The sequence below is a fragment of the Pseudomonas abyssi genome (assembly GCF_003444685.1).
GTDB lineage: Bacteria > Pseudomonadota > Gammaproteobacteria > Pseudomonadales > Pseudomonadaceae > Halopseudomonas > Halopseudomonas abyssi.
Window position 1 is genome coordinate 6,943 of sequence record NZ_LMAZ01000012.1, and the last position, 54,781, is coordinate 61,723.

57 protein-coding genes and 2 tRNA genes (1 of these 59 cut by a window edge) are annotated in these 54,781 nt (G+C 60.8%); 32 read left to right on the forward strand and 27 right to left on the reverse strand.

Going from position 1 to position 54,781, the window contains the following annotated elements:
* Positions 1-203: 203 nt before the first annotated feature.
* The 3 genes from ASB58_RS19140 to purM are packed head-to-tail and all read right to left on the reverse strand — an operon-like array spanning position 204 to position 2,700.
* Positions 204-965 carry a DUF3108 domain-containing protein gene (locus tag ASB58_RS19140; RefSeq protein ID WP_118131995.1) on the reverse strand — a complete coding sequence of 254 codons (762 nt, stop codon included), beginning with the start codon at positions 963-965 and terminating at the stop codon, positions 204-206.
* 10 nt (positions 966-975) lie between these two features.
* Positions 976-1,635 carry a phosphoribosylglycinamide formyltransferase gene (gene purN, locus ASB58_RS19145; protein ID WP_118131996.1) on the reverse strand — a complete coding sequence of 220 codons (660 nt, stop codon included), beginning with the start codon at positions 1,633-1,635 and terminating at the stop codon, positions 976-978.
* A 3-nt stretch (positions 1,636-1,638) separates the two neighbouring features.
* Positions 1,639-2,700: a phosphoribosylformylglycinamidine cyclo-ligase gene (gene purM, locus ASB58_RS19150; RefSeq protein WP_118131997.1), complete on the reverse strand. Its 1,062-nt coding sequence runs from the start codon at positions 2,698-2,700 to the stop codon at positions 1,639-1,641.
* 280 nt (positions 2,701-2,980) lie between these two features.
* Between purM and ASB58_RS19155 the strand changes: the two genes are divergently transcribed.
* Both ASB58_RS19155 and hda read left to right on the forward strand, forming a co-directional pair.
* On the forward strand, positions 2,981-4,087 hold the full coding sequence (locus ASB58_RS19155; RefSeq protein WP_118131998.1) for a DUF2066 domain-containing protein: 1,107 nt from the start codon (positions 2,981-2,983) through the stop codon (positions 4,085-4,087).
* 151 nt (positions 4,088-4,238) lie between these two features.
* Positions 4,239-4,952, forward strand: coding sequence for a DnaA regulatory inactivator Hda (hda, locus tag ASB58_RS19160; RefSeq protein ID WP_118131999.1), 714 nt, complete (start codon positions 4,239-4,241; stop codon positions 4,950-4,952).
* Between the two features lie 9 nt (positions 4,953-4,961).
* On the opposite strand, the gene ASB58_RS19165 is transcribed toward hda, so the two are convergent.
* From ASB58_RS19165 to arsC, 3 genes are read right to left on the reverse strand one after another with little or no spacing between them, the layout of a single operon-like run.
* Positions 4,962-5,369 carry a DUF2069 domain-containing protein gene (locus ASB58_RS19165; RefSeq protein WP_235827343.1) on the reverse strand — a complete coding sequence of 136 codons (408 nt, stop codon included), beginning with the start codon at positions 5,367-5,369 and terminating at the stop codon, positions 4,962-4,964.
* Entirely contained in the window at positions 5,362-5,976 is a 615-nt protein-coding gene (gene wrbA, locus ASB58_RS19170) for an NAD(P)H:quinone oxidoreductase (RefSeq protein WP_118132000.1), read from the reverse strand. Before wrbA ends, ASB58_RS19165 begins: the two co-directional genes overlap by 8 nt.
* Positions 5,973-6,323 (reverse strand): arsenate reductase (glutaredoxin), encoded by a 351-nt coding sequence (arsC, locus tag ASB58_RS19175; RefSeq protein ID WP_096006277.1) that lies wholly within the window; start codon positions 6,321-6,323, stop codon positions 5,973-5,975. The genes wrbA and arsC overlap by 4 nt, the downstream gene beginning before the upstream one ends.
* An 86-nt stretch (positions 6,324-6,409) precedes the next feature.
* Here arsC and ASB58_RS19180 point away from each other — a divergent pair, with 86 nt between their 5' ends.
* Genes ASB58_RS19180 through yccX form a run of 3 tightly spaced genes read left to right on the forward strand, consistent with a single transcriptional unit; the run spans position 6,410 to position 8,407 of the window.
* Positions 6,410-7,675 carry a YihY family inner membrane protein gene (locus ASB58_RS19180; RefSeq protein ID WP_118132001.1) on the forward strand — a complete coding sequence of 422 codons (1,266 nt, stop codon included), beginning with the start codon at positions 6,410-6,412 and terminating at the stop codon, positions 7,673-7,675.
* Complete coding sequence (locus ASB58_RS19185) at positions 7,672-8,139, forward strand: TlpA family protein disulfide reductase (RefSeq protein ID WP_118132002.1); 468 nt, start codon at positions 7,672-7,674, stop codon at positions 8,137-8,139. Before ASB58_RS19180 ends, ASB58_RS19185 begins: the two co-directional genes overlap by 4 nt.
* The gene (yccX, locus tag ASB58_RS19190) at positions 8,132-8,407 is read left to right on the forward strand and encodes an acylphosphatase (protein WP_118132003.1); all 276 of its coding nucleotides are present in this window, start codon (positions 8,132-8,134) and stop codon (positions 8,405-8,407) included. The genes ASB58_RS19185 and yccX overlap by 8 nt, the downstream gene beginning before the upstream one ends.
* Positions 8,408-8,476: 69 nt before the next feature.
* Here yccX and ASB58_RS19195 read toward each other — a convergent pair whose 3' ends face one another.
* From ASB58_RS19195 to ASB58_RS19210, 4 genes are all read right to left on the reverse strand, one after another.
* The gene (locus ASB58_RS19195) at positions 8,477-9,052 is read right to left on the reverse strand and encodes a lytic transglycosylase domain-containing protein (RefSeq protein ID WP_118132004.1); all 576 of its coding nucleotides are present in this window, start codon (positions 9,050-9,052) and stop codon (positions 8,477-8,479) included.
* A 3-nt stretch (positions 9,053-9,055) separates the two neighbouring features.
* Entirely contained in the window at positions 9,056-9,763 is a 708-nt protein-coding gene (locus tag ASB58_RS19200; protein ID WP_118132005.1) for a hypothetical protein, read from the reverse strand.
* Entirely contained in the window at positions 9,763-11,496 is a 1,734-nt protein-coding gene (locus ASB58_RS19205) for a proline--tRNA ligase (RefSeq protein ID WP_118132006.1), read from the reverse strand. The genes ASB58_RS19200 and ASB58_RS19205 overlap by 1 nt, the downstream gene beginning before the upstream one ends.
* A 155-nt stretch (positions 11,497-11,651) precedes the next feature.
* On the reverse strand, positions 11,652-12,911 hold the full coding sequence (locus ASB58_RS19210; RefSeq protein WP_118132007.1) for an OprD family porin: 1,260 nt from the start codon (positions 12,909-12,911) through the stop codon (positions 11,652-11,654).
* 275 nt (positions 12,912-13,186) lie between these two features.
* On the opposite strand from ASB58_RS19210, the gene ASB58_RS19215 reads away from it, so the two are divergent.
* Positions 13,187-13,618 carry an HIT family protein gene (locus tag ASB58_RS19215; RefSeq protein WP_118132008.1) on the forward strand — a complete coding sequence of 144 codons (432 nt, stop codon included), beginning with the start codon at positions 13,187-13,189 and terminating at the stop codon, positions 13,616-13,618.
* Positions 13,615-13,833, forward strand: a complete 219-nt coding sequence (locus ASB58_RS19220; RefSeq protein ID WP_407920693.1) for a SlyX family protein — start codon at positions 13,615-13,617, stop codon at positions 13,831-13,833. The genes ASB58_RS19215 and ASB58_RS19220 overlap by 4 nt, the downstream gene beginning before the upstream one ends.
* A gap of 52 nt (positions 13,834-13,885) precedes the next feature.
* Here the strand turns inward: ASB58_RS19220 and ASB58_RS20400 are convergent, their stop codons facing one another.
* Both ASB58_RS20400 and ASB58_RS19230 read right to left on the reverse strand, forming a co-directional pair.
* On the reverse strand, positions 13,886-14,530 hold the full coding sequence (locus ASB58_RS20400; protein ID WP_328587551.1) for a cold-shock protein: 645 nt from the start codon (positions 14,528-14,530) through the stop codon (positions 13,886-13,888).
* Positions 14,531-14,669: 139 nt separating this feature from the next.
* The gene (locus ASB58_RS19230) at positions 14,670-15,140 is read right to left on the reverse strand and encodes a Dps family protein (protein WP_096006286.1); all 471 of its coding nucleotides are present in this window, start codon (positions 15,138-15,140) and stop codon (positions 14,670-14,672) included.
* Between the two features lie 256 nt (positions 15,141-15,396).
* On the opposite strand from ASB58_RS19230, the gene aspS reads away from it, so the two are divergent.
* The 14 genes from aspS (at position 15,397) to ASB58_RS19300 (ending at position 26,583) form a co-directional block, all read left to right on the forward strand.
* On the forward strand, positions 15,397-17,172 hold the full coding sequence (aspS, locus tag ASB58_RS19235) for an aspartate--tRNA ligase (RefSeq protein WP_118132010.1): 1,776 nt from the start codon (positions 15,397-15,399) through the stop codon (positions 17,170-17,172).
* Between the two features lie 61 nt (positions 17,173-17,233).
* Positions 17,234-17,980 (forward strand): YebC/PmpR family DNA-binding transcriptional regulator, encoded by a 747-nt coding sequence (locus ASB58_RS19240; RefSeq protein WP_118132011.1) that lies wholly within the window; start codon positions 17,234-17,236, stop codon positions 17,978-17,980.
* A 77-nt stretch (positions 17,981-18,057) separates the two neighbouring features.
* Positions 18,058-18,585, forward strand: coding sequence for a crossover junction endodeoxyribonuclease RuvC (ruvC, locus tag ASB58_RS19245; RefSeq protein ID WP_118132012.1), 528 nt, complete (start codon positions 18,058-18,060; stop codon positions 18,583-18,585).
* A 23-nt stretch (positions 18,586-18,608) separates the two neighbouring features.
* On the forward strand, positions 18,609-19,214 hold the full coding sequence (ruvA, locus tag ASB58_RS19250) for a Holliday junction branch migration protein RuvA (protein ID WP_096006290.1): 606 nt from the start codon (positions 18,609-18,611) through the stop codon (positions 19,212-19,214).
* 46 nt (positions 19,215-19,260) lie between these two features.
* Positions 19,261-20,322, forward strand: a complete 1,062-nt coding sequence (gene ruvB, locus ASB58_RS19255) for a Holliday junction branch migration DNA helicase RuvB (RefSeq protein ID WP_118132013.1) — start codon at positions 19,261-19,263, stop codon at positions 20,320-20,322.
* Between the two features lie 61 nt (positions 20,323-20,383).
* Complete coding sequence (ybgC, locus tag ASB58_RS19260) at positions 20,384-20,812, forward strand: tol-pal system-associated acyl-CoA thioesterase (RefSeq protein ID WP_096006292.1); 429 nt, start codon at positions 20,384-20,386, stop codon at positions 20,810-20,812.
* 60 nt (positions 20,813-20,872) lie between these two features.
* Complete coding sequence (gene tolQ / locus ASB58_RS19265; RefSeq protein ID WP_096006311.1) at positions 20,873-21,544, forward strand: protein TolQ; 672 nt, start codon at positions 20,873-20,875, stop codon at positions 21,542-21,544.
* A gap of 24 nt (positions 21,545-21,568) precedes the next feature.
* Complete coding sequence (gene tolR / locus ASB58_RS19270) at positions 21,569-22,009, forward strand: protein TolR (RefSeq protein WP_096006312.1); 441 nt, start codon at positions 21,569-21,571, stop codon at positions 22,007-22,009.
* Positions 22,006-23,046, forward strand: coding sequence for a cell envelope integrity protein TolA (tolA, locus tag ASB58_RS19275; RefSeq protein ID WP_118132014.1), 1,041 nt, complete (start codon positions 22,006-22,008; stop codon positions 23,044-23,046). Before tolR ends, tolA begins: the two co-directional genes overlap by 4 nt.
* On the forward strand, positions 23,046-24,347 hold the full coding sequence (tolB, locus tag ASB58_RS19280) for a Tol-Pal system beta propeller repeat protein TolB (RefSeq protein ID WP_118132015.1): 1,302 nt from the start codon (positions 23,046-23,048) through the stop codon (positions 24,345-24,347). The genes tolA and tolB overlap by 1 nt, the downstream gene beginning before the upstream one ends.
* A gap of 43 nt (positions 24,348-24,390) precedes the next feature.
* Positions 24,391-24,897, forward strand: a complete 507-nt coding sequence (pal, locus tag ASB58_RS19285; RefSeq protein ID WP_083727692.1) for a peptidoglycan-associated lipoprotein Pal — start codon at positions 24,391-24,393, stop codon at positions 24,895-24,897.
* A gap of 13 nt (positions 24,898-24,910) precedes the next feature.
* The gene (gene ybgF / locus ASB58_RS19290) at positions 24,911-25,693 is read left to right on the forward strand and encodes a tol-pal system protein YbgF (protein ID WP_096006295.1); all 783 of its coding nucleotides are present in this window, start codon (positions 24,911-24,913) and stop codon (positions 25,691-25,693) included.
* A 52-nt stretch (positions 25,694-25,745) separates the two neighbouring features.
* Positions 25,746-26,453, forward strand: a complete 708-nt coding sequence (gene queC / locus ASB58_RS19295) for a 7-cyano-7-deazaguanine synthase QueC (protein WP_118132016.1) — start codon at positions 25,746-25,748, stop codon at positions 26,451-26,453.
* Between the two features lie 54 nt (positions 26,454-26,507).
* Positions 26,508-26,583 (forward strand) — tRNA-Lys (locus ASB58_RS19300).
* Between the two features lie 74 nt (positions 26,584-26,657).
* Here the strand turns inward: ASB58_RS19300 and ASB58_RS19305 are convergent.
* Positions 26,658-27,524 carry a Yip1 family protein gene (locus ASB58_RS19305; protein ID WP_118132046.1) on the reverse strand — a complete coding sequence of 289 codons (867 nt, stop codon included), beginning with the start codon at positions 27,522-27,524 and terminating at the stop codon, positions 26,658-26,660.
* On the opposite strand from ASB58_RS19305, the gene nadA reads away from it, so the two are divergent.
* Positions 27,413-28,471 (forward strand): quinolinate synthase NadA, encoded by a 1,059-nt coding sequence (gene nadA, locus ASB58_RS19310; protein ID WP_118132017.1) that lies wholly within the window; start codon positions 27,413-27,415, stop codon positions 28,469-28,471. The two genes, ASB58_RS19305 and nadA, sit on opposite strands and share 112 nt — an antisense overlap.
* Positions 28,472-28,530: 59 nt before the next feature.
* On the opposite strand, the gene ASB58_RS19315 is transcribed toward nadA, so the two are convergent.
* On the reverse strand, positions 28,531-29,982 hold the full coding sequence (locus ASB58_RS19315) for a M48 family metalloprotease (protein ID WP_118132047.1): 1,452 nt from the start codon (positions 29,980-29,982) through the stop codon (positions 28,531-28,533).
* A gap of 98 nt (positions 29,983-30,080) precedes the next feature.
* Between ASB58_RS19315 and ASB58_RS19320 the strand changes: the two genes are divergently transcribed.
* Together ASB58_RS19320 and ASB58_RS19325 are read left to right on the forward strand one after the other, a co-directional pair.
* Complete coding sequence (locus ASB58_RS19320; protein WP_096006299.1) at positions 30,081-30,323, forward strand: sulfurtransferase TusA family protein; 243 nt, start codon at positions 30,081-30,083, stop codon at positions 30,321-30,323.
* Positions 30,324-30,328: 5 nt separating this feature from the next.
* The gene (locus ASB58_RS19325) at positions 30,329-31,417 is read left to right on the forward strand and encodes an AI-2E family transporter (RefSeq protein WP_096006300.1); all 1,089 of its coding nucleotides are present in this window, start codon (positions 30,329-30,331) and stop codon (positions 31,415-31,417) included.
* Positions 31,418-31,443: 26 nt separating this feature from the next.
* Here the strand turns inward: ASB58_RS19325 and ASB58_RS19330 are convergent, their stop codons facing one another.
* Both ASB58_RS19330 and ASB58_RS19335 read right to left on the reverse strand, forming a co-directional pair.
* Positions 31,444-31,908 (reverse strand): peroxiredoxin, encoded by a 465-nt coding sequence (locus ASB58_RS19330; protein ID WP_118132018.1) that lies wholly within the window; start codon positions 31,906-31,908, stop codon positions 31,444-31,446.
* Between the two features lie 21 nt (positions 31,909-31,929).
* Entirely contained in the window at positions 31,930-32,487 is a 558-nt protein-coding gene (locus ASB58_RS19335; protein ID WP_096006302.1) for a glycine cleavage system transcriptional repressor, read from the reverse strand.
* A gap of 246 nt (positions 32,488-32,733) precedes the next feature.
* Between ASB58_RS19335 and dapA the strand changes: the two genes are divergently transcribed.
* The 5 genes from dapA (at position 32,734) to ASB58_RS19360 (ending at position 36,435) form a co-directional block, all read left to right on the forward strand.
* Positions 32,734-33,609 (forward strand): 4-hydroxy-tetrahydrodipicolinate synthase, encoded by an 876-nt coding sequence (dapA, locus tag ASB58_RS19340; protein WP_096006303.1) that lies wholly within the window; start codon positions 32,734-32,736, stop codon positions 33,607-33,609.
* 34 nt (positions 33,610-33,643) lie between these two features.
* A complete protein-coding gene (gene bamC, locus ASB58_RS19345; protein ID WP_181977982.1) occupies positions 33,644-34,783 on the forward strand; it encodes an NlpB/DapX family lipoprotein in 1,140 nt (379 codons plus the stop codon).
* Complete coding sequence (locus ASB58_RS19350; RefSeq protein ID WP_118132020.1) at positions 34,780-35,541, forward strand: MBL fold metallo-hydrolase; 762 nt, start codon at positions 34,780-34,782, stop codon at positions 35,539-35,541. Before bamC ends, ASB58_RS19350 begins: the two co-directional genes overlap by 4 nt.
* 37 nt (positions 35,542-35,578) lie before the next feature.
* Positions 35,579-36,292: a phosphoribosylaminoimidazolesuccinocarboxamide synthase gene (gene purC / locus ASB58_RS19355; protein ID WP_118132021.1), complete on the forward strand. Its 714-nt coding sequence runs from the start codon at positions 35,579-35,581 to the stop codon at positions 36,290-36,292.
* Between the two features lie 53 nt (positions 36,293-36,345).
* Positions 36,346-36,435 (forward strand) — tRNA-Ser (locus ASB58_RS19360).
* Between the two features lie 503 nt (positions 36,436-36,938).
* Here ASB58_RS19360 and ASB58_RS19365 read toward each other — a convergent pair.
* The 6 genes from ASB58_RS19365 to ASB58_RS19390 all read right to left on the reverse strand — a co-directional run bounded on the left by ASB58_RS19365 (position 36,939) and on the right by ASB58_RS19390 (position 42,172).
* Complete coding sequence (locus ASB58_RS19365; RefSeq protein WP_118132022.1) at positions 36,939-37,271, reverse strand: hypothetical protein; 333 nt, start codon at positions 37,269-37,271, stop codon at positions 36,939-36,941.
* Positions 37,272-37,709: 438 nt separating this feature from the next.
* Complete coding sequence (locus ASB58_RS20405) at positions 37,710-38,255, reverse strand: type I restriction enzyme endonuclease domain-containing protein (RefSeq protein WP_118132023.1); 546 nt, start codon at positions 38,253-38,255, stop codon at positions 37,710-37,712.
* Positions 38,219-39,034, reverse strand: coding sequence for an enoyl-CoA hydratase/isomerase family protein (locus ASB58_RS19375; protein WP_118132024.1), 816 nt, complete (start codon positions 39,032-39,034; stop codon positions 38,219-38,221). Before ASB58_RS19375 ends, ASB58_RS20405 begins: the two co-directional genes overlap by 37 nt.
* Before the next feature lie 212 nt (positions 39,035-39,246).
* Complete coding sequence (locus tag ASB58_RS19380) at positions 39,247-40,881, reverse strand: 3-(methylthio)propionyl-CoA ligase (RefSeq protein WP_118132025.1); 1,635 nt, start codon at positions 40,879-40,881, stop codon at positions 39,247-39,249.
* Between the two features lie 15 nt (positions 40,882-40,896).
* Entirely contained in the window at positions 40,897-41,208 is a 312-nt protein-coding gene (locus tag ASB58_RS19385; RefSeq protein WP_118132026.1) for an EthD family reductase, read from the reverse strand.
* Between the two features lie 175 nt (positions 41,209-41,383).
* Positions 41,384-42,172, reverse strand: coding sequence for an SDR family oxidoreductase (locus ASB58_RS19390; RefSeq protein WP_118132027.1), 789 nt, complete (start codon positions 42,170-42,172; stop codon positions 41,384-41,386).
* Positions 42,173-42,273: 101 nt separating this feature from the next.
* On the opposite strand from ASB58_RS19390, the gene ASB58_RS19395 reads away from it, so the two are divergent.
* Positions 42,274-42,975: a Crp/Fnr family transcriptional regulator gene (locus ASB58_RS19395; protein WP_118132028.1), complete on the forward strand. Its 702-nt coding sequence runs from the start codon at positions 42,274-42,276 to the stop codon at positions 42,973-42,975.
* Between the two features lie 24 nt (positions 42,976-42,999).
* On the opposite strand, the gene ASB58_RS19400 is transcribed toward ASB58_RS19395, so the two are convergent.
* The 5 genes from ASB58_RS19400 to ASB58_RS19420 all read right to left on the reverse strand — a co-directional run bounded on the left by ASB58_RS19400 (position 43,000) and on the right by ASB58_RS19420 (position 53,078).
* On the reverse strand, positions 43,000-45,270 hold the full coding sequence (locus ASB58_RS19400) for a putative bifunctional diguanylate cyclase/phosphodiesterase (RefSeq protein ID WP_147336858.1): 2,271 nt from the start codon (positions 45,268-45,270) through the stop codon (positions 43,000-43,002).
* Between the two features lie 172 nt (positions 45,271-45,442).
* Positions 45,443-46,840 carry an efflux transporter outer membrane subunit gene (locus ASB58_RS19405; RefSeq protein ID WP_118132030.1) on the reverse strand — a complete coding sequence of 466 codons (1,398 nt, stop codon included), beginning with the start codon at positions 46,838-46,840 and terminating at the stop codon, positions 45,443-45,445.
* Complete coding sequence (locus tag ASB58_RS19410) at positions 46,833-49,910, reverse strand: efflux RND transporter permease subunit (protein WP_118132031.1); 3,078 nt, start codon at positions 49,908-49,910, stop codon at positions 46,833-46,835. Before ASB58_RS19410 ends, ASB58_RS19405 begins: the two co-directional genes overlap by 8 nt.
* On the reverse strand, positions 49,907-51,016 hold the full coding sequence (locus tag ASB58_RS19415) for an efflux RND transporter periplasmic adaptor subunit (protein WP_118132032.1): 1,110 nt from the start codon (positions 51,014-51,016) through the stop codon (positions 49,907-49,909). Before ASB58_RS19415 ends, ASB58_RS19410 begins: the two co-directional genes overlap by 4 nt.
* A 355-nt stretch (positions 51,017-51,371) precedes the next feature.
* Positions 51,372-53,078, reverse strand: a complete 1,707-nt coding sequence (locus ASB58_RS19420; protein WP_118132033.1) for a SulP family inorganic anion transporter — start codon at positions 53,076-53,078, stop codon at positions 51,372-51,374.
* Between the two features lie 99 nt (positions 53,079-53,177).
* On the opposite strand from ASB58_RS19420, the gene ASB58_RS19425 reads away from it, so the two are divergent.
* Complete coding sequence (locus ASB58_RS19425) at positions 53,178-54,179, forward strand: IclR family transcriptional regulator domain-containing protein (RefSeq protein WP_118132034.1); 1,002 nt, start codon at positions 53,178-53,180, stop codon at positions 54,177-54,179.
* A gap of 40 nt (positions 54,180-54,219) precedes the next feature.
* Positions 54,220-54,781 carry the 5' end (the start) of an alkyl/aryl-sulfatase gene (locus ASB58_RS19430; RefSeq protein ID WP_118132035.1) on the forward strand. Its footprint extends 1,394 nt past the window's final position, so 562 of the gene's 1,956 nt are visible here — the first part of the coding sequence; the start codon lies at positions 54,220-54,222; the stop codon falls past the right edge of the window.

Below are 54,781 nucleotides of genomic sequence, written 5' to 3' on the forward strand. Positions count from 1 at the left end.
GGGGGGCTGGGCAATCAGCCCCCCTTGGCTCGCCGTAAAAGGCGAAAGGCTGACTCAACGACAGCAAGACCTAGAATAACGTACGCTGAAGTCGGCAGCCAGGCTTGAGGCTAAAAGAAAGAAAAACCGCCGCACAGTCAGCCTGTGTAGCGGTTTTCTTCAGCGCTTTACTGGACGCGGCGTTCCGCGCCTCAGCGACTGCTTCAGTCGCCCTTCACCGGGATGCCGCTGACCGGCTGACCGTCCATGCTCGCTTCCTTGAGCATGATCTGATAGTGCTGGCCGTCGGTTTCGGTCTGGCTCAGGCGTACCAGCAGGTAGTTCCAGTCCTTGGCAAACCAGAGGGTGGTTTCGCGCTTGGCGTCGGGCTCGCGGATACGCTCTACCTCCACGGCGTCAAACTGGCCTACACGGGTGGTCACCCGGTCTTCGCCAACGACGCGGAAGTGGTATTCCTCTACCTCATCGCCATCCACTACGCGGTAGCGCATGTCCTGCTTGCCTGCTGCCAGGTCAGCCTGCAGGGCGAGCTGGTAGGTGGTTTTGTCCAGCAGACCGGGTTCGGTCGGCAGACTGAAGGCTTCGTCCTTGTACTGACCGTTGACTTGACCTTGCTGCCAGTCGAACTGCTGGGTGATTTCCTTGCCGCGGCCAAGGCCACGCCGTTCGTAGTGGTAGCTCAGAGGGCGAATTTGCTCATCAACAACCTGCAGGCTGCTTTGCTCTGTCAGGCGCGCTACAAACATGCTGGCACTGAACGAGAGTTGCCAGCTGCCGTCAGCGTTCTGCTGCAGGCTGTGGACTGCTTCGCCGTTGACCGGAATGTTCTTCATGTCGGCGGCGTAGCTGGCGCTGAAAGGGGTTAGTTCAAGTGCGCTGGCGCTGCCGGCGGCGAGGGTTAGTGCCAGTGTCGCCAGAGGGGCGATGAAAAAGCGGGTAGTGCGCGATCTGAGGTTGGCGTGCATCTTTTGTGTCTCACATGCTGGATTCAATGGTTTCCAGTCTTAGTCCACCGGATGGAATCGGCTTGCCGTCCAGGCTGGCCAGTCCGTTAATCAGGCGCAGTCGGCCACTGGCGAACCAGCGTACCACCAGCGGATACAGCCGATGTTCCTGTTGCTGTACCCGCTTCGCCAGGCTGTCAGCGTCGTCGTCGGGATGAACCACTACACGCCCCTGGAGCACCAGTGGGCCGCCGTCCAGCTCTTCGGTCACAAAGTGGATGCTGGCGCCGTGTTCGGCATCGCCTGCGTCCAGTGCCCGTTGGTGGGTCTGCAGACCTTTGTACTTCGGCAACAGGGACGGATGAATGTTCAACAACCTGCCATGAAAATGTGTCACGAAGGTGGCGGTCAGAATGCGCATAAAGCCCGCCAGTAGGACCAGATCAGGGGCAAAGGCGTCGATCTGTTCGATCAGAGCCTGGTCGTAGGCGGCGCGATCAGCGAAGCTGCGATGGTCCAGTGCGCGGGTTTCGATACCTGCGCTGCGGGCCCGCTCAAGGCCGTAGGCCTCGGCTTTGTTGGAAATGACGGCGACAACCTCGGCCGGTGCGTCGGCACCGGCCAGGTCGTCCAGAACTGCCTGCAGATTACTGCCTGATCCGGAGATCAGAACGACAACACGGCAGCTCACCGATCAGTTGCCCTGCAGGACAACGGCTTCGGCGCCGTCGGCGGCGCTGCTGATCTGACCGATGATCCAGGGTTGCTCGCCGGCGTCGCGCAGGCTTTGCAGCGCCGCGTCTGCCTGGTCGGCTGCAACGCAGATGACCATGCCGACGCCGCAGTTCAGCACGCGGTGCATCTCGGTTTCATCAACGTTGCCTTGCTCTTGCAGCCAGTTGAAGACAGCCGGACGCTGCCAGCTGTTCAGGTCGATAACGGCCTGGGCACCGTCCGGCAGCACGCGCGGAATGTTCTCCAGCAGGCCGCCGCCGGTGATGTGGGCCATGGCTTTAACAGCGCCGGTCTGTTTGATCAGTTGCAGCAGGGCCTTGACGTAGATACGGGTAGGCGCCATCAGCAGTTCACTGAGAGGCTTGCCGTCGAGCTGGGTGTCGTGGATGTTGATGCCGGCGACTTCGATGATCTTGCGGATCAGCGAGTAGCCGTTGGAGTGCGGGCCGGAGGAGGGCAGCGCAATCAGGGTGTCGCCGGTGCTCACCTTGGTGCCGTCGATGATGTCGGCCTTCTCGACCACGCCGACGCAGAAGCCGGCCAGATCGTAGTCTTCACCTTCGTACATGCCGGGCATCTCGGCGGTTTCGCCGCCAACCAGGGCGCAACCAGCCTGCTCGCAGCCAGCACCAATGCCGGTGACCACCTGCGCTGCGACGTCGATATTGAGCTTGCCGGTGGCGTAGTAGTCCAGGAAGAACAGCGGCTCGGCGCCACAGACGATCAGATCGTTGACGCACATGGCGACCAGGTCGATGCCGATGCTGTCGTGCATGCCCAGATCCATTGCCAGACGCAGCTTGGTGCCAACGCCGTCAGTGCCTGATACCAGGACCGGCTGGCGGTAACCTTCCGGGATTTCGCACAGCGCGCCAAAGCCGCCGAGACCGCCCATGACTTCGGGGCGGGCAGTGCGCTTGGCAACGTGCTTGATGCGGTCAACCAGGGCGTTGCCGGCGGCGATATCCACGCCGGCGTCTTTGTAGCTGATCGAAGGTTTGGAGGGCGTCTGGCTGCTCATGAGCGGGTCTCGAAGGGATCAAGGGACAAAATAGGTCCGCCGCCCCGTCATGCCTTGCCGGGCGCGGCGCCGGATAGCGGCATAGTCTATCAATTCATCGGCCTCAGAGCCATGCTGAAGGCGGCTCGGCCCGCCCGGACGCCATCCTGGCGCAGACGGCCACGCATCGCATGACGCTGCGGTTGCTGCGCACCGGTGGCTTGGTTAATGTAGAGAGCTTGGTCGGCTTGCAATACCTGCAGTCGAGCGTCCTGTGCCCGCCACCTTGACGGAACTGTTCATGCCCCTGTCGCGCTTTTTCTCTATCGGATTTCTCTCCCTATGCCTGCCCTTGGCTGCCCACGCGGCGGTGCTGGATTCGCTGTATGAGGTGCAACTGCCGCCGCAAGCCGATGCGGAGCAGGGTGCACAGTTGTCCAGCGCCCTGGACGTGATGCTGGAGCGACTGGCTGGCAACAACCTGGATGCTGAGGCCCCGGCGCTGGCCAAGGTGCTCGCCGAACCCAGCTCGGTGACCCGGCAGATCAGCGCACTGCAGGACGATGGCAGCATGCAGGTGGAGTTTGACCCCCTGCTGCTGCGTGATGCGCTGAGCCAGGCGAAGGTGCCGGTGTTAGGGCGCAATCGTCCGGGCGTGTTGGTGTGGGCCGTTCAGCGCGATGAGCTGGGGGGCGACTTCATGGCCCCCGGCAGCGAGATGGGCCAGGCACTGCGCACGGCGGCGCGGTTCCGTGGTGTGGCGCTGATGCAGCCGCTATCTGATCTGGAAGACCGCGCCAATATCAGCGAGGACGAAGTGCTCAAGGGTGATGCCGAGGCGCTGGAGGCGGCCAGCGAGCGCTATGCCAGCGAGGGTATCCTGGCCTTGGATGTGTACCGCGATGCGGGCGAGGATTGGCAGTTGGCCTGGACCTTCTGGCTCAACGACCGCACGCTCGAAGGCAAGGAGCGCAACACAGATCCCGCCGTGCTGGCCGACAACCTGATGCGCGCGCTGGCACTCGAAGTACACAGCCAGTACGCCGTCGGTGCGCAAGCGGATGGCACGGCGTCGGGTTGGACCTTGCACATCAGCGGTATCAACCGCGTTGGCGCTTTCGCTGACCTGCAGCGCAGCCTGCAGCAGTTGAGCAGCCAGCATCAGCCAAGCCTGGTCTCGGTCAGCGGCGACCAGGTGGTATTCGCCATTGACTTCCCCGGCGATCAGGCTCAGTTGGAGCGCATGCTCATGCTGGACCAGCGGCTGATTCGCGTCGAGGCACCGGTACAGCCAGCGTCTGAGCCCGAGGCACCGGCGTCTTCGCTGGAAGACGGCGCGGCAATCGAGCCCGAGTTGCCGGTTCAGGCGGCAGCGCCGTCCAATACCCTGTATTATCGCTGGCGCTAGCTCTCGGGCTGGCTTGGCTTATCAGGTTATCTAAGGACTGCCCCATGACCCCGGACTGTGACTACCGGGCGGCTGCTGTTGTTGTGCAGCCGGTGCCTACGTGTCTTGCGCTGTTGCGTGTGCTTGCTTCTGCTCTGGCGGAGGTGCGCTGATGTCTGCCGGACGGCCTATCCAGCTGCCGCTGGGTATCAAGCTGCGCGATGAGGCGACCTTTGCCAGCTATTACCCGGGGCCAAATGCCGGCGTGCTGGCTGCGACCCAGGCCTTTGCCGAACCGCAATCGTCGATTGAGGAGTGCTGTCTCTATCTCTGGGGCAGCGAAGGTACCGGACGTACTCATCTGTTGCAGGCTGCCTGTCATGCCCTGGCCGATGTGGGCGGGCTGGCCATGTACCTGCCACTGGATGAGCTGGTAGAGGAAGGGCCGCTGCTACTGGAAGGCATGGAATCGGTAGACCTGCTGTGCCTGGACAAGCTGGAAGCAGTGGCCGGCCGCCCTGATTGGGAAGAGGCGCTATTTCATCTGTATAACCGGTCGCGTGAGCAGGGCAGCCGTCTGCTGGTGGCGGCTGTCGCCGCGCCTCGGGCCTTGGGTTTGCAGTTGCCGGATCTGGCCTCGCGTTTGGGCTGGGGCCTGGTGTTCCAGTTGCAACCGCTGGATGACGCCGGAAAGCAGGAGGTGCTGAAGTTGCGTGCCGCGCAGCGTGGCTTGCAACTGACCGACGAGGTTGCGCGCTATATCCTCAGTCGTGGCGCGCGCGGTATGGGCGAACTGTTCGCTGCCCTGGAAACGCTGGATCAGGCGTCGCTGCGCGACCAGCACCGCTTGACGATTCCCTTCGTCAAGCGCGAGATGGGCTGGTAGCCTGGGAGCTCAGGTCTCGCCGCGCTCGACCCGCTGGGCTTGAAAGCTCCAGCGGATAAAGTAGAGTGCGGCGACAAAGTACAGCACGCTGAAGCCGCTCATCAGCAGTCCGTATTCCAGCCGTCCCGGCTGAAAGCAGATCAAGACCCCCTGAATGAAATACAGGTTGATGGCGAACGCCAGCCAGGCGTGTGTGCGCACGTGCGCGGTAATAACACCGGGCAGGAAGATCAGCAGCGGCAGCAGCTGTACGCCGATGACGATAACCGGATTGGCACCATGCAGGTCAGCGAAGAACAGGTTGTAACCCAGCATGGACAGCAACAGGCCGGCATAGCCGACCAGGGCGACCAGACGGCTGACGCGACAGCGTGGCTGCAGGTATTCCAGCGAGGGAAGAGGTTTCTTCTTAGCCACCGATCTTGGCTCCTGCCGCCAGTTGCTGTGTGATACTGCCGACCCGTGAGCCGAGCACGCGGCACAGGTGGCTTTCGTGCTCATCCAGGCGCCGATCCCCCTGGCTGCCGGCGTGATGGCTGGCGCCATAAGGCGTGCCGCCACCGCGTGTTTCGGTCAGGGCGCTCTCACTGTAAGGCAGGCCGACCAGCAGCATGCCGTGGTGCAGCAGCGGCAGCTGCATCGACAGCAGCGTCGACTCCTGGCCGCCATGCAGGCTGGCGGTGGAGGTGAAAACGGCAGCAGGCTTGCCGTTCAGACTGCCGCTCAGCCACAGGCTGCTGGTGCCGTCGATGAAGTACTTGAGCGGCGCGGCCATGTTGCCGAAGCGTGTCGGGCTGCCGAGGATCAGCGCAGAGCAGTGCTTGAGGTCGGCCTCGGTGCAGTAGATTGCGCCCTCGGTCGGCACCGGCGGCAGCGCGCTGGTGGTTTCTGGCGCCACCGGTGGCACGGTGCGCAGGCGCGCTTCCATGCCGGTGCTTTCAACGCCTTCAGCAATCAGTCTGGCCATTTCGGCGGTGGCACCATGGCGGCTGTAGTAGAGCACCAGAACGTAGGGTTCACTCATTCGAACAGCTCCAGTACGCGCTCAGGTGGGCGGCCGATGACCGCTTTGCCCTCGCGGATGACGATGGGCCGCTCGATCAGTTTGGGGTAGTCGACCATGGCTTGAACCAGCTGGGCTTCGGATAGCTCCGGGTTGGCTAGATTCAGTTCCTTGTAGGGATCCTCACCCTTGCGCATCAGCTCGCGAGCACTCAGCCCCAGGCGTTCCAGTAACTCGACCAGGGTGGCGGCGTCTGGCGGTGTGTCCAGGTAGCGAATGATGTCGATGTCGGCGCCCTGCCTCTCCAGCAGCTCCAGCGCCTGGCGGGATTTGGAGCAGCGCGGGTTGTGGTAAATGGTGGTGGTCATCGGTTGTCCTCCGGGGGCGCGGTGGCCTAAGGTTGGGGTTGGGGGTTATTCTAAGCGCTATTGCACCGGGCTGTCAGGGAGCAGGAATGCCGCGTCAACTGAACCAGTATTTGCACTTTGGCCGCTATCTGGCGCGCCGCTTTCTTGAGGATAACTGCATCAAGAATGCCGCAGCCCTGACCTATACCACGCTGTTTGCGGTCGTGCCGGTGATGACCGTTGCCTACGCCATGCTGGCGGCGATTCCGGCGTTTGATCAGGTTGGCGGTCAAGTTGAAGCTTTTATCTTCAAGAATTTTCTGCCGGCCAGCGGCGCTGCGCTGCAGGAGCACCTGAGCGCCTTTTCCAGTCAGGCCCGGCAGCTGACCGGCGCCGGTGTCGCGCTGTTGATGGTCACCGCATTGATGATGCTGGTGAATATCGAGAAGGCATTCAACGCCATCTGGCGCATCCGTCAGCCCCGGCGTGGCCTGTCCAGCTTTCTGCTGTACTGGGCGGTACTCAGTATCGGCCCGCTGCTGCTGGGCGCGGGGTTTGTGGTCAGCACCTACGTTGCGTCCATGTCCTTCTTTCAGGAAGGTGCCTTCCTGGCCTCGGCCTGGAGTGGCATGCTGCGCTTCTTGCCGTTGATACTGAGTATCGCCGCCTTCACTCTGCTGTTTGTCGCCGTGCCCAATACCCGCGTGCCGCTGAAGTTTGGCGTGGCCGGCGGGGTGCTGGTGGCCTTATTGTTTGAGGGCGCCAAGGGATGTTTTGCCCTGTATGTGAAGCTGTTTCCCGGGTACCAGCTGATTTATGGCGCTTTTGCGGCGGTGCCGCTGTTTCTGCTGTGGATTTACGTCAGCTGGCTGATCATCCTGTTGGGCGCCGAGCTGGTCAGCAATATGGGTAACGGCTTTGCCTGGCGCCGACCGGATTACCCCTGGATGATCAATCTGCTGGTGTTGTTGAGGCTGTTTTTGTTGGCGCAGCAGCAGGGGCGGCAGGTGGATCTGGCCTATGTGAACGGCAGTGGCTGGTCGATGCACGAAGAAATGTGGCTGCAGTTGACTGATTGGCTGGAGAGCGAGTCGCTGATCGCACGTACCCAGGGGGGTGGCTACGTCCTGTGCCGTGACCTGGATCAGGTCGAACTGAGCGCTATCCTGGAGCGGATACCGGAGCCGCCGCTAACTCATGAATCCCTGCCGGCTGCCTTGTCGGGCAATCAGGACTGGTTTGCCGGCTTCAGCGAAGCGCTGGCGGAGGCCGATCGGGCGCGTCGCCAGGCGCTGCGTGGCAGCGTTAAGCACTGGCTGCTGAGCGACGGGCTAGTGGCCGCGCCAATGCCGTCTCGGGAGGTCAGCTCATGAGAGTGCTGTTGCTATGCGCGAGCGTGCTATTGGCTGCCTGTGATGCGGCAGGGCCTTGGCGCGATCAGTACGGCCGGTCTGTAGAGGCGGCGGCGCTCAGTCAGGGGCGGGTGCTGGTGAATTACTGGGCTGAGTGGTGCGGCCCCTGCCGGGATGAGTTGCCCGAGCTGAACCGGCTGGCAGCGGAGTTGCCTGTCGGCCGGGTGCTTGGTGTTGACTACGACGGCGCCGCTGGGAAGCAGCTACGCCAGACCAGCGAGCGCATGGGTATTGCGTTTCCGGTGTTGGGCGATGATTTCGTTCAGGATTTTGAGCTGCCGCGTCCGCAGGTGCTGCCAACCACTTACCTGCTGGACGCCGAGGGACGGATTGTTGAGGTGCTGCAGGGGCCGCAGCATTACGACAGCCTCATGCCGCTGATGACAGCAAACTCCGACAATAATAAGGAACAGGGCAATGAGTGAAATCTGTGTGCAGGGCAGGGTACGCGGTGTAGTGCAGGGTGTGGGCTTTCGGCAGGCGACGGTCCGTGAGGCCAATCGCCTGGGCGTCAGTGGCTGGGTGCGCAATGAAGAGGATGGCAGCGTCAGCGTTCTGCTCTGCGGCCCGGAAGACGCGCTGGAAGCCATGACCGGCTGGCTGCGCCGTGGCCCGCGCACGGCCAAGGTAGAGAGCGTCGAGCTGGCCGGTTGCCTTTGGCAGGACATTGCCGGTTTTGCCCAGTTGGGCTAGAACGCCCTGTCAGGCGGCCATACTGCCTTGTTCGGGTGGAGCCGTTAGTCTGCGGGTGTCGGCGGGTGCTTACGGCGTGACGTACCAGTAGCTGTACCAGTAATCCAGCACCTTGTCCGGGTAGCGATTGCTGCCAAGGCTGCCGTTGTAGCGCGCCAGTGCCCGGCGCAGGTTGCCATTTTCCTTGTCCAGATAGAACTTGAGAATCGCACAGCCATACTGCAGGTTGGTCGCCAGGTCGATGAGGTTGTCATCGGGGCGGCCAATCTCGGCCTTCCAGAATGGCATCACCTGCATGACACCTTGGGCGCCGACGTAAGACAGCGCGTAGGGGTCAAACAAACTTTCCACATGCATGACGGCCAGCACCAGGTCGGGCTTCAGGCCCGCGCGGGTAGCAGCCTGGTGCACCAGTCGCAGCAGCCGCAGGCGCTGCTGCTCGTCGCGAATGTACGGAGTCATTCGGGTTGACATGTCGAGGAGCCAGACCTCGGCATCAAAACGGTCATGAAAGCTGTCCGCGCTGGCGATGGCCTGCTTGAGTTCGGCCCGCAACTCCGGGTCAACCGGCGGCGTGGTGGTGTTGGCACCGGCCGTTTGTGCGGCAAGCCAGCTCAGCAGAAGCAGCACGATCCTTGTGCGCATGGGCTATTCCTGCGGTGTAGTGGCGTTATCCAGCGCCTGGACGAACTCACCTTGCAGGTGCGGGTCGCCGGTGGTGAGCAGAATCAGCATGTTTTCCAGCTGACTGGCTTCTTCCTTTAGGCCCAGCTGGCGCAGACGCTCGATACGGTCCACCCACTGCTCGACGTCGTCTTCTTCCAGGTTGTCGTAGATCAGCTCCGAGGCTTCGTGCAACACGCTGCGCAGTTCACGGTCGATCAGCAGGGTGGCCTCGGCGCGTACTTCGGGCGTTGCCTGTGCGTCCAGTTCAATCACACGCAACTGGTCGAAGTCCACGGGCACGATATCCTCGTCCAGCAGGTTCAGGCGCAGCTGGCCGTCGCTGTCGGTTTGCCGGGTCACCGCCAGCTCGCCCAGCTGGATGGTCAGGGTGCGCTCGGCCCAGGGCAAGGTCTGGTACTGGCGGTGCTCATCTTGCAAGGTGCCCTGGGCGTCGTACTGGCGGATGCTGAACAGTCTGCTTTCGGTGACGCGAATGTTGCGATGCGGCGTGTCCATGACCAGCGGCTCGCCGGTTTCGATGTGCAGGCTGTGGCTCAGCAGTTCGCGCTCGATCTGCGGCGCGACCATTGTGTTTGACGCCGGTGCGCTGCTGCAGGCTTGCAGCAGACCCAGCACCGCGCCCGCGCCAAGCAGGCGCGCGGCTAGCGGATAAGTGGCGGTGTGCATCATCAGTTGCTCTGTACGCGCTCCAGCAGATATTGCAACATCTGGTCGGCAGCGACCGTGATTGCGTCCTGATCGCGTCGGTATTTGTATTCCAGCTGGCCGTCAGCCAGGCCGCGATCGCTGATCACGACGCGGTGCGGGATGCCGATCAGGTCCATGTCGGCAAACTTGACGCCAGGGCTGGTTTTCTTGTCGCGGTCATCCAGCAGTACTTCAACGCCTGCTGCCTGCAGGCCGTCGTACAGCGCCATGGTGGCTTGCTGAACGGCTTCGGAGCTTTCCATCTTCATCGGCACCAGGGCTACCTGGAAAGGCGCCAGCGCGTCAGGCCAGAGGATGCCGCGCGTGTCGTAGTTCTGCTCGATGGCCGCTGCGACCACGCGGGATACGCCGATGCCGTAGCAGCCCATGGTCAGCAGCTGGGTTTTGCCCTGTTCGTTCAGTACGTTGCAGTTCATCGCTTCGCTGTATTTTTTGCCCAGCTGGAAGATATGCCCGACTTCAATGCCGCGTTTGATAATCAAGGTGCCTTCGCCGTCGGGGCTAATGTCGCCCTCAACGACGTTGCGCAGGTCGGCAACCTGGTCAAATTGTGCATCGCGTTCCCAGTTCACCCCGGTGTAATGCTTGCCGTCGACGTTTGCGCCACAGACAAAGTCGGCCAGGTGCGCAGCACTGTGGTCGGCAATGACGGTGACCGGCAGTTTGACCGGGCCGATGGAGCCGGGCTTGCAGCCGATGGTGTCGATGATCTGGGCTTCGCTGGCGAAGGTCAGCGGTGCGTGTACCAAGGGTAGGTGCTCAGCTTTGATCTCGTTCAGCTCGTGGTCACCGCGCAGGACCAGAGCCACTAGCGGCTGCGCCTCGCCTTCTTCGGCAGCGCCCAGCACGATCAGGGTTTTTACCGATTGCTCGGGCGGCAGCTGCAGGAACTCGCTGACCGCGGCGATGGTGACCTGGTTGGGCGTGTCGACCAGCGTCAGCTCCTGGCTGGCAGCGGGGCGGTTGCCCTGGGGCAGCTGGGCGGTGGCTTTTTCCATATTGGCGGCGTAGCTGCCGCTGGAGGAAAACACGATGGCATCTTCGCCGGAGTCGGCCAGCACGTGAAATTCGTGGGAGCCCTCACCACCAATGGATCCGTTGTCCGCTACGACCGGGCGAAACTCCAGACCCAGGCGACTGAAAATGTTGCAGTACGCCTGGTACATGCCGTCATAGGTCTGCTGCAGGGACTCTTGGGTCAGGTGGAAGGAGTAAGCGTCCTTCATCAGAAATTCGCGGCCACGCATCAGACCAAAACGCGGACGGATCTCGTCGCGGAACTTGGTCTGAATCTGATACATGTTGATCGGCAGCTGTTTGTAGCTGGTGATCTCGTTGCGCGCCAGATCGGTGATGACTTCTTCGTGCGTCGGGCCGACACAGAACTCGCGGTCGTGGCGGTCCTTCAGGCGCAGCAGCTCGGGGCCGTACTGCTCCCAGCGGCCGGATTCCTGCCAGAGTTCGGCAGGCTGAATGGCGGGCATCAGCACTTCGAGTGCGCCGGCCTTGTCCATCTCGTCACGTACGACAGCCTCCACCTTGCGCAGTACGCGCAGGCCCATTGGCAGCCAGGTGTACAGGCCCGACGCAATCTTGCGGATCATGCCGGCGCGCAGCATCAGCTGGTGGCTGATGACGGTGGCGTCCGAGGGGGTTTCCTTGAGGGTGGAAATCAGATAATGGCTGGTACGCATGAGCTAGTCAGGTCCTGAGCAGAGACGGGCAGAATGGGCGCTATTGTACGATTGTGCCGGTGCAGCGTACAGCCCGCGGGTCAGGCTGTTGTTGCCGACCGACGGGCAACAAAAAACCCGGCCGAAGCCGGGTTTTTTGGTACTGCCTGGGCTGCTTAGAGCAGGGTCCAGGTGTAGCCGACGATCAGACGGTTTTCGTCGACGTCGCCGCCGTCCAGGGCTGCGTCCTGGCGAACGGTGGCGTTACGCCAGCGGAAGTTCACGCCTTCCAGCGGACCGGCCTGCACGGTGTAGCGTACTTCGCTGTCACGCTCCCAGCGAGAGTCACGGTTTACGCCGGCATGTTGCGGGGCGTTGGTGTTGATGTCGGTACCGGCGATGTAGCGGGTCATGAAACTCAGACCTGGGATGCCCAGACCAGCGAAGTCATAGTCATAACGCGCTTGGTAGGACTTCTCGTCAACGGCGTTGAAGTCAGCGTACTGAACGGAGTTGGCGATAAAGATTTCACCGTCGTCGTACAGGTAACGGCCGTCGCCACTCATCTGCTGGTAGGCCAGACCAAAGCCGTGGTAGCCAGTGTTCAGGGTCACGGCGATGGAGGCGGCCTGGTTGTCGAATTCGGTACCATCGGCGGAGTCGTCGTCGCTGGTATCGTAGTAGGCAACGTTAGTGTTCAGGCTGGTGCCTTCGCTCAGCGGGACAGTCCAGTCAAAGCCGGCGAACACGCGCTCGTACTGGTCTTCGCTGTCGGCGCCGTACAGAGTGGCGCTGAAGTTGTCAGTGAAGGTGTAGGTACCGCCAGCGTAGGTCAGGTCTTTATCGTCGCCGTGGATGCCGTCGGTCTCACTGGAGTCAGCCATTTCGCCACGATCGGTCAGGCGACCGGCTTCAACAAACAGACCGTCGATGGAGCTGTTGGTGATGCTGTAGCCCTGGTAGTGGTTGGGCAGCAGACGGGAGTCGTCATAGGCAGCAACCGGGTTTTCTGGCATGTGATAGCCGTAACGAATGACGGTGTCATCCAGGATGGCCATTTTGACGGCGCCACGGATTTCCATGTACTCGGCTTCAGCACGACCGTTGCTGTCAACCGGCAGCAGGCCAGTGCCGGAGCGGCCGCGGCCACTGTCCAGCTTGATACCTTCCTGGGCCATGACGTCTGCACCAAAGCCGATCGGGCCTTGGGTGTAGCCGGACTCAAAGTTCAGCAAAAAGCTGGTTGCGGTTTCTTCGCGCTTGCTTTGACCGACGTTGTCACGAAAATCGCGGTTGAAGTAAACAGTGCGGTTGTACAGGGTGGCGGAGGCGCCTTCGACAAAACCTTCGCCCTCTGCCATTGCCTGGCTAGCCAGCAGACCATTGCCTGCAGCCACTGCCAGTGCCAGCGAGCTCCATTTAACTGCGTTCTTCATTGTGTGCTCCTTTGATTAAAAGAAAACCGTTAGGCTCCAAGCGGATTCGGCTTCTTGTTTTCGCCTTATATTAAAGCATCTGTATTGGAACAGTGAAAGCAAGCGCTGAAAAAACAGCACCTTGTTAATGGATGTTTATAAGTTATTGCAGGCAAAATGGCGAGGTTTGCCGCTGTTTTTATATGTGAGCTGTGCGGCATTCCCGAAAAATGTAAGTTGCAGTTCTGGTTTGAGACGGTTTTCTTTTTTGTTTGCTATTGCGAGGCTTGCCAAGCATGTTTGAGTTGCATTCGCAGTTACAGGCTGACTGTGTCGTAGTGGGGGACTTCCCGCTTTGCCGGTTGTTGTTGTTGAACGATCGTCAATATCCCTGGTTCATACTGGTGCCGCGACGCGACGCCTTGCGTGAGGTGTTCGAGCTGTCTGTGGAAGATCGAGCGCAGTTTCACCTGGAGTCGGATGTGTTGGCGCAGGTGCTCAATGACGCCTTTGCTGCAGACAAGATGAACATTGCTGCGCTGGGCAATATGGTGCCACAACTGCACGTACATCATATTGTTCGCTACCGGCAGGACCCTGCCTGGCCGGCGCCAGTGTGGGGCAAGTTGCCCGCCATTCCCTATGCAGGGGATGAGCTGGCTGACAGGTTGCAGCGAGTGCGCACGGCACTGGATGGCAAGGCTGGTTTTGATGAGGTGCTTCGATGAGTGAGCGTATGTTGACCGAGCGTATGGATGAGCTGGAGTCGCGTCTGGCGTTTCAGGACGACACTATTCAGGCCCTGAACGACGTGATCGCTGCGCAGCAGTTGGAGCTGGGGCGCCTGCGGCGCTCACTGGAGTTGCTTGCTCAGCGCCAAGCCGACTTTGCTGCCCAGCTACCGGATGGCGGAGGCGACGAGGCGCCGCCTCCGCACTATTAGGACTGACCACACTGATTGGTTCCGAGCGCTCACTAATCAGTGTTTCCCCCGACTAGTCGAGGATGGCTACTTCCTCGGCCTGCAAGCCTTTCTCGCGCTTGGCAACGGTGTATTCAACACGTTGCCCTTCCTGCAGCACCCGGTGTCCATCGCCCTGAATCGAGCGGAAGTGGACGAACACGTCACTGCCGGAGTCGCGGGTAATAAAGCCAAAGCCTTTGCTGGTATTAAACCATTTGACCGTGCCCATCTCGCGGCCATCGTTGGCTTTGCCCTGGCGCTCCTGCTTGGGGCGAGGCTTGCGCGTGGTGGGCGTCTCTGCGGTGGTTGGCCGGGATCCGCTGCTCAGCTCCGCTGCCAGTGTCAGCAGGCTGGACAGGCAGACGCCGAGGACGCCGGCGGCCAGAGCCCAGATGTTCCAGTCAATAAAGTATGAGCTGACCAGCAGGCTGCAGAAGGGAATGCAGGCAGCCAGGATGAGGAGCGTGGAGCTGGCCAGAGAGACAGCGCCGGCTGCGCCTTGTTTTGGTAGTTCGGTTTGATTGAATTGCTGCAGATTGATCAGGCCGGTCAGTACGGCCAGTAGGCCGATATAGTTGATCGGGGCGGATTGAGTGAAGAACGGAATGCTGTGAAGCAGGCCAGTCAGCAGGACGCCGACACCTGTCACCAGATGCAGATAACGAAGGGTTTTCAAGAGGCTCACCATGGATGCAACGATTTAGTATTGTCATGTCGACAGGCCGATGGCTGTGGCGCTGCCGGATGGCACTCTAACCTGAAAACGCCCGGCTACCAAGCCGGGCGCTGTCGCGTTGCGGGCGAGGGAGGGGAGTTCAGCCTTCGAGCAGGCTGCGCAGCATCCAGGCCGTTTTCTCGTGTGTCTGCATGCGCTGGGTCAGCAGGTCAGCCGTTGGCTCGTCGTGAGCTTCGTCACAGATCGGGAAGACGCTGCGTGCGGTGCGGACGCAGGCTTCATGGCCTTCAACCAGCAGACGGATCATGTCCTTAGCTTCCGGCACGCCGTCTTCTTCCTTGATGCTGCTGAGTTCGACAAACTGCTTGTAGGTGCCCGGCGCCGGGAAACCCAGGGTGCGAATGCGCTCGGCGATATCGTCAACCGCCAGCGCCAGTTCGTTGTAGTGGGTTTCGAACATCAGGTGCAGGGTCTGAAACATCGGCCCTTTCACGTTCCAGTGAAAGTTGTGGGTCTTCAGGTAGAGGGTGTAGGTGTCGGCCAGCAGGCGCGACAGGCCCTCAGCGATTTGTCCGCGATCCGTTTCGGTAATGCCGATATCAATCTTCATCATGGCTCCTCATGGTTGTCTGGCGGCGCGGCGTCGTGAGGCGCAGCGTCCGCAGTAACAGGTTACTTGTTCTGAGTGCAGATTGGCTGTTGGGTTCCCGTTGCGTATCGCCTTGGTGCTGCGAGCCGTGTCGAGGCTCCCTCGTTGGCCAAGTTTCGGGTATATTATGGCGTTTTTCTTCAGGCGCTCGTCGATGCGGTAAAAGGCCGCTGCGGCAACTGACGCCAAATTTGCCGACCACAGGAATCACCACACCATGATGCGTAGCCACTATTGCGGCCAGCTGAACCAATCGCTGGCGGATCAGGAAATCACTCTTTGCGGTTGGGTACACCGCCGTCGTGACCATGGTGGGGTCATCTTCCTGGATATCCGTGACCGCGAAGGCCTGGCCCAGGTCGTCTTCGATCCGGATCGTGCCGAGACCTTTGCCAAGGCCGACCGTGTCCGCAGCGAGTATGTTGTCAAAGTGACCGGTAAGGTGCGTCTGCGCCCGGAAGGTGCTCGCAATGCCAACATGGCCTCCGGCGACATTGAAGTGCTGGGTTATGAGCTGGAAGTGCTGAACGAAGCCGATACGCCGCCGTTCCCGCTGAATGAATACAGTGACGTGGGTGAGGAAACGCGCCTGCGCTACCGCTTTATCGACCTGCGCCGCCCGGAAATGGCGGAGAAGCTCAAGCTGCGCTCGCAGATCACCAGCAGCATTCGCCGCTACCTCGACGAGAACGGCTTCCTGGATGTCGAAACCCCGATTCTGACCCGTGCCACTCCTGAGGGGGCGCGTGACTATCTGGTGCCCAGCCGCACCCATCCCGGCCACTTCTTCGCGCTGCCGCAGTCGCCACAGCTGTTCAAGCAGCTGCTGATGGTGTCCGGGTTTGATCGCTACTATCAGATCGCCAAGTGCTTCCGCGACGAAGACCTGCGTGCCGATCGTCAGCCCGAGTTCACTCAGATCGACATTGAGACCAGCTTCCTGGATGAGTCCGACATCATGGGGCTGACCGAGGGTATGATCCGCCAGCTGTTCAAGCAGGTGTTGGATGTGGATCTGGGCGAGTTTCCACATATGACCTTCGAGGAAGCCATGCGTCGCTATGGCTCCGACAAGCCTGATCTGCGTAACCCGCTGGAACTGGTAGACGTAGCCGACCAACTGACCGAGGTGGAATTCAAGGTGTTCAGTGGTCCGGCGACCGACCCGAAAGGCCGCGTTGCAGCGCTGCGGGTGCCTGGTGGTGCCAGCATGCCGCGCAAGCAGATCGACGACTACACCAAGTTTGTCGGCATCTACGGCGCCAAGGGTCTGGCCTACATCAAGGTTAATGAGCGTGCCAAGGGCGTTGAAGGCCTGCAGTCGCCGATCGTCAAGTTCATTCCGGAAGCCAATCTGGAAGAAATCCTCAATCGCGTGGGTGCGGTCGATGGCGATATCGTCTTCTTCGGTGCTGACAAGGCGAAGATCGTGTCCGAGGCGCTGGGCGCACTGCGCATCAAGCTCGGTCATGACCTGGACTTGCTGACCTCTGAGTGGGCGCCGCTGTGGGTGGTCGACTTCCCGATGTTTGAAGAGACCGATGATGGCTCGCTGTCTGCGCTGCATCACCCGTTCACCGCGCCCAAGTGCTCACCGCAAGAGCTGCAGGCGAATCCGTCGACCGCGCTGTCACGCGCTTACGACATGGTGCTGAACGGTACTGAGCTGGGCGGCGGTTCGATCCGTATTCACCGCAAGGAAATGCAGCAGGCCGTGTTCAACATTCTGGGCATCAGCGCCGACGAGCAGCAGGAGAAGTTCGGCTTCCTGCTGGACGCACTGAAGTTTGGTGCACCGCCGCATGGTGGCCTGGCCTTTGGTCTGGACCGTCTGGTCATGCTGGTAACCGGTGCGCAGTCGATTCGTGAAGTCATCGCCTTCCCGAAAACTCAGAGCGCAGCCTGTGTCATGACCCAGGCACCGGGTCTGGTGGACAACAAGGCACTGCGTGAGCTGAGCATTCGTCTGCGCGAGCAGACCAAGGTCGAGTAAGTCTTATACCCCCGGTTGCGTCCAGCGTGTAACCGGGGCCTGTTTTATCTGGAGTTGTGTTATGGCCGGTCATTCCAAATGGGCCAATATCAAGCATCGCAAGGCCGCGCAGGACGCCAAGCGAGGCAAAGTTTTCACCAAGCTGATTCGCGAGTTGACCGTGTCGGCCAAGGTGGGTGGCGGCAACCCGGCGGATAATCCGCGTCTGCGTGCGGCGGTGGATAAGGCGTTGGGTGCAAACATGACCCGCGACACCATCGACCGTGCCATCGCCCGTGGTGCCGGCAGCAATGATGCCGACAACATGGAAGAGCTGACCTATGAAGGATACGGCGCCGGCGGTGTTGCTGTGCTGGTTGAGGCCATGACCGATAATCGCAACCGGACAGTCAGCGAAGTGCGTCATGCGTTTGGTAAATGTGGCGGCAACCTGGGTACCGATGGTTCGGTGGCCTACCTGTTTACTCGTCGCGGACAGATTGGCTTTGCTGCGGGCACGGATGAAGACGCACTGATGGAAGTGGCGCTGGAGGCCGGTGCTGAGGATGTTGTCGCCAATGACGACGGCTCCTTTGATGTGTTTACCAGCTTCGAGGAGTTCGGCGCGGTACGTGATGCGCTTGAGAGTGCCGGTTTTTCCGCTGAGTCAGCCGAGGTGGCGATGATTCCATCGACCGAGGCTGAGCTGGATCTGGATACCGCGCAAAAGGTTGTCCGGCTGATCGACATGCTGGAAGATCTGGATGATGTGCAGAACGTTTACTCCAATGCCTCGATCTCCGACGAGATTCTGGAGCAGCTGGAGTGATGGTGTTGCTGCGGCTGGTCGACGAGGGAGGCGTAGGCCTCCCTTTTTTCTATGGGTTGCTTGCTGATGGGTGACAGATGGCGCTGATACTGGGGATTGATCCCGGCTCCCGGATAACGGGCTTCGGCATTGTGCGTCACGAAGCGGGGCGGCAAGAGTACGTCACATCCGGCTGTATCCGTGTGGGCGAGGGCGCCTTCCCCGAGCGACTGCAGAAGATATTTCATTATCTTAGTGAGTTGATCGAGCAGTATCGGCCAGAGGTTGTCAGCATCGAGCAGGTATTTATGGCGCGTAATCCGGACTCCGCGCTCAAGCTCGGGCAGGCGCGGGGGGCTGCCATTGTCGCGGCGGTGAACGCCGGCCTGACAGTACATGAATACAGTGCTCGGCAGGTCAAGCAGGCAGTGGTGGGTACCGGGGCTGCGGACAAGAAGCAGGTGCAGCACATGGTGACTCAGCTGCTGGGGCTGGCGGGCACACCGCAGGCTGATGCGGCCGATGCGCTGGCGATTGCGCTGTGCCATGCGCACATGACGGGGGTGCAGCGCCAAATGGGTAATGTCGCCCTGGCCGTGCGTGCTGGGCGGGTGCGTCGACGCTAACCGAATAGAAGGAAGCAGGGTAAGTGATAGGACGTTTGACTGGAATTTTGCTGGAAAAGCAGCCCCCGCATATCCTTGTGGATGTACAGGGTGTCGGTTACGAGCTGGATGCGCCGATGAGTACCTTCTACCAGTTGCCGGCGCTCGGCGAAAAAGTGACGCTGCATACCCACATGGTCGTGCGTGAAGACGCTCAGCTGCTGTATGCCTTTGCCGACAAGCGCGGGCGTGAATTGTTTCGCGAGCTGATTCGCCTTAATGGTGTCGGTCCCAAGCTGGCGCTGGCGCTGATGTCCGGGATGGACGTCGATGAGCTGGTCATGGCGGTTCAGCATCAGGATGTGAGTGCTCTGGTCAGGGTCCCGGGGGTTGGCAAGAAGACCGCTGAGCGGCTGCTGATTGAACTGCGTGATCGTTTCAAGGCCTGGGATGCCGCACCTGGTGCGATGGTGCTGGCGGGGCCGGTCGGCGCAGGCGCGGCGCCAGTCAAGCCGAGCGCGGATGCTGTCAGCGCCTTGATTGCTCTGGGCTACAAGCCTCAGGAAGCCAGCAAGGCGGTGTCGGCGGTCGATGAAGACGGTCTCAGCAGTGAAGAGTTGATTCGCCGGGCGCTCAAGGGCATGGTGTAGAGCGCGCGCTGAGGGCCGCAACGCCTCCCTTTTTGATGGATAAGACATGCTGGAAGAAGATCGCCTGATTGCGGCAACGCCCAGGCAGCAGGAAGAAGTCATTGATCGGGCGATTCGTCCGCTGAAGCTGGCCGACTACATAGGTCAGCCGACCGTGCGCGAACAGATGGAGTTGTTCATCAAGGCTGCCAGAGGACGTGGCGAGGCGCTGGATCATGTGTTGATCTTCGGCCCGCCCGGCCTCGGCAAAACCACCCTCGCCAATATTATCGCGCAGGAGATGGGTGCCAAGATCAAGAGCACCTCCGGTCCGGTGTTGGAGCGCGCCGGCGATCTGGCTGCGCTGCTGACGAACCTGGAAGCGGGCGACGTGCTTTTTGTGGACGAGATACACCGCCTGTCGCCGGTTGTTGAAGAGATTCTCTATCCGGCGATGGAGGACTACCAGCTCGATATCATGATCGGCGAAGGGCCTGCCGCGCGATCAATCAAACTGGATCTGCCGCCCTTTACCCTGGTCGGCGCGACGACGCGGGCTGGCATGCTGACCAACCCGCTGCGCGATCGCTTCGGCATTGTGCAGCGGCTGGAGTTCTATTCGGTTGCTGACCTGGCAACGATCGTGGCGCGCTCTGCTGCCATTCTCGGTCTGCAGATGGATGACGGCGGCGCCCGCGAGATCGCCCGTCGTTCCCGTGGCACCCCTCGCATCGCCAATCGTCTGCTGCGCCGGGTACGCGACTTTGCCGAGGTGCGCAGCGCGGGTGTGATCAGTGCTGACGTGGCCGATCAGGCGTTGAACCTGCTGGATGTGGATGAGCAGGGTTTTGATCACATGGACCGCCGTCTGCTGCTTACCATGATCGACAAATTTGATGGTGGCCCGGTTGGCATTGACAACCTTGCTGCGTCGATCAGCGAGGAGCGTCACACGATTGAAGACGTACTTGAGCCCTACCTGATTCAGCAGGGTTTTATCATGCGTACGCCCCGCGGTCGGGTGGTCACGCGCCATGCCTATCAGCATTTTGGCCTAAATGCGCCAGCCCGCATGGCACCTGCCTCTGCGGATTTGTTTGATGACCCGGCGGCGCCCGATTCGCCTTGAAAAATATTTTTGCAAATAGCGAGTAAACCCACTATGCAAAACCTTTGCTTGGCTCTACATTATGCGCGTTGAACGTTCTGGGCCGCCGTTCGAGCTGAAAGCCCGCGTCTACTTTGAAGATACCGATGCCGGCGGCATCGTCTACTACGTCAATTACCTGAAGTTTATGGAGCGTGCGCGGACGGAGCTGGTCCGCACTCTCGGCTTTGATCAAAGCGCTCTGCAGAGAGAAAACGTCATTTTTGTTGTGCACTCTGTCACGGCACGCTATCACGCGCCTGCACGATTGGACGATGAACTTGTCGTATCTGCGACTGTCTTGGAAACCAAGCGAGCAAGTATTCGTTTCCGCCAGAGAGTAACTCGGGCGGGAGATTTGTTGTGCGAGGGCGACGTGCTCGTGGCTTGCGTGAGTGCAGACCAGTATCGGCCCCGAGCCATTCCGGACAGCCTGCGAGCGGCTTTTCAGAACAGCGCCTCCGAGGCGTGACGACCGAACCGAAAGAACGTATGAGATTGCGAGGAGTGGTAGAGCGTGCAGGCTGATCAAATGTCGATATGGCACCTGGTGTCCGGCGCCAGTGTACTGGTGCAGCTGGTGATGTTGACCCTGCTGGCAGCGTCGGTGGTGTCTTGGGTAATGATTTTCCAGCGCAGCAGTGTCATGCGTTCGGCAAAAAATGCTCTGGATGATTTCGAAGACCGTTTCTGGTCAGGTGTGGATCTGTCACAGCTGTATCGTCAGGTCACTGGTTCGCCAGACGAAAATTCGGGTCTGGAGCAGATTTTTCGCGCGGGCTTCAAGGAGTTTTCGCGCATGCGTCAGCAGTCCGGTGTTGATCCGGATGCGGTAATGGATGCGGTACAGCGCTCGATGCGTGTGGCGATTTCCCGCGAGGAAGAAAAGCTGGAGCAGCACCTGCCGTTCCTGGCGACCGTCGGTTCTACCAGCCCCTATGTGGGCCTGTTCGGCACCGTCTGGGGGATCATGAACTCGTTCCGCGGCTTGGCCACGGTGCAGCAGGCGACGCTGGCAACGGTAGCACCGGGTATCGCCGAGGCGCTGGTGGCCACGGCTATTGGTCTGTTTGCTGCGATTCCGGCGGTGGTTGCGTATAACCGCTTCGCGGCGCGCTCTGAGATGCTGATTGGTCGCTACTACACCTTCGCCGACGAGTTTTCCAGCATCCTGCATCGCCGCGTTCACGCGCGCGAGGAGTAAGCGGAGGCCGCTATGAGCATGCACATGCACAGGCGCCGCGATAAGCGCAAACCGGTCGCAGAAATGAACGTGGTGCCCTACATCGACGTGATGCTGGTGCTGCTGGTGATTTTTATGGTGACCGCGCCAATGTTGAATCAGGGCGTCAAAGTCGACCTGCCGCAGGTTTCCAGTGAAGTGCTGCCGAGCGACAGCAACCAGCAGGTGCTGACCTTGTCCGTCCTGGCTGATGGGACCTACTACTGGAACCTGGGCGAGGCCGTGGACACGGAAAACCATTCCGATAGCGCTGTTTCTCTGGAAGCGATGACCGAAGGCGTGACCAAGATCATGCGCGCCAAGCCCGACACGCTGGTGTACATCCGTGGTGACAAGAATGCCAATTACGGGGTGGTTGTCACCGCCATGGGCGCCCTGCAACAGGCGGGTGTGCCCAACGTAGGCTTGATTACCGAGGCGCCGTGAGCACGCGATATCAATACCGGCCTGCAGCCTCGGAGCGTTATTCGTCTCCGCTGCTGAAGGCGGTCGGACTGCACCTGCTGGTGGCGATCCTGCTGTTCGCCTCTTTTAGTAGTGCGCCGGAATTCGAACCGGCCAAGCCGATCGTGCAGGCGACCTTGGTGCAGCTGGACTCGATGAGTCCCAGCACCACACCGACGGATCAGAAGATCGCCGGCGAGGCGCAGCAATCACGTTCGCCGCGTGCGGACGAGGAAGCGCTGGAGAAGCAGCGCGAGCAGCAACAGGCAGCCGAGGCGGCCAGAGCAGAGCAGGCCGAACAGGCCCGTCAGGCGCAAGCCGAAGCGCAGCGCAAAGCCGCCGAGGCCGAGCGCCAGGCCGAGGCCGAAGCTGAGCAAAAAGCCGCTGATGCGGCGGCCGCAGCTGAGCGCCGTCAGGCAGAAGAAGCGAGAAAGGCCGCAGAAGCGCAGGCCGCCCGTGAGCGCGCCGCTGCCGAGGCCGAGCGCAAGAAGGCTGAAGAAGAAGCGCGTCGCAAAGCGCAGGAAGAGGCCAGACGCAAGGCAGCCGAAGAAGCTGAGCGTAAGGCTGCCCAGGAGGCCGAGCGTCGTCGTGAGCAAGAGCGTGTCGCCCGGGAGCAGCGTGAGCGCGAAGCGGCCAAGGCCAGTGCCTTGAACGATTTGCTGGGCGAGCAGATTGAGCACCAACAGGCACAGGCTGATCGCAGCGGTGATCAAGTTGCGGCCAGCTACAACGACCTCGTTCGTCGTTACATTTCGGAGCAGTGGCGCGCACCGCCGACAGCTGTGAACGGGATGAAAGTAGTGCTGCGAATAGGAATGCTGCCTACGGGCCAGATTACTGATGTATCTGTCACTCAATCCAGTGGCGATGCAGCGTTTGACCAGTCTGCTGTGCAGGCGGTTAGGAATGTAGGCCGTATTCCTGAATTACAGAAACTTTCGAGTGAACACCCTGCGGTGTTTGAACGGGATTTCAGAAGTCTGGAGATGGGCTTCAAACCAGAGGACTTGTCTTTCTAATGAGCAGATTCGCTAAAGCACTTGGTTTGATTGCGTTGTTCTGTGTAGCTCAACTGAGCTTTGCGCAGAACTATATAGAAATTACTCACGGCAACAACAAGCCTATTCCGGTCGCTGTAGTACCCTTCGGTTGGCAGGGCAGTGCGCCGTTGTCTGAGGACATGGCGCAGATTGTCGGTAATGACCTGCGTAACAGTGGCATGTTTGCACCGCTCGAGCGTAACAACATGCTGAGCTATCCGGTGCGCGGTGAAGAGATCAACGCCCGCGATTGGCGCATGATTGGTGCTGAATACGTGGTCGTGGGGCAGGTGAGCAGTACCGGTGGCGAGAACCTGGATCTGACCTATAGTTTGTACAGTGTGGCGCGGGAGGAAGTGTTGCTGTCACGCTCGATCAGCGGTACCCGTAATCAGCTGCGCGACATTGCTCATCATCTGAGTGACGAGGTGTTCAAGGAGTTGACCGGCATTCAGGGCGCCTTCGGTACCAAGATTCTATACGTTGCGGCTGAGCGTTTCTCTGTCGATAACACGCGTTACACCCTGCAGCGCAGTGATTACGACGGCGCGCGCGCGGTGACGTTGCTGCAGTCGCGTGAGCCGATTCTGAGTCCGAGCTACTCGCCGGACGGCGAGCGCATTGCCTATGTGTCCTTTGAGTCACGCCGGCCCGAGATTTATGTGCATTACATTCGCACCGGTCGCCGCGAGCGGGTGAGTAGTTTTGAAGGCTTGAATGGCGCGCCAGCCTGGTCTCCGGACGGCAACCGCCTGGCCTTTGTGCTGTCGCGCGACGGTAACCCCGAGATCTATGTGATGGAGCTGGCCAGCAAGCAGCTGCGCCGCGTGACCAATCATTTCTCGATTGATACCGAGCCGTTCTGGATGGACAACAACACAATCGTGTTTACCTCCGACCGTGGCGGCCGGCCGCAGATTTACAAGCAGAGTCTGGGCTCTGGCTCACCCGAGCGCCTGACTTTTGTTGGCAACTATAATGCCAACGCCAAGCTCTCTGTCGACGGTCGCACCATGGTTATGGTGCATCGCCAGGAGGGTTACCGTAATTTTCAGATTGCCACGCAAGATCTTGAGCGCGGGAATTTGAGAGTTTTAACAGAAACGTCACTGGATGAGTCGCCAACCGTCTCTCCCAATGGCGCTATGTTAATTTATGCTACCCGTCAACAGGGACGGGGCGTACTCATGCTGGTATCTACAAACGGGCGTGCGCGGTCGGAGATTCCGACACAGTTCACCGACCTGCGCGTACCTTCATGGTCCCCATACCTGCCATAGGGCGCACCAACACTAAACCATATGGGGTTAATAGGAGTTCATGATGCAAGTTATCAAGTTTGGCAAAGCCGCTGCTCTGGTTGTCGCGTTCGGCGTGGTTGTAGGCTGTTCCTCCAAGGGTGGCGACACCTCTGGCGCTGGTGCAGTTGACCCGAACGCAGGCTACGGCGCTGGTACTTCCGGTGCAGGTTCCAATAGCGGCATGAACAGCGAAGAAGCTGCTCTGCGCGCTATCACCACCTTCTACTTCGAGTACGACAGCTCCGAGCTGAAGCCCGAAGCCATGCGCGCTCTGGACGTACACGCCAAGGACCTGAAGTCCGCTGGCAACCGTGTCGTTCTGGAAGGTCACACTGACGAGCGTGGCACCCGCGAGTACAACATGGCTCTGGGCGAGCGTCGTGCTGCTTCCGTTCAGCGTTACCTGGTTCTGCAGGGTGTGTCCCCGGCTCAACTGGAACTGGTATCCTACGGTGAAGAGAAGCCGGCAGCGATGGGTTCCAGCGAGGAAGCCATGGCTCAGAACCGCCGCGTAGAGCTGCGCAAGTAAGAGACGAGGTCGTATGAAGGGTTACAGAGGAGTACTGGTTGCCTTTGCCCTGTCGCCGTTGGCGGCAATGGCACAGGTTCCAGTGATGGAAGGCAGTTCGAACAATGGCTCGAACGCCGTGTATCAGGGCTCCTCGGTGACCCAGCAGACCCAGGCTGGCCTTTCCAGTGAAGGCCAGCTGTTTCAACAGTTGTATCAACTTCAGCAGGAAGTAACCCTGCTGCGTGGCATGCTCGAAGAGCAGAGCTACAAAATCAAGCAGATGGAACAGGATCAGCTTGATCGTTACAAGGATATCGACAGCCGTCTGTCTGGCATGAACACCGCACCTGCGTCCGGCAGTAGCGGGGCAAGCCCAGACGTTGCTGACACCCAGCAGCCCGCCGCCAATGCGGGCGCTTCTGCCGCGCCACCGGACCCGGAGCGCGAAAAACTGATGTACGACGCGTCCTTTGATCTGGTCAAGGCGCGCGATTTTGAAAAGGCCGCGCAAGCCTTTACCGCTTTCCTGCGCCGTTACCCCGACAGTCAGTACGCGGGTAATGCGCAATACTGGCTGGGCGAAGTGTACCTGGTCCAGTCTGACCTTGAGTCTGCCGGCCGCGCCTTTGCTCAGGTGATCAGCCGCTATCCCGACCACCGCAAGGAGTCGGACGCAATGTACAAGCTGGGTGATGTCGAGCGCCGTCTGGGTCGTGACGACAAGGCGCGTGAACTGTTTCAGCAGGTCATCAGCAAGTACCCTGACTCCTCCGCCGCGCAGCTGGCCGGGCGCGAGCTCAGCAGCCTGAACTGATCTTCCTCCGGGGGCTTTTGCCCCCGGTTTACGTTTCTATCGAGTACTTTCCATGTCTGCCAAGCCTGATTCCTCTGGTCGCGCCGTTGTACTGCTGTCTGGTGGGCTGGATTCGGCGACGGTGCTGGCTGTGGCGCAGGCTGAGGGGCGAGCCTGTTACACCATGAGCTTCGATTACGGCCAGCGTCACCGGGTGGAGCTGGAGGCAGCCGAGCGCGTAGCGCGGGCTGCGGGTGTGGTCGAACACAAGGTGATTGGCATGAACCTTAACGGCATTGGCGGCTCGGCTCTGACCGACGAGCGCATTGCTGTGCCCGAGTCGCCGCAGGAGGGTATTCCGGTTACCTACGTGCCGGCGCGCAATACGCTGTTTTTGGCGCTAGCACTGGGCTGGGCCGAGGTGCTGGAGGCGCGCGACATTTACATCGGGGTCAATGCGGTCGACTACTCGGGCTACCCGGATTGCCGGCCAGAGTTTGTCAGCGCCTTCGAGCAGCTCGCCAATTTGGCGACGCGGGCCGGCGTGGAAGGCGAGGGATTCCGTATACGGGCGCCGTTGCAGCAGTTGAGCAAGGCGCAGATCATTCTGGCCGGTCAGGCATTGGGCGTGGACTACAGTCAGACGGTGTCGTGCTACCAGGCGGATGAGCAGGGCCGTGCTTGCGGTGTCTGCGATAGCTGTCGTTTGCGGGCTGAAGGCTTCGCTACTGCCGGTGTCGCTGACCCGACGCGCTATCAGGGAAAATTTGCCGGCCATTGAAAAAAAGGCTTGAGTTTCCTCGGTAAATCAGTAATATAGCGCGCTTCCAGCAGGGGGTCGTTAGCTCAGTTGGTAGAGCAGTTGGCTTTTAACCAATTGGTCGTAGGTTCGAATCCTACACGACCCACCACTCTGGAAACTCTCTCCGGCCGTCCCTGGCCACCCTAGTGTATCGCTTCCCTGTATTCGTGTTTTTCGCAGTGCTTATCCGTTTTCCGGAATAACGTATCCACCGTCCAGTGGCTGCCACCAAAGCTCCATGAAAAAGAACCCTGACGTCAGCACTACCAGGATTGCGGCTGCCAGAATGCAGGTGGCGTAGAAGCGTTCCTGATCATTGCGCTTGAGCTGCATGTAGCCCGGCAGGCCCTGGTAGAGCAGCAGGATGCTGCAAAGCCCGCCCAGCGCCAGTGCGGGTATCAGCAACCAGCGCACCGGCAGGATGCTGACTATGCCGGCCAATAGCAGCGGCATGGCAAGGATCGTGGTGAAAGTGGCTGCCACCGTAAAGGCCGGCCGGCGGGTGGTGCGAAACAGTACCCAGCGTGTTGCCAGGGCGGTCACCAGTACGCTTGTCAGGCAGGTGAGGTAGAGCATCAATGCCAGCAAGCCTGCGCTACTGCTGTTGAGCTGGCGCTCCTGATCCGAGCCGAACAGGCTCCAGCCCACATCGGTTGCACCCACATAGACGCAGAGCGCAGGTAGCAGGGGTAGCAGCATGAGCGTGGGCACGAAGCTCCACGGGTGCTGGTTGGCATGTTCGCGGATTGGGCTCCACCCGCGTGAGGGTGATGAGATAAGCCCAGGAATCAGATGGATCATGTCAGGCCTCCTCCGGGGGACGTGTTTTGATACTGCAGACGGTTGACTGGCCTGAAGCGCTATGGGTTCATTTTTGCGTGGGCTGCGCGGCGGGCATGCTACAATCGCCCGTTCCGTTGTTCCTGATGGATTGAAACATGTCCCAGATTTCAGAGCGTTTGCTGGTGCAGGCGCACCTGGACGCCAGGGCGCCTGCGCCGCTGAGCGATGCCGAGAAGGCCGACTACAAGGCCCGCATTGCTGCTGCATTGAAAGCGCACAACGCGGTACTGGTTGCCCACTATTACACCGATCCGCTGCTGCAAGAGCTGGCTGAAGAGACTGGCGGCTGCGTGTCGGATTCGCTGGAGATGGCACGTTTTGGCCGTGACCACGAGGCAACCACCCTGGTGGTGGCTGGCGTGCGTTTCATGGGTGAAACCGCCAAGATTCTCAGCCCCGAAAAACGCGTATTGATGCCTACGCTGGAGGCGACCTGCTCGCTGGACCTGGGTTGTCAGATCGATGAGTTCTCGGCGTTCTGCGACCAGCACCCCGACCGCACCGTGGTGGTGTATGCCAATACCTCGGCGGCGGTGAAGGCGCGGGCCGACTGGGTGGTGACTTCCAGCTGCGCGCTGCCGATTGTCGAGCACCTGATCGACAAGGGTGAAAAGATCCTCTGGGCGCCGGATCAACACCTGGGTAACTACATTCAGCGCGAAACCGGCGCCGACATGCTGCTGTGGGAAGGCTCCTGCATCGTGCATGAGGAGTTCAAGGCCAAAGTGCTGGAAGACCTGCGCAAGGTCCATCCGGAGGCGGCGATTCTGGTGCATCCTGAGTCGCCTCAGTCGGTGGTGGAGCTGGCCGATGTGGTTGGCTCGACCAGTCAGCTGATTCAGGCTACCCGTGATTTGCCGAACCCGACGTTTATCGTGGCAACCGACCGCGGCATCTTCTACAAGATGCAGCAGGCTGCGCCAGACCGCCTGCTGATCGAGGCGCCGACGGCCGGCAACGGGGCGACCTGTCGCAGCTGTGCGCACTGCCCGTGGATGGCGATGAACACCCTGCCGCGCGTGTTGGCCGCGCTCGAGACCGGCGCTGATGAAATCCATGTGGATGCAGACCTGATTCCCAAGGCCGTCAGGCCGCTGGATCGCATGCTGGACTTTACCCGTAACGCCAATCTCGCCGCCAAAGGCAATGCCTGACACAACACAGCCGCCCTGGGGCGGCTGTGTTGCATTATGCGGCGCGCTGCTACCGGTGTTTACATCGATTCAACCAGGGCCCGCTGACGGCGCAGGGCATTTTGCTGCTCCTTGATACGTGAGCTGGTGACGAAGTTGCCGCCAGCGCGCTGCAGCGCCAGTTCGAGCTGCTGTTCCGCCTGCTGCAGATCGCCGGTCAACTTGAAGTAGTGCGCGCGGGCCAGATGAACACCCAGAATGTTGCCTGCCAGGCCGCGAATCTCCGCAGCCAGGTACCACACGTCAGGGTCGTCATCACGGCGGTTGGCCAGGCGATCAATGGCGCGTTCGGCATCGGAGTACTGCTGCTGCTTGAGTAGCAGGTCCGCTTCGGCAAAATCCAGCGGGAAGTTGTTCGGAAAGCGCTGCTGCATGGTGCGCGTGCGTTCCAGTGCCTGGGCAAGGCGGCCAGCGTTGGTGTCCAGTTCGATCTGAGCAAGGTTGAACGGCAGACTGTGCGGGTTCTCCTTCAGCAGCGGTGCGAGCGCCTCACTCGCTTCATCATGCTGCCCTCCGCGTGACAGGGCCAGCGCCAGGCCGTAGCGAGCGGCATCGTGATTGCCCTCGTGATCATCCAGTAATGCGCGAAATCGCTTGGCTGACAAGCCAGGGCTTTGTTCGTACTTGAGCTGCACCCGGGCGCGCATCAGCTGGTATTCCAGGCTGTCCTGTTCGCCGCCGGGCGGCAGTTGCTCGGCGCGGTTGCGGGTATCGGCCATCCGCGACTGGCTCACGGGGTGCGTCAGCAAAAATTCGGGTGGATTGCTATCGTAGCGGCTAAGCTGGGCCAGCCGCTCAAACATGGTGGGCATGGCCTTGGGGTCGTAACCAGCCTTTTCCAGGTTGAGGATGCCGATGCGGTCGGCTTCCTGTTCATTTTGGCGAGAAAACCGGCGCTGTTCCTGAATCGCTGCAGCCTGGGTCGAGGCAAGGGCAGCAAAGCCGGCGTCGCCTCCGCCCGCCGCGGCCAGCACGATCGAGGCCAGCATCGCGGTCATAAACGGCACCTGCATGCGCTGCTGTTGCTCCAGGCCGCGGGCGAAGTGGCGTTGGGACAAGTGGGCCAGTTCGTGCGCCATGACCGATGCGAATTCAGCCTCACTCTGCGCGTGCAGAAACAGCCCGCCATTGACGCCGACGACGCCACCTGGCGCGGCAAAGGCGTTCAGTTGCGGGCTGTCGATCAGCACAAAGGCCAGGCGGCGATCGGTTAATTGACTGGTCTCGGCCAGACGATAGGTACGCTCTTCGACAAACGCCTTGAGTTGCGGATCGTCCAGGGTGGGTACAGCCCCCCGCAACATGGTCAGCCAGGTGCGGCCGAGCTGATACTCCTGCTCGCGTGACATCATCGAAGAGCTGGTGTCGCCAAGCGAAGGCAGGTTGAATTCATCCGCGCTGACGGTCGCACCGGTGGGCAAGCCGAGTGCACCGACCAGCAGCGCCGCGGCTAGCAGGCGTTTCGCGGACATGGTTTCTTGCATCATTTTTGTCTCATACCGGGTCTGGCTGTTGTCGAGGGGAGCGCCTGCAAGGCTATACTGTCGGCCACCTGCTGTGGAGTCCTTGTATGCCTGTTGATTTGCCCATCGATGCTGTTGTTGACGCCCGTGGACTCAGTTGTCCGTTGCCCCTGCTGAAAGCCAAGCAGGCGCTGAACAGCATGGTAGCAGGCCAGACGTTGCATGTAATGGCTACCGATGCGGGGTCCGAGCGGGACTTTCAACGCTTCGCGGAACTGTCCGGAAATCACTTGCTTGAAGCCCGTGTATTGGACGGCGAATTTCACTATTGGTTGCGTAAAGCAGATTAATTCACATGTTAAAAGTCTTTCAGGGCTGGGTTCAGCGGTATTTTTCCGATGAAGAAGCGGTGGTGCTGGCAGTGGTGCTGGCGCTGGGTTTCGCGATCGTCATTTCTTTTGGCGACAAACTGGCGCCGTTGCTGACCGGGGTTGTACTGGCTTATCTGTTGCAAGGCCTGGTGACCCGCTTGCAGCGTTGGCTGCCGCATTCGCTGGCGGTCTGGATTGTTTTTCTGCTGTTTCTGGGCGCATTGGCAGCCCTGTTTGGTGTGGTGATTCCGCTGGTCTGGAAGCAGATGCTCAACCTGTTCAACGAGCTGCCGGGCATGCTGGGCGAGTGGCGAGCCCAGTTGCTGCACCTGCCGGAGGAATATCCGTCCTTTATCTCCGAGGCGCAGATCGAGCGCCTGATGAATTCCATCAACGGCGAAGTGGGGGCGTTTGGCCAGTGGGCATTGTCGCAGTCGCTGGCCAGCCTGCCGGTGGTGGTAACGGTGCTGGTGTATCTGGTGCTGGTGCCGATCCTGGTGTTTTTCTTCCTCAAGGACAGCCAGACCCTGACCGCCTGGACCGTGAGTCACCTTCCCCGTGAGCGTCGCCTGATGCGCGTGGTCTGGACCGAGATGAATCAGCAGATCGCCAACTATATTCGCGGTAAGGCGGTGGAGATTCTGATCGTCGGTGCGGTGACCTATATCTCCTTCGCGATACTCGGGGTCAACTACGCCGCGTTGCTGGCGGTGCTGGTCGGGTTGTCGGTACTGGTGCCCTATATCGGCGCCACCGTGGTAACCATTCCGGTGGCGCTGATCGGTCTGTTCCAGTGGGGGCTGGGTAACGAGTTCATGGTGCTGATGATCGTCTATGCGGTGATTCAGGCGCTGGACGGCAACGTGCTGGTGCCCATCCTGTTTTCCGAGGCAGTCAACCTGCACCCGGTTGCCATTATCGCGGCGGTGCTGATCTTTGGCGGGTTGTGGGGCTTCTGGGGGGTGTTCTTCGCCATTCCGCTGGCGACTCTGTTCAAAGCTGTGCTCTACGCCTGGCCGCGCGGCCTGGAGGCCGCGCACGATGCCCAAGCCGAGGCGCCAGAGCCGGTCTGAGCGCCTGGGCGGGGCGGGGCGGCTGATTACAGCGCCTGGACTGCGGCCAGTACCTCGGCGACGTGCCCTGGCACCTTCACCTTGCGCCACTCCTGGCGCAATACACCTTGTTCGTCGAACACAAAGGTGCTGCGCTCAATCCCTTCATACTCCTTGCCGTAGAGCTTCTTGGGCTTGATCACGTCGAACAGGCGGCAGAATGACTCGTCCGGATCGCTGATCAGTTCGAACGGGAACTCGTGTTTGGTCTTGAAGTTGCTGTGCGTACGCAGGCTGTCACGCGAAACGCCATAGATCACGGCGCCAGCGTCGGTAAAGGCAGCGTAATTGTCGCGGAAGTCCTGGCCTTCAGTGGTGCAGCCGGGGGTGTTGTCCTTGGGATAGAAGTAAATGACGACCTTCTTGCCGGCCAGACTGGCAGGCGTGACGGTCTGGTCGCCGGTAGCGCTGGCGCTGAAGTCGGGGAAGGGCTGATTCAGTTCAACGGACATGGGCGGTCTCCTCGTCGGATATCAGTGCAGTGGGCGCCAGGGTTCGATCACGGCATCCAGGTTCAGTTCGTCGCAAAAGTCCAGAAACTGCTCTCGCAGCCAGCTCAGCTGAGTCTGCGCCGGAATGGCGATGGTCAGCGTCAGGTTTAGCATGGGCGTACCCGTGTGCTGAGCCTGGTAGGTGAAACTTTGCAGCTCCTCAATGTCGATGCTCAGTTGCTGGAAGAAGTTGCATAGCTCGCCGACCAGTTCGGCGCGTTGTGCAGCGGTAACAAAGACGTTGTACGGCAGGGCCTGCGGGCGTTCGTCCAGGCTGTGGCTGCGCGACATGGAGAGCAGGATGTGTTCGCGCTTGGCCAGCGGCGGCAGCAGGGTTTCCAGTCGTGCCAGGGCATCCCAGTTGCCGCTGACCTGCAGCAGTAACACGGCACAGCTGCCGTGACGACTCATGCGGCTGCTGACAATCTGGCAGCGATGTTCGGTGCACAGGCGGGTCAACAGGCTGGCCAGCGATGTGGTTTCCTGGCCCATGACGTTGATGACCAGATATTGCTCGCGTTGACCCGGTGGGGTGGACATGGTGATCCTCTAATTCACGGAAGCGCCTTGTGGGCGCGATAGACAAGCGCCTATTGTCCCAGCCTGCCGGAGGCGGGGCAACTGCCCATGCTGCTGGCACGCAGAACTACCGGCAAATGCGCTGCGCGTCTGGTGCCGAGGCGCTTGGGTACCTGCAGCGGCCGTGAGGAATTAATCGGCGCGTCGCTTGTACTGGCTGCGGGGCGAAAGTACCATTGTCGTTTATTGTTCCAAGTGGAGAGTTGCATGATCTCGGGCAGTCTGGTGGCGCTGGTTACACCCATGGATTCAAACGGAGACCTGGATTGGCAGGCTCTGGAGCGCCTGATCGACTTCCACCTGGAAAAGGGTACCGACGGCATCGTTGCGGTGGGTACCTCCGGCGAGTCCGCTACTCTGGATATGGCTGAGCACAAGGAGGCCATTCGCCGCGTTGTGCAGCAGGTCGCTGGCCGTATTCCGGTGATTGCCGGCACTGGCGCCAACTCCACGCGCGAAGCCGTCGAGCTGACCGAAGCCGCCCGCAGCGTCGGCGCAGATGCCGCCTTGCTGGTGACGCCCTATTACAACAAGCCGACGCAGGAAGGCTTGTATCTGCACCACAAGCATATCGCTGAAGCCGTCGCCATTCCGCAGATCCTCTATAACGTCCCCGGCCGTACCGCCTGCGACATGTTGCCGGAAACGGTTGAGCGTCTGGCTGCCATCGACAATATCGTTGGCATCAAGGAAGCCACCGGTGACCTGCAGCGCGCCCGCGAAGTGATTGAACGGGTGGGCGACCGCATGGCGGTGTATTCGGGTGACGATGCCACCGCAGTCGAGCTGATCCTGCTGGGCGGCAAGGGCAACATCTCCGTCACTGCCAACGTCGCGCCCCTGCAGATGCATGAAATGTGTGCCGCAGCCCTGCGTGGCGACGAGGCAACGGCGCGTCGTCTTAACGAGGCCCTGATGCCGCTGCACAAGGCGCTGTTTATCGAAGCCAATCCGATTCCCGTCAAGTGGGCCCTGCTGGAAATGGGCCTGATTGCCGACGGCATTCGCCTGCCGCTGACCCCGCTCAGTGCCCGTTGCCATGACACCGTTCATGGTGCATTGCGTCAGTGTGGCCTGCTCTAATCAATCGGAACACCTGTTGACCAAGGAAACATTTATGAAGCCTGTGCTGAGCGCACTGACCCTGGGAATTTTGGCCAGCCTGAGCGGCTGTGGGTATTTGATGGGAGACAACGGCTACTTCCGTGACCGGGCCGGCGACTACCAGCAGGCTGAGGTCAAGCCTCGCATGACCGTACCGGCAGATCTCGAAAGCAAGCCGATGGGGGATCTGTTGCCGGTGCCGGGTCAGGTTGCCGCCGCGCCGCAGCCGGGTGAAAAGTTTGAGACCCCGCGCCCGCGTCCGATGGCCGCTGGTGTCGACACCTCGACCTTCTCGCTGCAGCAGGAAGGCAGCCAGCGTTGGGTGCTGGCGCAATTGCCTGCCTCTGAAGTCTGGCCGCTGCTGCAGCGCTTCTGGTCTGATTATCGGGTGCCGATGGCGCGCAGCGATGCCGCCCTGAGTGAAGCCTCTACCCAGTGGGTTGATTTCAGCCAGTCCACCGGGAATCCGCTGGTGCGCCGTATGCTGCCGCTCGTCCAAGAGGGGCAGCGCATTGATGATGAGGAGCAGCGCTTCCGCGTGCGTCTGGAGCCGGGGGTCAACAACGGCACCGCAGAGATCAAGGTACTGCATCAGGCCCGAGACCTGGGTGATGACGACAGCGAGTGGCCCAACCGTTCCGACAACACCAACTTTGAGCGCGCTCTGCTCGCCGAGCTGGAAACCTACCTGAACCAGAGCACTAGCACAGATGGTCCGGCGCTGGTCTCCAGCATTATCAACAGCGGCCCGGTAGAAACCAGTCTGGAGCAGGACGGCGCTGGCAACAGCGTGTTGTACATGCTGACCGACTTCAACCGTGCCTGGTCTGATGTAGGCGAAGCGCTGGCACGCGCTGACGTCTACGTCACCGACTATAACCGCAGCTCCGGCGTCTACTACGTCAATCTGGATCAGACCCGCTCCGAGCAAGAGGAGGAGCCTGGCTTCTTCGCGCGCTGGTTCGGTGGTGATAACGAAGACGAGCAAGTTGAAGATGACGGCAGCCAGCTGCAGGTGCGCCTGACGCCGACCTCCAACCGTATTGAAGTCAGCGTTGATGCCGGCATTGAACACGCGGCCGACGGAACCACCGCCCGTGAGCTGCTCGAGCGCATTCAGCGCGGCCTGAATGAGCGGCCGCCGCGGCAGTGAGGTACTGCTCCCTCGGCAGCGGTAGTCGTGGCAACGGCACCTTGATCGAACAGGGTGCCAGCCGAGTGCTGGTGGATTGCGGTTTCAGCTTGCGCGCCACCGAGCAGCGACTGCGTCAGGCCGGCATCAGTGGCGACCAGCTCAGTGCCATCCTGGTTACCCATGAGCACAGCGACCACATTCAGGGCGTGGCCAAGCTGGCCCGGCGTTATGAACTACCGGTATACCTGACGCCGGGCACTGGCTATGCGCTGCGCGAGGAGTCGGGGCTGGATATTCGCCATATCGATCTGCACGGGCGCTTTGCTGTTGGCGAGCTAGAGGTTACCCCGGTTGCCGTGCCCCATGACGCCAGAGAGCCCTGTCAGTACGTTTTTGACAACGGGCGCCAGCGTCTTGGCGTGTTGACCGATACCGGCACCATTACACCCTGGATTGTCGAGCAATACGCCGATCTGGATGCACTTTTCCTGGAAGCCAACTATGATCCGCACATGCTGTCTAGCGGCCCCTATCCAGCGTTTTTGAAGGCCCGGGTTGGCGGCAATCTGGGTCATCTGAGCAATCAGCAGGCGGCCGGTTTTCTCCGGGGCGCCGGCCTGGAGCGACTGCGGCATATTGCTGTGGCGCACATCAGTGAAAAGAACAACCGCCCGGAGCTGGCGTTGGCAGCGTTGCAAGACGCGCTGACAGACTGGTCCGGCGAGCTGCTGCTGGCGCAGCAGGACCAGGGGCTGCCCTGGCAATCAATTCAGTAACTGCCCATCACCATTTTGCGGACAGCGGGAGCCGATAATGGAAAAACGTAACGAACTCTATCGCGGTAAAGCCAAGTCGGTTTATACCACCGACGACCCGGATCGCCTGGTCCTGCTGTTCCGCAACGACACCTCCGCCTTTGATGGGAAGAAGATCGAACAGCTCGATCGCAAGGGCATGGTCAACAACCGCTTCAACGCCTTCATCATGCAGAAGCTGGAAGACGCGGGTATCCCGACCCAGTTTGACGCACTGCTGTCTGACAACGAGTGCTTGGTCAAAAAACTCGACATGATTCCGGTCGAGTGCGTGGTGCGTAACTTTGCTGCCGGCAGCCTGGTCAAGCGCTTGGGCGTGGAAGAGGGCATGGCGCTGACCCCGCCGACCTTCGAACTGTTCCTGAAAGACGACGCCAAGGGCGACCCCTTCATCAATCAGTCCCACGTTGTCACTTTCGGCTGGGCGACCGCTGAACAGCTGGCGCGCATGCAGGAGCTGACCCTGAAGATCAACGACATCCTCAAGGGGCTGTTTGATGAGGCCGGCCTGCTGCTGGTCGACTTCAAGCTGGAGTTTGGCCTGTTCAACGGCGAGATTGTTCTGGGTGACGAGTTCAGCCCGGACGGCTGCCGCCTGTGGGACAAGGAAACCCGCAAGAAGATGGATAAAGACCGCTTCCGTCAGGGCTTGGGCGGCGTTATCGAAGCCTACGAGGAAGTCGCCCAACGCCTCGGCGTGCCGCTGCCCTGAGCATCTTCGGCTACCGCATTGTCAGCAAAAGCTGGTAATATGCGCGCCGACTTGGAGAGTTGCCAGAGTGGTCGAATGGGACGGATTCGAAATCCGTTGTACGGGCAACCGTACCCAGGGTTCGAATCCCTGACTCTCCGCCAATAAACAAAAACGCCCAGCCTAGCTGGGCGTTTTTGTTTATCCGGTGAGCTCTCGGTGAGAACCCTCGTTCGACCGAGCCTGCCGCGCAGGCGAGGAACGCCGGAGCATCGCGACGGCGGCCCCTCGAAGAGGGGTGAGGCGCGCAGCGCCGAATAATCCCTGACGAAGCCTCAGACGGCACAGTCTCCCGACTAGCTGGGCGTTTTTGTTTGTCCGGAGGGTTCTCGGTGAGAACCCTCGTTCGACCGAGCCTGCCGCGCAGGCGAGGAACGCCGGAGCACAGCGACGGCGGCCCCTCGAAGAGGGGTGAGGTGCGCAGCGCCGAATAATCCCTGACGAAGCCTCAGACGGCACAGTCCTCCGACTAGCTGGGCGTTTTTGTTTGTCCGGAGGGTTCTCGGAGAGAACCCTCGTTTGGCCGAGTCGGCACAACAGCAAACCCGACCAGAACAATCATTGCGTTGGTAGAGCTAAGTCGAACAGGTTGGTGGTTTGGCGGGTTCTATGCTTTTCGTTCGGCGCTTTGCGATAGCTTGCGCAAGCGCTCAGAGCCGTCTTCAGCCAGGTAGTCTTTCACGCCGTGAGTGGCAGAAAACTCACTCTCTGTTCTACGGCGCAACATCTCCTTGAAGCGCTCAGAGCCATCCTCGGCCAAATAGGTGTTTGTCGGTACCTCATAGAGCGATGCACTGATTTCTGTCGCCTTGCTGCGCAGCTCAATAAGAAGCTCCGCGCCATCCTCGGCATGAGCAACACCAACAGAGGAGCCAATGAGCACGGCGGCTGATACCAGCGCTGCCAATGCATTAAAAGATGGGCGATTTGACACTTTCATTTTGTGTATCTCCAGAACCATTTCGACTTGAGGCACACTGCTTGTATGGGCCCCTTCAAGATTCCTGCAGAGCAAGCGCTTTGGCTTTCTGCTTGGGTGATACGGTAAAGAGTTGGCGAAAAACGCGATACACATATGCTGTCGAGTGAATGCCTAATCCTCTTGAGCAGAATTTGATTTTCTTCTGGAGGTGATGCGTAGGCGCCGTTTTGCGGTGCTTGCAGGCAAGATAAAACAATGCTCGCGAATTATTGCCTATTGCTGTTTGCCTATATGTCCAAATGTGCCGCTTTTGCCTTGCCGTGATGCAAGAGCGGCTTGGCTATGCGCTGACGGATAATAATCAATAGAGTGTGTGCCGGGGTTAACGCTGGATAGTGATTGATCAGGCCATAGCCAACTTATAGAAATGGCGGCCGACCAATCACTCAGCGGTTATCACGAGGCGGACAGAGAGGCTCTGTGTGTCTTGTAATTCTCCGCTTGCTCGAAGATTTCTTTATACACTTCATCCCGGTCTACCGGCGGGTAGCCATGCTTGGCCAGCAGGTGCTGCAACAGCTTGATGCGGGTGTTGGGCAGTTTTATTTTCTCGATCTTGGCCAGATAGTCGTCATCAAAGATGTCCATCTCGGCGGTGCCGTTTTCGCCCAGCTTGAATATCTCCTCAATGCCCTCAGTGCTTCGCCGGCCATTTCGCGCACGCGAGCGTTCATCTGCGCAGCACTGCCTTTGGTGAGCTTGAAGGCGATTGAGCGTGCCGCGAGGTAAAAAATGAATCTGGTCGCGTTCGCTTTGGCTGATAGCTTCAGGGTTGTAACAAATGTCGTAGGCCGCTTTACCAAGGTCACCAAGTGCTTTTCGATCTTGTTGGTAATCTGCGCGTACTCGGCGGCGCTGACCTACGCTGCAGTAGGCCCGCCTTTTTTGCTTGCTGACCCCCTGTGCTAAAGCGAACCGTAACGCGAGTCCCGCCAGTTCAATGCTTCGCGTAGTCCATGGCTTTTGACCCGCTCGCCAAACTCGGCTTTCTCGGGGGAGTAGGCGGAGTTGAGGATGGAGACGACATCGAGGTTGGCTGTGACGGCTTGTCTTAACCCCATTGCCTCATAGGCTCGGGTCAACGCCAGCTTGGTCAGTCGCAAGGTAACTGCAGGCGTCATGGCGATTTTTTTGGCCAGTTTGTCGACGGTTTCTTCCAGCTCGGTTGCCGGCACGACGTGGTTGATCAGCCCCATTGTTTCGGCTGCTTCTGCGGAGACTACGTCGCCGGTCAGCAGCAGTTCATTGGCTTTTTTCTGCCCAATCAAAAAGGGCATGAGCAGTGTCACAGGGCCGGAGCCGAAGCGGATTTCCGGCTCGCCGAATTGTGAACGGTCCGAGGCGACGATCATGTCGCAGGCCATGGCAAGCTCACACGCGCCCGCCAGGCACCAGCCGTCGACTGCGGCAATGGTCGGTTTGGTGCAAGCCCAGACGGCCATCGACAGGTCGACGTTGCGGGTCAGTGCGTTATGCCAGTCTTCTGCGCTGGACACGCCTTTGGCGATGCCCTCAGCGATGTCGTAGCCGACGGAGAAGGCCTTACCAGCGCCGCGCAGGACGATAACTCGTACTTCGTCGTTGGCCTCCAGTTCAGTGACTTTTTCTCGTAATTCGGTAACCACTGCGGCGGACAGGGCGTTGAGTTTGTCGGGACGATTAATCGTTACCCAGGCAATGCCACCGCGAAGCTCAGTTATTATGAGAGCATCATTTTTCACGGTATTTCTCCTTAGAGAGGAAGGTTGTTGGGTTAGGCGGCGTTAAGCACAGCGCTGTCTGACCGTAACGTTGTTCAGCTACTTAAGTTCACCACCGCGCGGCGGCGAACCTGACGAGCTAAGGCGGGTCGACAAGTGAGGCCGCGCGACTGAGGCGGCCAGATCACGTTGCCGTGATACTGGCGCTGTGCAGCGCGCTGGATGACTCATCGTCACGAGCCAAGATCAGGCAATGTGTAACCCTGCAGCTGTTGGCGAATCTGCGTCTTCAACACCTTGCCCGTTGCGCCCAAGGGCATCTCATCTACAAAGATGACATCGTCAGGGGACTGCCACTTCGCCAGGCGACCGGGGTATAGCGCGAGAATCTCTTCGGCGCTGACCTCGGCGTCAGGCTTTTTGAGCACGACGACTACCGGCCGCTCGTCCCATTTGGGGTGGGGCACGCCTATCGCGGCTGCCAGGGCTACGCCGTTGTGGCTCAACGCGATGTTTTCGATGTCAATGGTGGACAGCCATTCGCCGCCCGACTTGACCACATCCTTGCTGCGGTCGGTCAGCTGCAGGTAGGCATGCTCATCAATGGTGGCGACATCACCAGTAGCAAACCAGCCATCATCCAGGCGGTTGTCGATCTCATCCTTGTAGTAGGCGCTGATGACCCAGGGTCCTTTGACCTGCAGGTGCCCGGCGGCCTTCCCGTTCCACGGTTGCTCAATACCCTGGTCGTCGACAATGCGCATGTCGATGCCGAATACCGGCCTGCCTTGCTTGAGTCGCACCCGCTGCTGCTCTTCGCGGCTGAGCTCCTGATGCTGTGTCATCAGCTTCGATGTGGTGCCCAGAGGGGAGGTTTCTGTCATGCCCCAGCAGTGAATCACTTCGACGTTGTGCTGGTCTTCAAAGCACTGCTGCATGCTCGGCGAACAGGCAGAACCACCGATAGAGGTCTTCTTCAGGGTGCTGAAGGTGTGCTGATGGCGTTCCATATGGTCCAGCAGGGTCTGCCAGACAGTGGGTACGCCAAGGGCGAGTGTGACACCCTCGCGCTCGATCAGGTCGTATACCGACGCCCCATCCAGCGCCGGGCCGGGGAGCACCAGTTTGGCACCGGCCAGCGCGGCGCAGTAGGGCACGCCCCAGGCATTGACGTGAAACATCGGAACGACGGGCAGCAGTGCATCCTGGCTGCCGACGCCCAATCCGTTTGGCGTGGTCAGAACCAGTGTATGCAGCACGGTTGAGCGATGCGAGTAGAGCACCGCCTTGGGGTTGCCCGTCGTGCCGCTGGTGTAGCACATGCTGGAGGCGGTGCGCTCGTCGAATTCCGGCCAGACATAGTCGCCAGATTGCGCGGCGATCAGGGCTTCGTAACTCAACAGTCCTGCACTATCGGCAGTGTTATCCAGCGCGTCTGGCTCACACAACATGACCCAGTGCTTGACGCCCGGCGCCAGTGGCTTGAGGCTCTCTACCAGGGTGGCGAAGCTCTCGTCGAAGAAGACTACTTCGTCCTCGGCGTGTTGCAGTATCCAGGCAATCTGCGAGCTGTGCAGGCGCGGGTTGACGGTGTGCAGCACCCTTTCTGAGCCACTGACACCGTAGTACAGCTCCAGGTGGCGATAGCCGTTCCAGGCAATACTGGCAACGCGGCTTCCCGGCTTAAGGCCCAGTTCATCTAGCGCCATGGCCAGCTGTCGCGAGCGCTGCGCAACATCGGCCCAGGTGTAGCGGTGAAGGTCTCCTTCGATGCGGCGAGAGACGACTTCTACCTGGCCGCTGTAGCGCTCCGCGTGGGTCAGCAGCGACGAAATCAGCAACGGCTTGTCTTGCATTAATCCGTTCACGGGCAGCGTCCTGACTTATTGGATGACGTGGCTGACAACCACCACAGGAAGGATGTCCGTGTAGTTTTCCCGGTCATCGCCCAACTCTTGTCCGGCAGCGGCCATTGCTGCCTGGAAGCTGGCGACGTCCGCAAAAAAGAGGTGCGCTGCGGCCACGCTGGCAGGCAGGGCGCCGGAGCCATCAGGCAGCGTTTGGTCGATCTCCAGTTTGATCAGTCCCTGGACGCCAAGGCGGTCACGGATCAACTGCGCGTGAGCGCTCTGATAGTAGTCGTGATCAAATGTGCAGTTTTCGTGCGGTGGGTAGGAAACGGTGACTCTGATCATGGTGTTCTCCGATCTTATTATTGTGACGGGATAGCTGGATTGGTTTCCTGCAGGTCGTGAAATGATCGCGACCGAGTGCGGCGGGGCTCAGTCCGTCGGCACATGAATCCGCTGCGATCGCGTCCAGGGTGGAGGCCACGATCGCAGCGTGAATCAATATTGCCCTGCCTCGGTTTTACGGCTGTCCGCCAAGCAGTCCGGGACCGGCCAGTGATGCGCCGCCATCGACAGGCAGGACCACGCCGGTGACGTAGTTGAATACGCTGGAACTGAGCATCACCGCGACATTGGCGACGTCCGAGATTTCGCCATAGCGGCGCAGGGGCATGTTTTGGGTCACCGCCGCTTTGGATTCAGGTGTGGGGGTCAGTCGTTCCATGCCCTCGGTGCCGGCAATCGGGCCAGGAACGATGGAGTTGACGCGAACGCCTTCCGGGCCCCATTCCATAGCCAGCACCTTGGTCAGCATGTCGACGCCTGCTTTGGCCGCGCAGACGTGAGCCTGCATCGGCGTGGCTTTGGACGCCTGCGGCGCGGAAATGTTGATGATGGAGGCGCCTGGCTTGGTCAGGTACGGATAGGCTGCTCGCAGCACGTGGAAGCTGCCCAGTAGGTCGATGTCCATGACGCTTTTGAAACCGTTGGGGGACATTACGGCAGCTGGGGCCACAAAGTTGCCTGCGGCGCCCGAGCAAAGCACGTCGATAGTGCCCCAGGCTTCATGCGTTTTGGACAGGGCATCCTGCACACTGGCCATATCCCTGACATCGCCACTGAAGCCCATGGCGTCTGAGGTAAGCTCTCGCAACGTCGCCACGGCCGCGTCCACCCGCTCCTGTGAACGACTGAATACGGCAACCTTTGCACCTGCGGCGGCAAAGGCCTTGGCAATCCCGAGGTTGATGCCGCTGGTGCCGCCAGCGACGAATACGGTCTTTCCGGTGAACTCATTGTGCTGCAACATCGTGACTACTCCCGCCTGTTATCGGTTAACACTATTTGCTCGCTAGCCTATGCATCCGGAAACTGGCAGTCTGTCAAAAAATTGAATTTTGAATCGAAATTATGGATACGCTGCTCAACGCTGATGTGCTGCTGGATAAGCTCAGTTCTGACGCCTGGTTTTCCTCGTGCTCGGATGAGCTGAAGCAGGCTCTGTTGCGCGATGCGAAAATTCAGCCGTGCCCTGCAGGCGAAGCGGTGTATCGGGATGGGGAGTTGGCCAGGCACGCGCTGTATTGCGTTGTCGAAGGGGCCATTCGCCTCAGCAGCTCAATGCACGATGGCTCACCGTCGCTGCTGGTCTATCTGCAGCCGTGTCACTGGTTCGGTGATATCTCGTTGATCGACGGCAGGCCTTACATTCGTGATGCCGTCGCCGATGTGGACTCGCTGGTGCTATATGTGCCAAGCAAACCCTTTGAGCGCTGGCTGGATGATCATCCGAAATACTGGCGAGACATTGCACGTCTGAGTATCAACAAGCTACGTGTGGCCTATCAGATCATTGGTGAGCCGGGCACGATCCACCATAAGCTGGCCCGCCGGCTGTGGTTGATGGCGCATGGGTTTGGATCACGCGCTCACAATCCATCGCTTCAGCTACAGGTGTCTCAGGAGCACCTGGCGCAAATGCTGGGAAGTACCCGCCAGAGTATTAATACCGGGCTTGCCAGGCTGGAGGGGTTAGGCCTGTTGAAGCAGGGTTACAAGTCGATCGACATTCTGGACTTGGCGGCTCTGCTGGACCACGCCAATCACAAGTGACTGTCTGCCCTGCTCGCTGGTCGTCTACGTGACGTTGCTGAGGCATTCCGGCAGCGCTGTCGGAAAGTCCTCCAACGCCACCGGTGGCGAGATCAGGTAGCCCTGTATTTCGTCGCAGCCCAGCGCGCGGATGACGTCCAGTTGTTCGGCGCTTTCCACCCCTTCACACACGGTGCGTTTGTTCAGGGTGATGGCCAAGCCAGAGATCATCCTGACGATGGCCTGGGCGTCCGGACGGGTCAGCAGCTCGGTGATAAATGACCGGTCGATCTTGAGGGTGTCGAACGGAAAGGTGCGCAGATAGGAGAGCGATGAGTAGCCGGTGCCGAAGTCGTCCAGCGCAAGCCGTACGCCGGTCTGACGAATGGCCGTGAGCATATCGAGGGCTTGGTCCGGATCATCAATGATGACCGACTCGGTAAGTTCCAGCTCCAGCCGTTGCGGCTCCAACTGATAGTGCTCCAGCAGGGCGGTGAGGTCCTGCAAAAAGTGGCCGAACTGCACCTGCACCGCCGACACGTTGACTGAGATGAGCAGCCCCCGCAGCTCGGTTGTGGCTGCGCGGCAGGCCTCTTCCAGCACATAGTACCCGAGGTTCTCGATGAGTCCGCACTGCTCGGCAATGGGGATGAATTCATCCGGGCCGACGCGGCCCAGTTCCGGGTGGGTCCAGCGCACTAACGCTTCGGCACCGGTGATCCGCCAGCTGGCCAGGCTCACCTTGGGTTGCCAGTGAACGCAGATCTCGCCGCGTTCGACCGCATGGCGCAGGCCATCTTCGATCGCCAGTCGACGACGACTTTGCTCACCAATTTTCTCCGAATACAGCGACCAGCAGCCACGGCCGGCGGCCTTCGACTCATATAGGGCCATATCCGACTGCACCATCAGGTCATCCATGTGCGGCCCTGCCGACATGCGCAGACTGATACCCACGCTAGCGCCGATACGAAATTCGCGCTCGGCAACGGCGATCGGCTCGCTCAGGCTGTCGATGACGCGCTGCGCCAACGCGATGGGCTCACGGTCGTCGCTGATCGGCCAGAGCGCGATGGCAAACTCATCGCCTCCCAGGCGGGCGACTAGCGTATTTTCCCCGGCGCAGGCGGTCAGTCGTCTGCCAATGACTTGCAGCAGCGCGTCGCCGGTGCTGTGTCCGTGGTTGTCGTTCACGCTCTTGAAGCGGTCCAGGTCTACCGACAGCAGCGCGAGCTGAATATCTCGGCTGACCAGGCCGCTGATGGTATCGCGTAGCTTGAAGCGGTTGGCCAGGCCGGTCAGTGAGTCGGTATGCGCCAGGGTGCGCAGCATGCGCTCATTGTTCACCTTGTCGGTGACGTCGCTGATGATGCCCCGGCGCCCGGCAAAGCGGTCCTTCTCATCAAGCAGAACCTTGCCGGTCAGGGTCAGGTGACGCACACCGTGCTCGTCTTCTATGGAAATGGGCAGCGAGCGGAAGCTTTGTCGATGCTCAATGTGTTCGTCAATCAGGTAACACAGCGCCGGGCTGCGCTCGCAGAGTATTTGCAGGAAACGTTTGTGTTCATGCTCGTCCGGTTGCAGTCTGAGCAGCTCCTTAAGACGAGGGGAAACATGGTTGAGCATACCGTCACGATCTGTTTCCCACAGGGCGTCGCCGGCATCGAGCTCAAAGTCATGCAGCAAGACTGACAGCATCTCACCCTGTCGCGCTGCTCGGCGCTGTGCCTTGATCAGATCGCTGGACTTGCGCCAGGACAGCAGCGCGCCAATCAGCGTCATGGGTGAATACAGCATTAACAGCAGAGCAATAACCAGATAATGGGCCTCCGTCCTGAGCACCAGACAGGCCAGTAGGGCGAGGACAGAGGCCAGGGTGTACAGGCCCACGTAAACCAGGCTGGCCATGGGCAGAGGGCTCAGCACAAAGCCGCCGGCACCGAGCATGCCGGTTACCAGCGTCGCGATGGTCATCTGTTGCAGCGCGCCTGCCTGCGGAAACCAGATAACGATCATGACCGCCCAGGTGCCGGCCAGCGCTGCGGCATGCACAGTAGAGCCCTTGAGCCGGCGCACGCTGGCGGTCGCCAGCACCTTGTCGCGCATATGCCACCAGCTCCAGCAGGCCAGCGCGCAGATCAGCGTCAGCGCGGCGAACCAGACCCAGAGTCCGGTTGGAATAACGGGGTAAAAACTGAGCAGGATGCAGCTGCCCGAGCCTATGTTGGCGAACATCATCGGGGGCGTGACGCGGATGACCGAGGTGAGGTGCGCGCCGCGCAGCAAAGCCATTTCGTGCTCATCACTGTTGTACATGAGCGCGATGTCAGCGCGGAGCGTTTCGATGAATTGGCTATAGGGGTTCAAGCGGCACCTGCCGGTCGACAGTCATCTTTCCTTTTAACAGTAGCAGAGTGCCGGCATTGTGTTGAGCCGGGCAACGAGTGCCCGGCACCGTATTATGTCTGGAGTTGCCTGGGCAGGTGCTTCAGTCGCTTGCCGCCTGCACCCAGCTGCCGCCCAGTGCGCGGAACAGCTGGGTGCGGGCCAGTTGTTGCTGGGTGGTGGCCTGCTCAAGGTCCCGTTGCGCCTGCAGCGCGTCTTGCTCTGCCTGCAGCACACGGAAGTAGTCGGTGGCACCAGCCTGGTAGCGGGTCTGGGTCAGTGTTGCGGCTTGTGTGCTGGCGTTGGCCTGCAGGCGTCGGGCGTTGACTTCGCGTGCCAGGGTGTCCTGGGCGGCCAGGGCATCGGAGACTTCACGGAAGGCGACCTGGATACGCTCTTCGTAGGCTGCAACGGCAGCATCACGGCGGGCGTTGGCGAGGTCCAGTCCAGCCTGATTGCGACCCGCAGTGAACAGCGGCAGAGTCAGTTGCGGGCTGAACGCCCAGCTGCTTTGGCCGCTATTGAACAGGTCGCTCAGGTCACTGCTGGTGTTGCCCAGGCTGCCAGTCAGACTGATGCGTGGAAAGAACGCGGCGCGTGCCGCACCGATGTTGGCCTGACGTGCCAGTAGACGGTGCTCGGCTGCGCGGATGTCCGGACGCGCTTCCAGCAGACTGGATGGCGCGCTCGGTGCCAGCGCCCCCAGTTCGACTGGCTTGCTGGCCGGGGCGAACAGCGTGTTCAGGTTCTGCTGTCCGGTGAGCAGGCGCAGGGCGTTGGTGTGTCGCTGCAAGGCCCGGTCGAGCTGCTCGATCTGCGCGATCACCGCCTGCTGTTCGGCCAGCGCCTGTTGGTACTCGAGTTCATCGGCGGCGCCCAGTGTGCGCTGCTGTTCGATCATCTCCAGATTGGCGTTGCGACTGGCCAGCGTCTTACGGGTAATTGCCAGTTGGCGCAATGTGCCATCGCGTTGCAGGCTGACCGATACGACATCGGCGATCAGGCTGATGCGCGCGCTTTGTGCTGCCTGCTCGGTGGCCAGGTACGCCTGCAGCGCGGCCTCTGACAGGTTGCGTACGCGCCCGAACAGGTCCAGCTCAAAGGCGGCCAGACCCAGCCCCACCTGGTACTGACTCCGGATTTCGGCCTGCCCGCTGGTGCTGACGTCCGCCGGCAAGCGCTGGCGCTGACCGCTGCCGTCAAGATTGATGGTGGGCAGCCGATCGGCGCGCTGAATACCGTATTGCGCGCGCGCTGCTTCCATGTCCAGCAGAGTCTGGCGCAGGCTGCGGTTGTTGCTCAGCGCCTGTTCGACCAGCCTGCGCTGGCCGGGATCGATGACAAACTGGCGCCAGTCCTGTTGCTTGCGGGTCAGCTGTTGATTGGCGCTGCCCAGCTGCCATTGGTCTGGTATTGGCGCTTGCGGGCGCTGGTAATCCGGGACCAGGGAGCAGCCGCTGATCGCCAGCCCAAGGGCCAGTAAGGGAAACAATTTAGGCATGTTGGGCCTCCGTTTCGGCTAGCTCGCGGGTGCGGGCCGAGGCGCTGGCCGCACGATGATCACGGGCCAGCAGGGTGTAGAGGGTGGGCAGCACGAACAGGGTAAACAGGGTGCCGACCAGCATGCCGGCGACCACCACGATACCGATGGCAAAACGGCTCGAGGCCCCGGCGCCGGCAGCGAACAGCAGCGGAATCAGGCCGGCAACCATGGCGGCGGTGGTCATCAGTACCGGGCGCATGCGGATGATCGCCGCCTTGTGCATGGCCTCCAGCGGGCTCAGACCCTCGTGCTTCTGAATATCGTTGGCGAACGACACCATCAGAATGCCGTGCTTGGAGATCAGACCGATCAGCGTCACCAGACCAATCTGGGTGTAGATGTTCATGGTCGCAAAGCCAAGCCAAAGCGGCAGCAGCGCGCCACAGATGGCCAGCGGTACGGTCATCAAAATCACCAGTGGATCACGGAAGCTCTCGTACTGAGCCGCCAGTACCAGGAAGATGACGATCAGGGCAAAGCCGAAGGACACCACCAGGCGGTTGCCTTCCTTGACGAACTGGCGGCTGTCCGACAGCCAGTCGATGCTGGCGCCGGGCGGCAGTGGTTGGCCTTTCAGAAAGTCTACCGCAGCGCCCATGGTGACGCCCGGCATCAGGACCGCCGACAGTGTTGCCGAGTTCATCTGGTTAAATTGCGGCAGGCGGTTGGCCTCGGGCTGGGTATGCACATCGACCACGGTCGCCAGCGCTACCAGTTCGCCGGAGCTGGCGCGCACGTAGTAACCGGTCAGGTCATCGGGGGCCTGCCGCTGGGCGCGCGGTACCTGGGTGATGACGTCGTAGGAGCGGTCAAACCAGTTGAAGCGATTGACGTAGTTCTCGCCAACCAGTGTGGCCAGGGTATCGGCGATATCCTGCATGCTGACGCCCATGTCACCCGCTTTCTCGCGGTTGACCGTCAGGCGCGCCTGCGGGCTGTCGAAGGCCAGGTCGCTTTCCACGTAGGCAAACAGGCCGCTGCCCCAGGCGGCGCCCTTGATCTGCTCCATAGCGTCATACAGGGCGCTGAAGTCATTCGGCGCACGCAATACCATCTGCACCGGCAGGCCGTCACTGCCGGCCGGCAGCGGCGCGGCCTGGAACGCGGTGACCGAGGCTGAGGTAATGCGTGAACTACCGGCGTTGAGGGTGCCTTCGACTTCGGCGGCGCTCATCTGCCGATCATCCCAAGGTGTCAGCACGACGCCGCCGAAGGCATTGTTCTGACCGTTGGTGCCGTTGACGAAGAAGCTGTCCTGATAGTCGGGCAGGGCACGAAACTGCGCCTGCACGGCGCGGGCTGCCTGCTCCGTGTAGTCCAGACTAGCGTATTGTGGGGCCCGGGCGGCAACGAAGACGTAGCCCTGGTCCTCACTGGGAGCCAGCTCGCGCTTGACGCCGAGGAACAGCACCACGATGCCCGCCAGGACCGCAACGCAGACCAGTACCACGGCACCGCGTGCATGCAGGGCGTGGTCCAGTAGGCGGCCATAGGCGCCGGAGAGCCGCTGCATGCTGTGTTCGATACGCTGCGCCAGCTTGCCTTCGGAGACCTTGGAGGACAGCAGATAGCTGCTCATCATCGGGGACAGAGTCAGGGCAACCACGCCGGAGACGATCACCGAGCAGGCGAGGGTAAAGGCAAACTCCTTGAACAGCGCGCCAGTCAGGCCACCCATCAAGCCAATCGGTGCGTACACAGCGGCCAGGGTGATGGTCATGCCGATGACTGGCCAGACAATCTCTCGGGCACCCAGCAGGGCGGCCTGCACCGGGCTGCGGCCTTCTTCGATATGTCGGTGGATGTTCTCCACCACCACGATGGCGTCGTCGACCACCAGACCGATGGCCAGCACCATGGCCAGCAGCGTCAGCAGGTTGAGTGAGAAGCCGAACGCCAGCATCAGCGCGGCGGCGCCGACCAGCGATAGCGGAATGGTAACGATGGGGATCAGCACCGTGCGGAAGGAGCCGAGGAACAGAAAGATCACGGCGACCACGATGATCACCGCTTCGAGGAGCGTCTTAAGTACCTCGTCAATCGAGGCGTTGACGAAGCGGGCGGTGTCGAACACGTTGGTGACCTTGATGCCGGGTGGAGCGGCCGCCTGCAATTCTGGCAGCAGCGCGTTGACGCCTGCGACGATCTCCAGCGGGTTGCCGTCCGGGGTGGGCGAAATGGCCAACGAGACTGCGGCCTCGCCACCGCCGAAAAAACTGCTGTCGTCGTTCTGTCCGCCCAGCTCAACGGTAGCCACATTGCTCAGGTGGACTACGCCACCGGGGCTGCGCTTGATCACCATGCGCCGGAAGTCCTCCAGCGAGCGCAGGTCGGTGGCCGCGGTGATCGGCACCAGAATGCTCTCGCCGCGCAGTGCGCCGGGGGCGGCCTGCACGTTGTTGCCACGCAGCGCGTTGACCAGGTCACTGGCGGTCAGATCGCGAGCGGCCAGCTTGATCGGATCGATCCACAGGCGCATCGCGTAGGGTTGGCCACCGCTGATATCGGCCGAGGCAACGCCGGACACCGAGGTAATCAGTGGCTGGGCGACGCGTGTCATGAAGTCGGTGATCTGCGCGATGCTGTGCTGATCACTGCGAAAGTTCAGGTATTGCACTGCTGACACGCCATCGGTCAGCTTTTGAATTTCCGGGTCGTAGACCTCTGCGGGCAAGCGGTAGCGGGCCTGCTGGATCTTCGCCAGAATCTCGGTCATGGCGCGGTCGGCGTTGGCGTTGAGCACCAGCTTGGCCTTGATCTCGCTGCGGCCGAGGGTCGAGGTGGAGGTCAGATACTCGATGCCGTTGGCGCTGGCGATGGCCTGTGCAATCGGCGTGGTGACAAAGCCCTGCATGGTCTGCTGCGAAGCACCCGGATACTGGGTGGTGACCACAATGGTAGCGCTTTCCATCTGCGGATACTGGCGGATCGGCAGTGAAAACAGCGCGGCCAGACCGGTCAACAGGATCATCACGCTCAGGGCAATGGAGAGGATAGGCCGGTGGATGAACAGGTCAGTGAACCTCATTGTTCACCCCCGCGCCCGACCACCTTGACGCTGGCGCCGGGTTGGATGCGCAACTGGCCTTCGGTGACGACCAGGTCGCCAGCGGCCAGGCCCTGGCTGATGACGGCCTGCTCGCCTATGTAGCGGCTGACGGTCACCGGCACCTGCTCGCTCCGGCCGATGCTTTCGTCATTCAGCTCACGCACCACCACCACCAGATTACCGGAGGCGCTGGTGACCAGGGCGGTTGCCGGCAGCAGTAGCGCATCGGATTCGGCCGGCAGGCTGATCCTGACGCTGGCGTACATGCCCGGTAGCCACTGCTCGCCGGGGCTTTCCAGAGTGGCCTGCAGCGCGGCATTGCGAGTGTCTTTCGCTACCTGGGGTTCGATGGCGGTGATGGTTGCCGATGCCGGTTCAACGCCCGCGAGGCCGGCGTCTACCGTCACGGTTTGCCCGAGACGGACGCGAGCCAGTTCCTGTTGTGGCACCTCGAAATTGACCTGCAGTTCGCTGAGATCGGTCAGGCTGACGGCCTGGTCGCCGGGGTTCAGGTATTGGCCAAGGTCGATGTGACGAATGCCCAGCTGCCCATCAAAGGGTGCCCGCAGGTGCTTTTGCCGGATCTGTGCCTGCAGCAGCTCGACACGGCTGCGGCTGGCGTCGTATTCAGCTTGCCGTTGCTGCTGCAGCTCACGCGACATGGCGCCACTGGCTGACAGGGTACGAGCGCGCTCAAGCTGTTCCTTGGCGAAGGTCAGGTTGGAGCGAGCGGCAATCAGGTCTGCCTGTTCGAGCGAGTCATCCAGGCTGGCGAGCAGGCTGCCGCGCTCGACCTGCTGACCTGGCTCAAAGGCGATCCTGGCGACGCGACCGGCGACCTCCGCCGAGAGCATGACCTGGCGCGCTGCACGTAATTCGCCCAGTGCCTGCAGTATCACCGGGGCCTGCTGTGCCTCCAGCCTTTCGGCAACCACGTCGATCGGGTCGCCGCCCTGCCAGCCGCCGCCCGAATTGAGCGAGGCACGCCAGAACCACAGGCCGGTTGAGATCAGGGCGATGATAATCAGAACGATGGCGCTGGCTTTCCAACCAGCACTCCGCCTGGGTGGCAGAGAGGTAGTCATGTGCTGCGTGCTCCAATGCGAAAGGTCTAAAGAGGGTCATGCACGCGCGGCTTGCATGCCTGGTGCTGGCATGTCGCACGGCGCAGTCAGACGTAGGTTGGCGGGGGCTTTTGGCCGCCCGCCTGCCCAGGCAGAAAGGGTGTATTCGGCAAAGGCAGCTTCCTTGCTGCAGTTATTTCCAGGAAGCGAGGCACGTTATAAATGCTCAAGTTGACTTGAGGTCAAAAGGTTTTTTTCAAGTGACGTGGTCTTGAGAAGACAGGCGGGGCAGCGGTGCGAAGGGCCAATGAACGAACGGGGCATACAGGGGAGGCCGGCACGGCCGCAGTCATTGGCAACTGGAGAGGGGCAGCGATCAGCTGGGCGCTTGATCGCCCCTGAGCAGTGCCACCGCCTGTGCGTCGGAGGCGAGCAGACAATCCTCACCAAACAGCGCCAGATAGCCCTGCTGATGCAGCGCCGTGCGTAACGGCAGCTTGGCGCCGGATAGGTACAGTCTGATGCCGCGCGAGTTCAGTAGCAGCCAGATTTCGTGCAGGGTATCCAGGCCCGTCGAGTCGATCTGGTTGATCGCCGTGGCCGAGAGCAGCAGATGGCGGATATCGAGTGTGTCGATCCGCCGGCGTATGTAGCTTTCCAGTACGGGGGCTGTCAGGTAGGAGAGCGAGGCGTCCATACGAATGCCCAGTACATCATCGGCGATGGCTGGCAGGCCGTAGAGCTGGCGATCCCGCAGGGCGCCGCTGTCGTGTACGCCCAGCTCGATGATGCGTGGCACGGCATAGCGATAAAGAAAGAGCACCACCGAAGCCAGAATGCCGGCGATTATGCCCCAGTAGAGATTGGGCACCGTTGCCAGGGTAACGCCCAGGGTAATCAGCGCCACGGCGCCATCTTTGGGGGTGGTGCGCAGCAGCTTGAGCAGGCCCGGTATGTCGATCAGCCGCAGCACCGGCACAATGATCACTGCCGCCAGCACCGCCTTGGGCAGATTGTGCAGCAGATCGGTAAAACCCAGCAGACAGACCAGCACGATCAGCGAGGTGATGATGGTCGACCAGGCGCTGCGCGCACCGCTGTAGGCATTCAGCGCGGTGCGGGAGAAGGAGCCGCTGACCGGGAAGCCGCCACTGGCGCCACTGGCGATCTTGGCCAGGCCCTGGCCGATCAGCTCCTGATTGCGGTTCCAGGTTTCGCGGGTCAGTCGTGACATGGTGCGGCAGCTGGACATGGCTTCGGTAAAGCTGATCAGCGCGATCACCACCGCCGGGGTCAGCAACGCCAGGTGTTGCTCCAGTGTCAGCCCCGTCGGCAGGCCGAGCGAGGGCAGGCCGGAGGCGATATGTCCGACGATGCTGCCACCCAGGCTGGCAAAGCCGATAGCACTGCTGAGGCCGATGCCGGCCAGGCAGACCAGCACGATGGCCGGTAGGCGCGGAACCAGCTGCTTGCATAGCAGCAGGGCGAGAATGCTGCCGCCGCCGAACAACGCGGTAGTGAGCACACGGTCGGCATCAGCTTGCCAGGCGTGGCGCAGGCGCAGCAGCCAGTTGTCACCGGCCACCTCGGCAAAGCCAAGCAGCGACGGCAACTGCGACAGGATAATGATGACCGCCGCAGCATTGATGAAGCCCTGAATCACCGCGTTGGAAATGATGTTGGCCGCCGCGCCCATACGCAGGGCACCCATGGCCAGCTGGATCAGCCCGGAATAGATAGCCAGCCAGATCGCCATGCTGACCCACAGGCTGGAACCCGGCTCGGCCAGCGGTTGCAGCGCGGCGAAGGTCAGCAGGCTGCTGAGCGCGACCGGACCGACTGCCAGCAGGGACGAAGAGCCAAACAGCGCGCCGACGATCCCCGGCAGCAGCGCGGCGTAGAGCCCGGTGACCGGCGGCATGCCGGCGAGCTGGGCGTAGGCGAGGGCCTGGGGAATGAGCACCAGGCCGACGGTAACCCCGGCTACCAGATCCGCCCTGAGCTGATCCGCTGCCGGTTTGCCCCAGCGCAGGAAGGGAAGGAGTTGGAAGCACGCGGCCCAGAGCCTGGCTTTGATGTTCATGGCGGCTTGTCTGTTCGGCTGACGGGTCGATATGTGAACCGGAGGTTGACACAACGTGCTGCGTATTACAAATATAGTAACAGGTTACGGAGATAGAAAATGACTGAGCCAAAGGCGCAGCTGCGCACGCTCGCCAAGGGGCTGGAAGCGCTTGAATTGATCGAAGCCGCAACCACGCCGCTGTCGCTGACCGAGCTTGCCGCGCTGGCGAATGAATCCAAACCGGTGATGTTTCGCGTGTTGCAGACGCTGGAAGACAAGGGCTACGTACAGCGTCGGGAGAGCGACAAGCGTTATTTCCCAACGGGCCGGCAGACCGCTGCCATGGCAGTTCCGCAGCTGCTGGCGCTATTGAGCGCGCTGGGTGCCGGTGGTGCCCGTGGCGTTGCGCTGGCGGACTTGAGCGCCCAGCTCGGGCTGGCTGAATTCCAGCTGCGGGAACTGCTGGTGCCGTTGGTCGAGCAGGGCATGGTGGAGCCGCTCGGCCATGAACTGCCGCGCTGGCGCATGACCATGAAGGTGCTGGAGCTGGCCGGGCCATTGCTGGCCGAGACCGATCTGACCAGCCAGCTTATGCCGATCATGGTGCGGTTGGCCGACGAGACCGGCGAGACGCTGTCGCTGTTCCGCCGCAGCGGTGATGAGCACGTGCTGATTGCCGTCCAACCCAGCCGGCAGCCGGTGCGCTACGTGCTGGATGTTGGCCAGCGCTTTCCGCTGTATCTGGGCGCGGCCGGTAAGGCAGAGCTGGCCTTCCTTGCCAGCGCCGAGCGCGAGCGCTTGCTGCAGCACGCGGCAGCGGCCGACAGGTCCATCACGGCTGCCGCTGCCGACCGACTGCGCGGGCAGCTGGACAAGGTTGTGGCTCAGGGATACGCGACTTCGGTGAGTGAGCGGGTAGACGGTGCAACAGCAGCGGCCGCCCCAATTTTCAGCAGTAGCGGTGCGGTGTGCGGTGTCCTGAGCATCATGATGCCGGCGTTCCGTGCCGACGAGGCGCGGCTTCATCAATGCGGCGCGCTATTGCTCGAGGCCCTGCGTGGTCATCTGTTTGCAGACGATCACAGCCCAGGCTGGCAGAGACAAAAACAACATCCATGACGCCGCACGGCGCAAACAGCTGATCAGGAGTATTTCACCCATGAGTACCGACACGTCGCGCACGCCGAGACTGGAAGGCAATGACGCACAGCCGGAAACCGTTCGCTTGCACAACGCCTGCCTGAGCAGCATGCCGTTCGAGGATGACGCCGATTTCACCGATGCCTGGCGTGGCCTGATTGCCAAGCCCAGCGTGGACTCGGTCAAGCGTGCTGACGGCAAGACCGCCTGGCACTTTCATGCCTACAGTTTCGTTGAGCAAGAACGTGCGCCGCTGACGGTCAACCCCAGCCTGTGGCGTCTGGCGCGCTTGAACAACATCGCCGGTCTGTTCAAGGTTACCGACCGGATCTACCAGATTCGCGGTTTCGACCTGTCGAACATGAATATCATTGAGGGGGATACCGGCCTGATCATCATGGACCCGCTGGTCTCGATGGAAGTCGCACGTGCCGGTCTTGAACTGTACTACGAGCACCGCCCGAAACGGCCGGTACTCTCGGTCATCTACACCCACAGTCATGTCGACCACTTCGGCGGCGTCAAGGGGGTGGTTGATGAAGCCGATGTGAAAGCCGGCAAGGTGTCGATCATTGCGCCCG

Bases quoted from the DNA above. Each gene is read 5' to 3' on its own strand.
- ASB58_RS19140 (WP_118131995.1), bottom strand. From the start codon at position 965: ATGCACGCCAACCTCAGATCGCGCACTACCCGCTTTTTCATCGCCCCT.
- purM (WP_118131997.1), bottom strand. From the start codon at position 2,700: ATGAGCAGCCAGACGCCCTCCAAACCTTCGATCAGCTACAAAGACGCC.
- ASB58_RS19155 (WP_118131998.1), top strand. From the start codon at position 2,981: ATGCCCCTGTCGCGCTTTTTCTCTATCGGATTTCTCTCCCTATGCCTG.
- hda (WP_118131999.1), top strand. From the start codon at position 4,239: ATGTCTGCCGGACGGCCTATCCAGCTGCCGCTGGGTATCAAGCTGCGC.
- wrbA (WP_118132000.1), bottom strand. From the start codon at position 5,976: ATGAGTGAACCCTACGTTCTGGTGCTCTACTACAGCCGCCATGGTGCC.
- arsC (WP_096006277.1), bottom strand. From the start codon at position 6,323: ATGACCACCACCATTTACCACAACCCGCGCTGCTCCAAATCCCGCCAG.
- ASB58_RS19180 (WP_118132001.1), top strand. From the start codon at position 6,410: ATGCCGCGTCAACTGAACCAGTATTTGCACTTTGGCCGCTATCTGGCG.
- ASB58_RS19185 (WP_118132002.1), top strand. From the start codon at position 7,672: ATGAGAGTGCTGTTGCTATGCGCGAGCGTGCTATTGGCTGCCTGTGAT.
- yccX (WP_118132003.1), top strand. From the start codon at position 8,132: ATGAGTGAAATCTGTGTGCAGGGCAGGGTACGCGGTGTAGTGCAGGGT.
- ASB58_RS19195 (WP_118132004.1), bottom strand. From the start codon at position 9,052: ATGCGCACAAGGATCGTGCTGCTTCTGCTGAGCTGGCTTGCCGCACAA.
- ASB58_RS19200 (WP_118132005.1), bottom strand. From the start codon at position 9,763: ATGATGCACACCGCCACTTATCCGCTAGCCGCGCGCCTGCTTGGCGCG.
- ASB58_RS19205 (WP_118132006.1), bottom strand. From the start codon at position 11,496: ATGCGTACCAGCCATTATCTGATTTCCACCCTCAAGGAAACCCCCTCG.
- ASB58_RS19210 (WP_118132007.1), bottom strand. From the start codon at position 12,911: ATGAAGAACGCAGTTAAATGGAGCTCGCTGGCACTGGCAGTGGCTGCA.
- ASB58_RS19215 (WP_118132008.1), top strand. From the start codon at position 13,187: ATGTTTGAGTTGCATTCGCAGTTACAGGCTGACTGTGTCGTAGTGGGG.
- ASB58_RS19220 (WP_407920693.1), top strand. From the start codon at position 13,615: ATGAGTGAGCGTATGTTGACCGAGCGTATGGATGAGCTGGAGTCGCGT.
- ASB58_RS19230 (WP_096006286.1), bottom strand. From the start codon at position 15,140: ATGAAGATTGATATCGGCATTACCGAAACGGATCGCGGACAAATCGCT.
- aspS (WP_118132010.1), top strand. From the start codon at position 15,397: ATGATGCGTAGCCACTATTGCGGCCAGCTGAACCAATCGCTGGCGGAT.
- ASB58_RS19240 (WP_118132011.1), top strand. From the start codon at position 17,234: ATGGCCGGTCATTCCAAATGGGCCAATATCAAGCATCGCAAGGCCGCG.
- ruvC (WP_118132012.1), top strand. From the start codon at position 18,058: ATGGCGCTGATACTGGGGATTGATCCCGGCTCCCGGATAACGGGCTTC.
- ruvB (WP_118132013.1), top strand. From the start codon at position 19,261: ATGCTGGAAGAAGATCGCCTGATTGCGGCAACGCCCAGGCAGCAGGAA.
- ybgC (WP_096006292.1), top strand. From the start codon at position 20,384: ATGCGCGTTGAACGTTCTGGGCCGCCGTTCGAGCTGAAAGCCCGCGTC.
- tolQ (WP_096006311.1), top strand. From the start codon at position 20,873: ATGTCGATATGGCACCTGGTGTCCGGCGCCAGTGTACTGGTGCAGCTG.
- tolR (WP_096006312.1), top strand. From the start codon at position 21,569: ATGCACAGGCGCCGCGATAAGCGCAAACCGGTCGCAGAAATGAACGTG.
- tolB (WP_118132015.1), top strand. From the start codon at position 23,046: ATGAGCAGATTCGCTAAAGCACTTGGTTTGATTGCGTTGTTCTGTGTA.
- pal (WP_083727692.1), top strand. From the start codon at position 24,391: ATGCAAGTTATCAAGTTTGGCAAAGCCGCTGCTCTGGTTGTCGCGTTC.
- ybgF (WP_096006295.1), top strand. From the start codon at position 24,911: ATGAAGGGTTACAGAGGAGTACTGGTTGCCTTTGCCCTGTCGCCGTTG.
- queC (WP_118132016.1), top strand. From the start codon at position 25,746: ATGTCTGCCAAGCCTGATTCCTCTGGTCGCGCCGTTGTACTGCTGTCT.
- nadA (WP_118132017.1), top strand. From the start codon at position 27,413: ATGTCCCAGATTTCAGAGCGTTTGCTGGTGCAGGCGCACCTGGACGCC.
- ASB58_RS19305 (WP_118132046.1), bottom strand. From the start codon at position 27,524: ATGCAGCAGCAATGCGGGCCTTGTAGTCGGCCTTCTCGGCATCGCTCA.
- ASB58_RS19315 (WP_118132047.1), bottom strand. From the start codon at position 29,982: ATGTCCGCGAAACGCCTGCTAGCCGCGGCGCTGCTGGTCGGTGCACTC.
- ASB58_RS19320 (WP_096006299.1), top strand. From the start codon at position 30,081: ATGCCTGTTGATTTGCCCATCGATGCTGTTGTTGACGCCCGTGGACTC.
- ASB58_RS19325 (WP_096006300.1), top strand. From the start codon at position 30,329: ATGTTAAAAGTCTTTCAGGGCTGGGTTCAGCGGTATTTTTCCGATGAA.
- ASB58_RS19330 (WP_118132018.1), bottom strand. From the start codon at position 31,908: ATGTCCGTTGAACTGAATCAGCCCTTCCCCGACTTCAGCGCCAGCGCT.
- ASB58_RS19335 (WP_096006302.1), bottom strand. From the start codon at position 32,487: ATGTCCACCCCACCGGGTCAACGCGAGCAATATCTGGTCATCAACGTC.
- dapA (WP_096006303.1), top strand. From the start codon at position 32,734: ATGATCTCGGGCAGTCTGGTGGCGCTGGTTACACCCATGGATTCAAAC.
- bamC (WP_181977982.1), top strand. From the start codon at position 33,644: ATGAAGCCTGTGCTGAGCGCACTGACCCTGGGAATTTTGGCCAGCCTG.
- purC (WP_118132021.1), top strand. From the start codon at position 35,579: ATGGAAAAACGTAACGAACTCTATCGCGGTAAAGCCAAGTCGGTTTAT.
- ASB58_RS19365 (WP_118132022.1), bottom strand. From the start codon at position 37,271: ATGAAAGTGTCAAATCGCCCATCTTTTAATGCATTGGCAGCGCTGGTA.
- ASB58_RS19385 (WP_118132026.1), bottom strand. From the start codon at position 41,208: ATGATCAGAGTCACCGTTTCCTACCCACCGCACGAAAACTGCACATTT.
- ASB58_RS19390 (WP_118132027.1), bottom strand. From the start codon at position 42,172: ATGTTGCAGCACAATGAGTTCACCGGAAAGACCGTATTCGTCGCTGGC.
- ASB58_RS19395 (WP_118132028.1), top strand. From the start codon at position 42,274: ATGGATACGCTGCTCAACGCTGATGTGCTGCTGGATAAGCTCAGTTCT.
- ASB58_RS19400 (WP_147336858.1), bottom strand. From the start codon at position 45,270: ATGTACAACAGTGATGAGCACGAAATGGCTTTGCTGCGCGGCGCGCAC.
- ASB58_RS19405 (WP_118132030.1), bottom strand. From the start codon at position 46,840: ATGCCTAAATTGTTTCCCTTACTGGCCCTTGGGCTGGCGATCAGCGGC.
- ASB58_RS19410 (WP_118132031.1), bottom strand. From the start codon at position 49,910: ATGAGGTTCACTGACCTGTTCATCCACCGGCCTATCCTCTCCATTGCC.
- ASB58_RS19415 (WP_118132032.1), bottom strand. From the start codon at position 51,016: ATGACTACCTCTCTGCCACCCAGGCGGAGTGCTGGTTGGAAAGCCAGC.
- ASB58_RS19420 (WP_118132033.1), bottom strand. From the start codon at position 53,078: ATGAACATCAAAGCCAGGCTCTGGGCCGCGTGCTTCCAACTCCTTCCC.
- ASB58_RS19425 (WP_118132034.1), top strand. From the start codon at position 53,178: ATGACTGAGCCAAAGGCGCAGCTGCGCACGCTCGCCAAGGGGCTGGAA.